Source organism: Nonomuraea sp. NPDC049400, from assembly GCF_044466425.1.
In the GTDB taxonomy this organism is placed as follows: Bacteria; Actinomycetota; Actinomycetes; order Streptosporangiales; family Streptosporangiaceae; genus Nonomuraea.
In genome coordinates, this window is sequence record NZ_JBITMP010000029.1 from 55105 (window position 1) to 111446 (window position 56342).

Genomic DNA, 56342 nt, shown 5'->3' on the forward strand with positions numbered 1-56342 from the left:
AGGTACGACATCGTCGCCCAGGCGCGCAGGAGGACACAGCCGCAGTCGACCGGGACGCCGAGCCACTTGTGCGGATCCAGCGCCAGCGAATCGGCCCGTTCGATGCCCGCGTAGGCTGCCGCGGCGCCGTCGGCGAGAACACCGAGTGCCCCGTAGGCGCCGTCGACGTGGAACCACAAGCCGCGGTCTGCGGCGACATCGGCGATCTCCTCCAGCGGATCGACGGCGCCGGTGTTGACGGTGCCCGCGCTCGCCGCCACGCAGAACGGGCGCAGCCTTGCCTTGGCGTCCTGGGCGATCAAGGCGCGCAACGCGTCGACATCCATGCGGAACCGGCCGTCCACCGGGACCACCCGTACATGGCGGGCACCCAGGCCGAGCAGCTCAGCGGCCTTGCGCAGGCAACTGTGCCCTTCCGCAGACATATACATCACCATTGGCGGCTGGCCGCAGAGCCCTTCTTCGCGGGCGTCCCATCCGTCCTGCCGCGCGGCACGCTGGCGGGCCGAGGCGAGGCCGATGATGGTGGCCATGGAGGCGCGGCTGGTCAGCAGCCCGCCACCGGCGGCGTGGGGGTAGCCGGCCAGATCCGCCAACCAGCGCACCACGGCATACTCCAGCAGCGCCCCTGCGTGCTCGCCGCCGGCACAGCTCGGGTTCAACGCCGCCGCCATCGACGCGACGAGCACACCGGCTGGCGAGGGCGGGGAGTTCACCCAGCCGAAGAACCGGGGATGGCCGTTACCCATCGGGTACGGCAGCATCCGGACACGAACGTCATGGACCAACTCATCCAGCGACCGGCCCACGGTGGGCAGATCCTGGCCGGTCAGCCAGGCGCGGTCCTCCTCCGCCACAGGCTGCCACACCCGCTGTTCCCGGACGCCTGCAAGGTAGTCGGCCGTCACATCGACGGCGGCTGCGCCCGCCCGCCGCAGGTCATCCATCGACGTCCTCGACCTGCTGGGTGTGATGTGCCGCCGCTGCCGTGTCCAGGTCCATCACCAGGTAGTACACACACTCCGAACCCGCGTCATTGACGAACCCGTGCCGGCAGTTGCCGGGGTAGTACACCGAGTCCCCAGCGTCCAACATGTACCTCTCGCCATCGATCGTGAGGGTCAACCGGCCCGACTCCACGGCCACGTACTCGCGTGAGCCCGGCGGATGCGGCGAGAACTCGCCGGCATCGACGCCGGGTCCCAGGATCGTGCGCATGAACTCGAATTCCACGCCCGGCAGCACCGGGGACAGGATGCGGCGCTCCCAACCCGCTGGATCATGCACTACCCGCTGCCGCGTTTTGCGCAGAACCACTGCCTCTTCACCGCGTGACTCGTCCAGCAGTCGGGCGATCGAGGTGCCCAGCGCGGTGGCCAGCCGATCCAGGACCAGCACGGTCGGCGTCTTCGCGCCCCGCTCCACATCGGACACCATGCTCCGGCTGACGCCGCTCAATTCGGCCAGCCGTTCCAGCGCGAGGCCACGGGCACGGCGGTGGGCGCGAAGCCGCGCGCCCAGGTCCGCCATCGACAACCCACTGAACAACATCCCGCCGCCTTCCATCATTATTCCACTATAGTAGCGAATCCTCCTCTATAGCGGAATATGCTTGTCGTGGGCACCCGTGGGCGCCAGCCCCGATGGCGTTCAATGAGAGAGACCGATGAACTGGGAACAGCTGCCTGCCAACCTGCCGGTGCCGCTCGATGATGGCGGCGCCGACCACCTGCCCACCACGGATCGGCGTACGGCCGGCCTCGCATGGTGCTGTACGTCTTCCCGATGACGGGCCACCCCGGCATACCGTCCCCGGACGGATGGGACCTGATTCCCGGCGCACGGTGCTGAACGCCCGAGTCCTGCGGGTTCCGCGACCATCGCGCGGAGCTGACCGCCGCCGGCACGGCCTTCGTCTCTACAGGCGGCTCACACTCGTCATCCGTGGCGGCCGGATCGAGCACGTCTTCTACCCGATCTTCCCGCCCGACCGCCAAGCCCAGCAGATCCTCGACTGGTTGCACGCCCATCCGACGAGTACGCCGAGCACGCCGCGGGGCGATGGATAAGCGTGGCCGCGCTCACGCTGCGGCGCTCATCCCGCATCTTTTAAGATCATCAGCTTCTGCGGGTCGGGGAACGGCACGAAGCCGACCTTGGCGTACACCTCGTGGGCGTCGACCGTGGACAGGATCACCCGCTTGAGCTTGTAGGGGGCGAGGTGATCGCGAACCACGGCGGCCAGCCAGGTGCCCAGACCTTTCCCGCGGTGGGCCTGCTCGACGTAGACATCGCAGAGCCACGCGAAGGTGGCCAGGTCAGTGACGACGCGGGCATAGCCGACCTGCTGCCCGCCGGACCCGTAGAGGCCGAAGTTCACAGATGCGCGGATGGACTGCTCGACTGTCTCCCGGGTACGGCCCAGAGCCCAGAACGCATCGGTCGAAAGCCAGTGGTGGACCAATCCGACATCAAGACGATCTGAGTCCATGTCGACTTCGTATCCATCATCTCTGCATGTGATCACAGAGTCGCGTGCTAGTTCTCGCATCGCAGCCCAACCAGTCGTGAGGCTACCCAGCGGTGGCCACATGTGCATCGACAGCACTCGGGTGGACGGTGGTCTTCGGGCAACGGCATGGCTCCTCCAGGCACAACGCTTCGCCGTGATCATCCGGTCACGTTCATTGCCCATCCTGCGTGAGAGGCTTGCATCAGAACAAGTGGCTCTTACTGACGCCAGGAGTAAGCAAAACCGATGCTTCACACCGCAGCGGAATGACGGCCAACAGACGACGCTTCGCGATCAAGATGACAAGCCGGATCTGCACCCACGGCTACCACGTCGGCCTGCTGACGCTCCGCCCCACCACCGTTCATGACCTGCAGGACCTGGCTAGCTGGGAAACGATGCCGACATGTCGGGCTGGGCGCACCCTGCTCAGAGCCGTCCCCACACGGGCCTACCAGCACCACAGCACCCATCGGGTCTGGTTGGACGTGAAGGCGCACAATCACCGTACCTGAGCCCTCTACGACTCCGAGGGCTTCACCCCAACCGAAACCCTCATCGGGGCAGTCACCGAAGCGGACGGCACTGGCGATGTCGAAGGCGACGAACGCGCAGCAGGCATTCTCCCGCGTGGCCAGGTCTCGTACCTGTTCTTCGACGCCGGGATCGGAGCGCAGCCGGAAGCGGATGACCTCGGTGGTCTTCTCGCGCAGCCTGCCGAGCCAGCCACTGCCGACCCCGGGCCACTCAGGCAACGCCGACTTGATGCCGTGACAACGCAGCACCGTCTAGCAATCGACGAAGGCCTCATCCAACGTCACTGTCGAGGTCAACACTGAACCGGGGATCGTTACCTCATATTCGCGATCACGTGCCCCAACACGTCGCGCGGCCAGCGGATGCGGGCTCGTTCGTACAGAAACTCACCAGGCGCAGGAGGCTGATGGCGGCAGGAACCGGCGGCGCAGTGTTCTCAGGCGACCCAATGTGGTTGTCGGTTGGTGGACGGGAGTGGGAGGCCGTCGGCGAGTGCGGTGGCCATGCGGTGCACAGCCTCGCGCAGGGTATCGGGGGGCGTTGTGTAGGGAATGCGGAGGCGTTGTTCGAAGATGCCGGGGTCGGTGGCGAAATAGGCGCCGCCCTCGATCCGCACGCCGTAGTCCAGTGAGCGCTCAGCCAGCGCCGAGGCGATGGGCTCGCCCAGGTCGACCCACAGTGACAGACCGCCGGGCGGTGACTGCCAGGTCCACTGCGGGATGTCCTCGGCGAGGGCGGCGGCCAGGGCCGTACGCTGCTCGCGCATGCGTTCCAGACGGGGCGGCAACAGTTCTACCGCCCGAGCCAGGAGGTCGAGGGCCAGGAGTTGGTCCAGGACCGAGCCGCCCAAGTCGGTGGCGATCCGCTGGGCGGCGAGTTCGGTCACCAGACGGGAGGGGGCGCGCAGCCAGCCGATGCGCAGGCCGCCCCAGTAGGTCTTGCTCATCGAGCCGATGGTGATGACCTGTCCGGCCCCGCTGGGCGTGGCGTGGGAGGCGAAGGGCGGCGGGGCGGGGACGTCGAGGGCGAGGTCGGCCAGGGTCTCGTCGATGACGAGCCAGGTGCCGGTGCGCTGAGCGGCGCGCAGGCTGCGGGCGCGTTCTTGCTCGGGCATGAGGAGACCGGTCGGGTTGTGGAAGTCGGGGATCAGGTAGGCGAGTTGGGGTACCACTTCGCGCAGGGTGGACTCGATGATCTCGATGTCCCAACCGGTGTCGGACACTGGGACTGACACGGTGCGGAGTCGGGCTCGACGCATAGCGTCCAGAGCATTCGGGTAGGACGGGTTCTCGACCATGATCCGGTCGCCAGGTGTGGACAGGAGCCCGAGGACCAGCGTGAGGGCGTGCTGGGCGCCGGAGGTCACCAGGATCTGTTCGGGCACGGTGGCCAGGCCCCGCTGGGTGAAACGCTCGGCGATGACGGCACGCAGGTCCGGCAGGCCGAAGGGGTAGTAACCGGGCCCGTGCGTGTGCTCGGCCAGTCGAGGGGCGACGTGGCCGAGGGCGTCGACGAGTACCTGCTCCGGAAGCGCGGCGGCGGCCCTGGCCAGGTCGATGGCGGTGTCCCGCGGGGCGAGGACCCGGGCGACGCCGGTGGGGGTACGGCCCTCGGGCAGCGCGGTCCAGGTGCCGGAGCCCTGGCGGCTACGGGCGTAGCCGCTCTGGCGCAGCAAATCGTAGGCGGCGGTGATGGTGGGCCTGCTGGTGTTCAGGGCGGCGGCCAGTTCCCTCTCGGCGGGAAGCCTGGCGTGCAACGCGATCCGTCCGTCGAGGATCAGCGCGCTGATCGCCTGGGCCAGGTGGCGGTAGACGGGTCTGGCTCCCGCCGGGTCGGGCAGCATAGCGGCGAGCTGCCGGCTTCCCAGCGTCCGTTTGGGGCGGTCCACCCTGTCCGTGGTCCGGAACGGTATTGAGTCGGCCATGCCACTCTCCAGAGATTGGCTATGCTCTTGCAGCCAATCAATGTACAGAATCGCCGCCAGTGGCATTGAGACACGAGCACGCCGGAGGCGACTGTATGGAGCAGGAGATGGATCGCGGGGAGTGCGAACTGCGGCACACCCATGGGGAACGCGCCGTAGCGGCACGAGCACCCATCCATGGCGACCGGCTGAAGATCGCGCTCATCGACGCCGGAATCGGACTGCTTGCGGCGGCCGCCGCGGTACGCCGTCTGCGCCCCGACGCCGATCTCGTCCTCTCCTCGGACCCCGACGGCATGCCCTGGGGACCGCGCACGCCGCAAGACATCGCCGCCCGCGCGCTCGCCGTCGCCGAAGCAGCTGCCGCGCACCGCCCAGATGCACTGATCGTCGCGTGCAACACCGCCACCCTGCACGCCCTGCCCACCCTGCGCGCCCGCTTCGAACCCGACGTGCCGGTCATCGGCACGGTCCCGGCGATCAAACCGGCTGCCGCAGGCGGCGGACCGGTCGCCGTCTGGGCCACGCCCGCCGCCTCCGGCAGCCCTCAGCTGCGCGGTCTCATTGACGAGTTCGCTGATGGTGTGAGCGTCACCGAGGTGCCATGCCCTGGACTCTCCGACGCCGTCGAGTACGCGGACGCGGCGGCCGCCGCCCTCGCGGTCGCCGCCGCGGCAGAGCGCACCCCGCACGACGTCAGGGCCATCGTTCTGGGCTGCACCCATTACGAACTCATCGCCGAGCGCATCCGCGCGGCTGTGCAGCAGCCTGGTATGCCACCTCTCATCCTGCACGGTTCGGCCGGCGCGGTCGCGGCCCAGGCGCTGCGCCGGATCGGCGAGCAGTCCGCCCCCGAGGCGGCTGCCGAGGGCATCATGACCGTGATCCGCAGCGGGCGTAGCGCTGCGCTTCCAGCAGCGGCGCTGGCCTACAACGAAGGCCGACTGCTGCAGGGCCGTCAGGTCTGCGCGCTGGGGGCACGTCCGTGAGCAGCGACGCTCCACATCCCCGTCCCCACGTTCCAGAACATCCCGTCGCGACTGCCATGGCACCGAGCACTTGCCCGTCTCCGCCGTCGCTCACCTACGTCCCTATCGGTGAGAGTCCGCTGAGACGCCTTCCCCAACTCTTCATCGGCCTCGCCCTGTACGGATTCAGTCTTTCCGCGATGGTCCGGGCCTCGCTGGGCGTCAACCCCTGGAGCGTCTTGTACGAAGGGCTCGCCCACCACACGTCCCTGAGTTTCGGCACGATCAGCGCCGCCCTCGGGGTTCTCGTGCTCTTGCTGTGGATTCCCCTCAAGCAAAGGCCGACGTTCGGCACCGTGGCCAACATCGTCGTCCTGGCGTACGCATCGGATCTCGGCCTCTTACTCATCCCGCAGCACCTCGGCTTGCCGGCCCAGGTCGGCCTGCTGGTCGGGGGTGTCCTCCTCAATGGGTTTTCTGTCGCCGTCTATGTCGGGGCGCGCTTTGGACCTGGGCCCCGGGATGGGCTGATGACCGGGGCGTCCGCTGCGACCGGGCGCTCCATCCGCCTCATCCGCACCCTGATCGAGATCGTCGTGCTCGCCGCGGGCTGGCTGCTGGGAGGAAGCGTGGGCGTCGGCACTGTGCTCTACGCACTCACGGTCGGTCCGACCGCCCAGTTCTTCATGCTCAGGTTTGCCTACCGCAGTCGCGACGAGGCCCGGACGTCCCTTACTCGTCGCCGGCAGCCGCCGGGTTAGCCAGGGGGCCTCAGGCCGCCGGGAAGGCAGGCGAAACGGCGTGCTACTCGCCCACTGTGAGGGAGTCGATGGCGGCCTGGCGGTCAGCCTCGGCAGAGAGGGTGTAGCGGCGCGCTGTCTCCAGCGAATGCCCCAGGATGTCGGCGATCATCACGACGTCGTACCCCTGACGGGCGAGCGTACGCTTGCCTGGCCCGGCGAAGTACCGGTCGAAGTACCGGTCGACGTGCCGGGGCTTGAGCTGCCATGGCGGAAGTCCGTAGTGTTCGCACAGTTCGATGACCGACTTCGTCAAGCCGTCCAGCGTGAAGGCGGCGAGCCCGGCCACACCCAGACCTGTGCCTCACGGCAGCGCTGGAGCTTGAGGATGTCAGCGATCTGGCGTACTCCGGCTGCCCCGGGAAGGCGTGAGACGACCGTGGTCCCCGATCGCCGGTGAATGTCAGAGCTTGATGCGGGCTGCGACCGCCAGGTGGTCGCTGCCGGTGGCGGGCAGGGTCCAGGTGGTGACGGGAGTCGCCGCACGGGTCATGACGTGGTCGATCCGGGCTATGGGGAAGGCAGCAGGCCAGCTGAAACCGAAACCCTCCTCCGCCGGGGTCATCCGGGAGGTGACCGGAGCCAGGCCTCGATCATCGAGGGTGCTGTTGAAGTCGCCCAGCAGCACGATCCTGTCCAGCTCTTCCGCGGCGATGGCCGCGCCCAGTGCGGCAGCGCTCTCGTCCCGCCAGCCGGTGCCGAAACCGTCCGGCAGTCGGATACGGACCGAGGGCAGGTGAGCGACGTACACGGCCACGTCGCCGGATGGTGTCCGCGCGGTGGACCGCACCCCTCGGCTCCAGTCTCCTGTGACCTCCACGGGCCTGATGTCCACCGGCCGAGAGTCCGCAAGGGGATACCTGGACCAGAGTCCGACAGTGCCCACGACCGCGTGGTGGGGATGGCCGGGCGCGAGGGCGGCCTCGTAGACGGGCAGGGCGTCAGGCATCAACTCCTCCAAAGCGATGAGGTCGGCTCCGGCCTGGGCCAGGGCTCGCGCGGTTCCCTCGGGATCGGGGTTCTCGTCGTTGACGTTGTGCTGGAGCACGGTCAGGTCGTGAGCCGTTCCCCGATCAGCGGGTAACAGCCGCTCACCGAAGAGTGCGGCCCAGACCGCTGCGGGCAGCACCAGGGACACCATCGCAGTGGCCGAGCGTCGCAGCAGCGCCAGGACCATCAGCACGGGAACGGCCAGGCCACCCCACGGCAGAAAGGTCTCCAGCAGGCTACCGAGATTGCCCACGGTTTTCGGTACGACGCCCGGGAACGCCAGCAGCCCGGCCACCAGCGCCGCAACCGCCGCGAGGACCCGCCCACGCGTCCAGGACCAGGACGTCCGGCCTGGCACGTCCACCTCGCCCCGACGCCATCGGCCAACGCGACGAGCGCGCTTTCCCGCAGCGCGAACCTTCCGATCTTCGATGCTCATACGCCCGACCGTACGGGTCACTATCTGTCCTTGTGCACCGCCCGGCCAGGGACCAGGTGATGGTAAGCAGCTCGCTGGGCGGGCCGACGGTTCCTGGGCTCTGGGGTGCGGCCGGAAATACGGTTCCAGTCGAGACACGGCGAGAAGCGGCCAGCAGTCGATCACGCCGTAGTCCCGGAAGTGGATCCGGGTGTCTCCGAGATCCTGGACCGCGGAATCTCGGAGGTCCGCCCTGCTTGGAGACTTCCGAGATTGGCTCATCTCGGAAGTGGACGCGGAGCTCATCTGTGCTGGCGATGCGCACTTCGCTCAAGATCATTCTCAGTGCCAACGACTGTTCCTGGGTTCCTCAACCCCGATTTCACGGAGGACATGGCTGGCAATCCGCCGCGGTGTGGCGGGCGGGCGCCAGGGTGCCGGTCCCGGCGCATACGTGGAATTTCAGCGGTCCATGGCAGGACTGGCCGATCAATGCGGCTCTCGCGCGCCCCGGCGATGACTCCGACCTGTTCCTGGCGGTGGGGCTGGGTCGCGGCAGCGACGAGGACGACTGGACCTGGTTCGCCAGGCGCGCCCTGTGGGCGGCGACCTATGACGAGTGGCACGAGGAACGCGAAGGGCAGCGGCTCCCGGTTGTGAGGTCGCTCACACCATGTCACAGCCGAACGGGGCATGTCGTCTTAGAGGCCATGACGAACTCGGAACAGACCTCGGTGCTTATCACCGGAGGCAACAAGGGACTCGGTTTTGAGGCGGCCCGGCGGCTCGGCGAGCTGGGCTGGACGATCTTTCTCGGCTCGCGTGATGAGGGTCGAGGACGGGCAGCCGCCGACAAACTGACTGACGGTGGCGCGAACGTGGTCATGGTCCCGCTCGACGTGACCTCGGACGAGTCGGTGACCGACGCCGTACGGCTCGTCCGGGAGCACACCGACCGGCTGGATGTGCTGATCAACAACGCCGGCGCGCCAGGAAAGATGATCGCGCCCGCAGACGCGACGGTCGACGACATTCATTCCGTCTACGACACCAACGTGTACGGACCGATCAGGGTCACCCACGCGTTCCTTCCCCTGCTGCAGGCGGCGGACCATCCACGGGTGGTGATGGTGTCCAGCGGTGGCGGTTCCTTCGCGGTCGTGACCGATCCGGAGCAGCCCGTCTCGAAAATGCACGAGCTCGCCTACACCTCGTCGAAGGCGGCGCTGAACATGATCACCGTCCGGTACGCCCAGGCGCTCCCGAAGATCAAGTTCAACATCGCCACTCCCGGAGAAGTCGCAAATCGCAAGTTCGCCGCCACCGACATGAACAATCACACCGGTCAGCTGACGGTCACCGAGGGCACCGACTCGATCGTCAAACTCGCGACGATCGACGCCGACGGGCCGACCGGGATCTTCATCGATCGCCTGGGCCCCGTCGCCTGGTGACCGGTCTTCCCCCATAGCGACCCACGCCCCGCGACCATCGAGTAAAGGAACAACCGTCATGATTCTGATCACTGGAGCCAACGGCGTTGTCGGACGTCAGGTGCTGGACCTGCTGCTGCAGGAGGGCACGGCCGTCACCGCGGTCACCCGCGGCACCGGCGAGGCCCGGCCTCCCGATGGCGTGAGAGCGGTCAGCGGTGACTTGTTTCATCCCCAGTGGCTTGAGGCGGCGCTGGAAGGGGTGGAAGCGATACAGATCAGCCCGCGTGCCACCGGCCCCGGCCTCGGCGAGCTGCTGAAGCTGGCCGTCAAGCAAGGCGTACGGCGTGCGGTGCTGCTGTCGGCCACCACCGTGGAACATCCAGCGGGGGAAGCCCGCTTCGCCGCCCAGTTCAAGCTCGCCGAGGACCTCGTCACAAGCTCCGGCCTGGACTGGACGGTCCTGCGCCTGGCCGACTTCGCCGCCAACGCACTGGCCTGGGCGCCTCAGATCAAGGCCGGTGACGTGGTGCGCGGCGCGTACGGCCAGGCCGCCACCTCTCCGATCCACGAAACCGACATCGCGGCGGTGGCCGTACGCGCCCTCCAGAGCAGCGCTCACGCGGGGTCGATCCACACGCTGACCGGGCCGCAGTCACTGGACCAGTTCGAGAAGGTGCGGCTCATCGGCGCCGCCATCGGCCGGACGCTGTCCTTCCAGGAGCTCCCGCCCGAGCAGGTACGGCAGGGCATGCTCGCGCAAGGGCTGCCCGAGGAGGTTCCCGCCCGCCTGCTCGGCTCCCTGGCCGACTACGCCAACCGCCCTGGCCCCACCACCAGCACCGTGGAAGAACTGCTGGGTCGGCCCGCACTCACCTTCGCCGACTGGGCACTCGACAACGCACCCGCCTTCGGCGGTTGATCATCGCTGCCCTGACGCGCGCACAAGGCCCGGTCCTCCCGACAGGCAGAGGCGTATTTCATGAGATGACCGTGGATCAGGTCGGCCAGAAAGGTGAAGGTGCCGGTGGACAGTCGCGGCACCCGACGTGATCGACGAGCCGGGCGTCTGGGATACGCTGCTGCACGTCCTGCGGAGGCGTCCTCGAACGAGAGGGCAAGGAGATGAGCCGCGGTACACGAGTCGGCGGGAGGGATACCGTGCCTGGGTCAGCGGATGAGACGGGCGCGTTCGGCTACCGGCCGCTGCTGTTCTCCATCGCGTACGGAATGACCGGATCCGTGGGCGACGCCGAGGACATCGTGCAGGACGCGTTCCTCGGCCTGACCCGGGCGCGGCAGGCGGGAACCACGATCGCCGATCCGAAGGCGTACCTGGCGACGGCGGTGACGCGGCTGGGCATCGACTACCTGCGTTCGGCGCGGGTGCGGCGGGAGACGTACGTGGGGGACTGGCTGCCCGAGCCGGTCGTCGTCCCCGCCGATGGGCCGGGGCCGGCCGAGCACGCCGAGCTGGCCGACTCGCTGTCGATGGCGTTCCTCGTGCTGCTTGAATCCCTTTCGCCGGTGGAGCGGGCGGTGTTCATGCTGCGTGAGGTGTTCGGGTATGGCTACCCGGACGTGGCGCGGATCATCGGCAAGACCGAGGCGAACTGCCGCCAGATCTTCGCGCGCGCCAGGCAGCGCATCGCCGCCGGGGGGCAGGTGCGCGACAGCGCGCCGCCACCGGCGCGGCGGGCTGCGGGCGAGGAGCTCGCCCGCCGGTTCTTCGAGGCCGCCGCGGGCGGCGACATGGAGGCGCTGCTCGGCATGCTCGCGCCCGACGTGGTCTTCCACGGTGACGGCGGCGGCAAGGCGCAGTCGCTCGGGAAGCCGGCGACCGAGCCGAGGCGCGTCGCACAGCTGCTCGTCGCGGGGCTCCGCCGGGTCCGGATGCTCGGCGTCTCCCTCCGGCCGGCCTGGGTCAACGGCCGGCCGGGCGCTGTGATGTACGACGCCGAAGGGCGCGTGGCCAGCGTGGTCGAACTCGACATCGCCGACGGCGTGATCCAGGCCATCCACTCGGTGGTCAATCCCGACAAGCTCGGCCACCTCGGACCGGTATCTGATGTAGCGCGACTGCCGGAGAGATGATCCACCCATACCGCACCACCCCGGCGATGGCCGGGTTCTGGTTGACCAGCTTGCTCACCGCCTGCTCGGCCTCTGCATCGGCAGATCGCCGTAGAGCGAGGTACGCGGTTCGTCGATGAGTGGGAACAGGCCGCCTGCGACGCCGAGCGCGTGCAACTCGGCCTCGAGCTTCGCCCAACTGCCCGGCTGGTGCCAGGCGCCCTGGACGAGCATCGGCCACGGCCCCCGTCAGCGGTCCGCTGTGGCTGTGAGGGCATAGTCCCAGAGACGGTCCGCGGCGGCCGGGTCCACTGACCAGGCTGCGACTCCCGTGGTCGCGTCCGGCCCGCCCGCCACCTGCTCGGCCTCCTGGTTGTCCGAGGAGAAGAACCGGCCGGTCACGCCGTCCAGCAGCGGGGACGCGGCGAGCAGCACCGAGTTGGCGGCGCCCTGCTCCGGGGTCTTGAAGTAGTCCGGGGTCAGCAGGTTCCCCTCGTCGTCCATCGCGCCCGCTGCTCGCATGGTGTCGTCGTCGAGGTGCCGCTGCAGGTGGGTGTGGATGTAGCCGGGCTCGAGCGCGTTCGCGGTGATGCCATCGGCCGTCCAGCGCCGGGCGGCGCCGACCGCGAGCAACGCGTCGGCGGTCTTCGACTGCGCGTACGCGATCCACGGGTCGTACGGGCGGCGCTCGAAGTGCGGGTCGTCGAAGTCGAACGGCGCGAGCAGTTGAGCGCCGGAGCTCACCATGACCACCCGCGCGTCACCGGCCTGCCGCAGGTTCTCCCGCAGGCCGGTGATCAGTGCGAAGTGTCCGAGAAAGTTCGTCGCCAGCTGCAGCTCCCAGCCGTTGGCGGCGACCTGGCGGGTGGGCAGCGCCATGATCCCGGCGTTCGCCACGATCGCGTGCACCGGCCCGATCCAGCCGGCCACGAACGCGCGCACCGAGCCGAGATCGCTCAGGTCCAAGGCTCGCTGGTCGCCTGTGGGGTTGCGGGTCGCGACGGTGACCTCGGCCCCCGCGCCCCGCAGCGCCCGGACGGCCTCCAAGCCGATCCCGGAGGCTCCGCCGGTGACGATGATCCGCCGCCCGGCGAGGTCAACACCGGCGAGGATCTCGGCGGCCGTGGTCTTCGCGTTGAACGGGGTGCTCATGCGTGTCATGACCGCAACGGTAAGAACCAGGGGGTTGGACTTGGAATGGTTCAGGATCCAACATAGTTGAGTGAGCGTCCAGCAAGCCGATCCCCTCGAAGACGTCCTCGCCCTCGTCGGCACGACCAGCCGCCTGTCCGTCAGGCTGGTGGCCGGCGGCGAGTGGGCGCTGTCGTTCGGGCCGCCGCCGGCGGTCAAGTTCGTCGCGGTGCGCCGTGGCCGCTGCCTGCTCACCGTCGACGGCGTGCCGGACCCGATCGAACTGGCCGAGGGAGACTGCTTCCTGCTCACCCAGCCGCGCGCCTTCACCCTGGCCAGCGGTCGGGGGGTGCGTCCTGGCCCGGCCGGGCCGATCTTCGCGGCGGCCACTGACGGCGTGGCCCGGGTGGGGACCGGCGAGGACCTGATCTCCATCGGCGGCCGGTTCGACTTCGGCGAGCGGGCCCAGGAACTGTTGCTCGACGCGCTGCCGCCGGTGATCCACGTGCCCGGCCGCAGTGCCGAGGCCGCGACCGTACGCTGGGCGCTCGAGCAGATCGACGCCGAGCTGCGCGACCGACCGCTCGCCGCGACACTGGTCACCGAGCATCTCGCCCTGGTCATGCTGATCCACCTGCTGCGCGTGCACCTGGCCGGGCCTGGTGCGGCATCCGGCTGGATGGCCGGGCTCACCGACCCGGTCGTGGCCCCGGCGCTGCGGGCCATGCACGCCCGACCGGCCCACGCCTGGACGGTGGCCCAGCTGGCCGAGGTCGCGGCCGTGTCCCGGTCGACGCTCGCCGCCCGCTTCAAGAAGGCCGTCGGACAGAGCCCGCTCGACTACCTGACCGGCTGGCGGATCGAACTGGCCGCCGAGCGCCTGGGCCGCGGCGATCAGACGGTGGCGATGATCGCCCGTGAGGTCGGTTACGGCTCGGAGAGCGCGCTGAGCAACGCGTTCAAGCGGGTCACCGGCGCGTCACCGCGCGAGTACCGGCGCCGGACCAGCCCGGGCGGTGGGGGAAGCCCGGCGACCTGGCCGCGAGGAAGGCTCGGCGGCTAGATGCCTAGCAGGCCCATGGGGCCCGCCTGGAATCGAACCAGGAGAAGGAAGCTGCCGAATGGCCTCACGACCAGAGCGCGAGGAAAGCGGGAGGACTAGCAGTTTCTTTTGCAGAGAAGTGGAGAAGGAAGCCCTCCCATAGCCTCGCGATCTTCACTCTATCAGGCGGGGATCAGCTCGTGCAGCGTCGCCGGCGTGTACACCCGCGCGCCCTCCGGCAGGTCGGCCGGCGCCTGCAAGCCGATGTAGGTGGTGTGCTCACCCGCCGAGCCCTTGCCCCGCAGCAGGTCGGCCAGGTACCGGACCCGCAGGTAGTCGCGTTCGACGATCGAGCGCACCAGGAGGGAGGCCGTGACGCGATTGCCTTCCACCTGGTTGAAGCCGGGGTGCCCCTTCAGGTAGAGGTGCAGCCACTTCACCTGCCAGGCGCCGTCGTCGCCGCGCAGGAAGACGAGCGGCAGGGCGACGCGGCCCGCGCCGCGCAGGTCGGACTTCATCCGCACCGTGCGAGGCTCGAAGGGCATGCCCTCCTGCTCGGCCTCCCTGATCATGTACCCGAAGAACGCCTCCGCCGCCTCGTCGAACGCCTCGCCGGCGTAGATGTTGACCTGCGGGATGATGATCGGTCGGGTCGCCTGGGCGAGGCGGATGTTGATGAACTCGCTCGCGCCCTCGGCGGCGTCGGTGAGGTCGCCGGAGTATTCGGCGAAGTCGTTGCCGTAGTTCGTCCACGAGACGTGCTCGGCATTGCCGTACGAGGCGTCCAGCATCAGGGCCGACAGGTCGTAGTCGGTCCTCCGCTCTGCCTGGCGCCAGTGGACGAAGAACCGCAGCAGCTCCCCGTCCACCCGCGACAGCGAGCCGCGCGGCAGCATGCCGAGCCCGGGCGCGACGGCCTTGCCGGACAGCGGCAGGGCGACGTCGAGCACCTCCGGATCGACGATCAGCTCGCCGGGGTCGGGCAGGCGCCGGGTGATCTCCTCATCCAGGATGGCCACCGCGCGCGCCACGACGTCCTCCTCCAGTCGCGAGCGGGCGTCGGCCGTCGTCCAAGCCCGGCCGCGCCGGTTGACGAAGACGCGCCCGGGGGCGACGGCGAGCCGGTTCTGCAGATGCTCGCGCAACGACAGCAGGACCCGGCCGGAGGCGCTGTCCGCGGCCTTCTCGGCGGCGTCGAGCACGATGCCGGGGTCGGTGCCGGTACGCAGCAGATGGTCGAGACGGCGCAGCAGCGCGCCGGGCGCCTTCTCCAGCAGCTCCACCGCGTCGCCGGCGCGGCCGGCCGACAGGGCCTCCTCGACGCGGCTGTCGAAACTGCGCGCCTGGCGTACGCCTCGCGCGACCTCGAAGACGTGGGCGGCCCGCGGGAAGCGCGGGTACTCGTGCGGGTGCAGCCGTTCGCCGAGCCGCTTCCACTGTTCCCGATGGCGGGGCACGTCGCCGAGCTTCGCCGGGGAGGCGGCCGCGTCCAGGGCCTGCAGCAGGGCCCGGCGTTCGCCCCGTCGGAACGAGCGGAACCTGGTGGGGGTGACCAGCGTGACGTCGCCGCCGGAGCAGCCGCAGGCGAGCCGGAGCACGTCGGTCACCGCGTCCACGAGCAGCGGCCGACCGGCGGCCAGGCGCACTTCGTTGATGACGGCGCGGTTCTCGCGCACCGGGATGCGTTCCGGCTCGTCGCCGCAGAAGGCGGCCAGCGTACGCAGCGCCGCCAGGTCCTCGGCGGCCAGCGGCGCCTGCGAGCCCGCCAGCGACAGATAGAGCTCGCGCGCCTCCGACTCCAGGCTTGCGCCCAGGTCCAGCACGGTCACCCGGTCGCCGGCCAGCGGCATGAGCTCGGCGTGCGCGGCCAGCAGGTCGGCGTAGGTGTGCTGGTAACGGCCGTAGCCAGGCAGCGCGAGCAGGTTGAGCGTCGCAGGCTGGACGCGCGTGGCGGCGACCGGGTCGAGGAGCGCCTCACGCAACAAGCCCACCCAGAACTCCACGGTGTCGGGCACGTTGCGGGGGAAGTCGAGGAAGTAGGCGTTGTGCTGCACATGATCACCGACCAGGTGGCGGACAGCGGCCAGCACCCGCATGCCGAGATCGACCACGGTCTCGCCGGGCAGCTTCGCCAGGCGCTCAAGCAGGGCCGCCGAGCACTTGAAACCTACGCTTAGCAGCGCGGCGTCGAGCTGGCGGGCGGCCACCTCTCCCCATCCCGGGTGGGAACCGGTGGGGGCGTCGCCGATTGGGACACGCAGCCGCCGGGCGATGACGAGGCTTTCAAGATTGTCCACGTCCGCACCTTATAGTCGGAGCTTCCTGGTATGCCGCCGCATTTCCGGCGTGCGGCGACCGCCTACCGGCATGAGCGTCGCCGACCACCGGGGACGCCTTCGGGGTGAAGCGGCTGTGCCGAGTGCTGACGGTGTCTCGATCCGGCTTCTACCGGCCGTGCTACTGACGGTGCGCGGGTGCTGCCCGACTTCGATCGGTGGGGGCAGCATCTGATGACCGCGCGTGCGCGAGGCCGCGCTGCTGGCCGTCGATCATGCCGGTGTTCGGCACGGGTCGGAGAAACTGAGCCTTGGCAGAACACGCGGCAGGTCACGCACATGCGGCCTCTCTGCGGCGGCGCCGACGTCCCCCGCCACAGTTGCCGGCCGATACGGCGGTTCGGTTCCGACGATTCTCGAGCGTTGATGCCGGGACCGGTCCCGGTACGGCCCGGGTTTGATATCCGTATGCCTGGCTCGCAGTCAGTTCCCCGTTCCCGCCCGCTTGCTCGCGTTCTGCTGTCCGCCGCTGTAACCGCTGTGCTCGCGTCATGCTCAACGAACGAGTCAGTCCCCGACGACACCGCCGCGTCGACCTCGGCGTCGCCCAAGCCCTCCGCCACTCCCACTGTCTCCACCAGCACTCCCACGACCCCTACTGCTTCGCCCACGCCATCGCTGCCCGTGCCGGCGGACGGTAAGAATCCGCGGTCGTGCGCGGACGGAACCTGCGAGATCCGAGTGACCCGCGGGGTCACGGTGCCGCTACCGGCCCGATTCGGTCTCGGCCCGGTCGAAGTAACGGCGATCAACGGCAAGACGGTCAGGATGGTTGCACCGTTGACCCAGTCCAAGTTCTCCAGCGACGGTGGATGTTCTGCCACCATCACCGGACCGGCGGCGAACGCCGCACCCTACGTGGACCTGACCTGTCACACGGGCGAGAAGGCAGTCTTCAACAAAATGAAGCTGGAGGTTGTCGGCATCGCCAAGAAGGCCGCCGTCATCCGTATCCGGCCCAAGAAGTGACCGTCCTCAGGCAGCGGTGCCGCTCGATGGCGAAAGGCTCGTGGGCCGCGTCCTCCCGTAGAACCGACTGCGTCCGTCACGGCGTCGGTGGCCGCGCGGGGAGGGGCAAGGGCGAGGCCGGCTGGTGATGCGGGTCGGCGAGCTCGTGGGCGGAGCGGACCAGCCAGATCACCATCAGGGCACCCGCAGCGCCTGCAGTCGCCGTTGCGGCGCCGTGGAGGTTCCCCACGCTTTCGAGCACCGAGCCCACAAGTCCCAGAACCAACGGCGCCACCAGGGCGGCGATGCCGTACCGGACAGTGGCCCGCTGCCAGCGGCGGTCCCACCGCTGTGCCCGAAGGACCAGCACCGTCCAGATCAGGGCCGCCAGGCCACAGATCAGCGAGAACAATTCGGGCACGGACCAGCCGAGGACGTCGAGCGCGTCGATGGCGGCGGCACCTCCGTACCCCAGCACACCCACCACGCGCGCTTGACCGGCGTGCTCCAGGTTGCGTCCCAGCACCGGCTGGAACAGCAGCACGACCACACACATCACCACGGCATCGAGCGCCTCCGCCCACCAGGGCCAGGACGGCAGGAGGAGGTAGAGCAGCCAGGAGATCGCCGCGGCGTACAGCGCGACCCGCAGCCGCCGCGTGTCCCGGTCCATTTCGGGCGGCGGACCAGCCAGCGGGCCGCGCAGGCTCTGCCACAGCGCCCAGGCCCACGCGATGCCTGCCAGGAGCACGACGAGCACGTTCGGCCACGTCGCCGCGACGCCTTCGTCCGCCTCCGTGAAAGCGCCAACCGCCACAACACGCCAAGGTCGCCGGCGGCCAGCGCGATCGCGGCGCCGATCGTCAGCGCGGCAACGTAGACGCCCACGGCAAGCAGGGCGAGGATACCTAAACGGTGACGACGGAGCACGCGGCACTTCCTGGGGGGCGAAGGGGAGGGGGAGAGAACAGCATGAATCGGCGGAATGCGCCAGCGGGCGGTGGTCAACGCCGACGGTGCTGCACCACGCCGGTCGCCGGCGCGGCGAACACCACCAACGTCGCGGTGCCGCTGACCATCGGCACCAGCTGGACCTGACCGCCGCGATGAACGAGCCGGAACATGACGGCGCTGTACGGCACCGCGCCCGCCGCTTCGGCACCCGATTCCGGAGCCTTTGCCCGTCCCGTTCATGGTGCTCACCGTGTCACATGCCGCATGCTAGAGACGGGAGTTTGCCCGTGATCTGGGAAGGGGGCCTTCCGTGAGGATCGGGTCCGTGAAGCGGCCTGGACGTGTTGCTGTCATCGGAGTTGGCATCCTCGGAGCCAGCGTGGGCTGGAACCTGTCCCGGCACGGCGCCAAGGTGATCTTCATCGACGCAGGCCAGCCCGGCGAAGGCGTCACCAACTGGTCTTTCTCGTGGGTCAATGCCAGCAACAAGACCGCGCGTAAGTCCTACTTCGATCTGAACGTCGCGGGCATGGCGGCGTACCGTGAGCTTGCCGGGACCATCGGGCCAGATTCATGGTGGTATCCCAGCGGCCACCTGCGCTGGACAGACGATCCCGCAGCTGAGGCGCAGCTCCTGAAAACAGCCGGACTGCTGGCTGGCTGGGACTACCGGGTCGAGGTGTGCACGGGGGCCGAGGCGCGCCGCCGCCTCGAACCCGCTCTCACGATGCCCGGCGAGGTTTCAGTCGTGTTCTACCCCGACGAGGCCTGGGTGCACGGACGTCATCTCGTCGGCCGCCTGGTCGGCCAGGCCGTTGCAGCCGGCGCCGAGCACCGGTTCGGCGCCGCGGTCTGTGGCATCGGCACCGGTGCCGACGGGAGCATCCGGACAGTTGCTCTTTCCGATGGGAGCTGTCTCGACGTCGACATCGTCGTGAACGCAGCAGGCCCCAGCGCCTCCCATGTCGCCGAGCTCATCGCACGGCACTTGCCGATGCGCCGGGAACCCGGCGTCGTCACCCGGATCAGCTGTGCTCAGGTCCCGGTTCACCGGGCCATGCACGCGCCTCACATCGAGATCCGTCCTGACGGAGACGCTTCGGTGGTCCTCCACAGCCGGGAGATCGACGCACTCATAGACACAGGCGAAGATCCAGCGGAACTCGCGCGACTGCTCCACGAATCGGCGCGGCACGTCGTTCCCGAGTTCGGCAACTCCCGCATCGTACAGACCCGGGTAGCCGAGCGGCCCATCCCAGCCGACGGATTCCCCTCCGTGGGAGCGGTGCCGTCTGTGCCCGGCTACTACGAGGCCGTCTCCCACAGCGGCATCACGCTCGGGCCGGTAATCGGCCGGCTGCTTGCTTCGGAGATCCTCAGCGGGGAGAGAGACGAGATGCTCGCGGACTTCCGCCCGGAGCGGTTCCCCCCGTGACAGCCCAGGCAAGCGCCACCAAAGCCGCCAGGCGCCGGGGGAGTCGGTGGTGTGTTGCTGCTGCAGGGCATGCCGTACCAGCGGCGTGGGGCTCTGGACGGCGTCCTCACCTGCAGAGAGCCGAGGAGCCGGAGGCGAGATCGATCAGGTGGCGCCGCTCGCCGTGATCGTGCTCAGGCTCGGGTCGAGCCGGCCGCGTTCTAGCCCGGACGGCGTGGTCATGTGTCGCCGACCTTCGTTGGCCGCATCTGCCCTGTCCAGATCGACGAAACGACACCTCGGAACGGACGTTGACGCTCCCCTCACATTCCGCGCAGCTGCGTCGTCGTACTGGTGGGACCAGCACCTCGGTAGGAAACCGGTATGGGCGTCGGCCAGGTTGTCCGACCCGGCCCGCAGGAGGTCGGTCAGGTGGTTGGTCGCAGGCGTTGCGGGCTGGATGAGCAACGGCATCTCGGCGCGGCCTTTGAGGCAGCCGGCGACCAGCACCATCAGCAGGTGTTCGAGCTGTTCGGCCAGCAGTTGGGCGAAGACGACCTCGGCGTGGTCGTCGTCGCGCCACACCCACACGCTTACGGTCCCGGCTTGCACCTCAGCTGGCGGGCAGAAGCAGCACATGACCGCTGGTGAGAACTCGCCGATGGCCGGCTCCAAGCCGCCCAGATGAGGGCGCGGCACAGGAAGGACTGCGATGCACGACCGCCCCGAGGTGCACCAGCCGGCAACCGAGCGGGCGTTCGCCGAGCACCGCAGTCTGCTGCACGCTGTGGCCTACCGGGTGCTCGGCAGCGTCACCGAAGCCGAAGACGTGGTGCAGGACACGTGGTTGCGCTGGAGCCGCGTCGATGTGGCGACCGTTGCGGACGCCGAAGGTTATCTGGTCCGGGTGGCCACCCGGCTGGCGATCGACCGGCTGCGCAGCGCGCGTGTGCGGCGGGAGTCCTATGTGGGATCGTGGCTGCCCGAGCCGATTCTGACTGATCCGGATGCCGCGCAGAACGTGCTGCTCAAGGAGTCGGTGTCGACCGCGATGCTGCTGGTGCTCGAGACGCTCTCCCCGGTGGAACGCGCGGTGTTCGTGCTCAGCGAGGTCTTCGGGTACGGCCACCACGAGATAGCGCACTTCGTCGGGCGCAAACATGCGACGGTGCGCCAGATAGCGCTCCGCGCCAGGAAGGCGGTGGAGACGCGGCACCGCCGCTATGACACCGATCAAGCGACCAGGCAGCAGGCCACCGAGCGGTTTCTGGCGGCTTGTCTCGGCGGCGACCTGAAGGCCCTGATGGAGGTTTTGGCGCCGGATGTGACCATGGTGAGCGACGGTGGCGGACTCACCGGCGCCCCTCGCACGGCCATCCACGGCCGCGAGCGTGTGGCCCGCGCCATCGTCATCCTGTCGGCACACCGGCCGCACGGCTCGCGGGCGCAGGTATTCCAGGTCAACGACGGCCCGGGAATCATCATCCACTCGGGGCGCACACCGGTGCTGGCGGCCACCTTCCACCTGGTGAAGGGGACGATCGAGGTGATCCATGTGGTCAGCAATCCGGAGAAGCTGACCGGCGTCGTGCTGTAACACAGATCACACGGTGACCCGTCACTCCTTGGGCAGCCGTCTCGTCCGTGAGGCGATCAACCAGCCGATCGTTCTCATGGAAAGGGAAACCTCGATGTTCGCCGTCTATCTCACGATCACGCTCCTCGCTGCGGCGCTCAACGGCATGGCAGCCATCGCCAACCTCGTCGGCCACGACTACCCCAAGAGGCAGGCGGACAAGTTGGGCGTGCCCCGGTCCTGGATGCGCCCGCTGGGGGTGTTGCTGGCCGCCGGGGCGCTGGGGTTGCTGGCCGGGATCGCCGTACCGCTCCTGGGCACGCTCGCCGCCGGCGGCCTCGTGCTGTACTTCCTCGGCGCGTTCGCAGCACACCTGCGGGCCAGGGACCACCACTTCGCCCCCTGGACCCTCTTCTTCTGCGCGGCGGTGGCCGCCCTGGCCGTCAACCTGACGAGCCGCTGAGCCTGCCGAGCGGCGGTATGCCTCGACGGCGTCGGCGTAGATCGCCCAGGAGGGGTGCAGACCCCCAAGAGCACGGCGAATCGCCCGCCGTGCCCGCCCTGGCTGCGCAATCCTGTGCTTGAGCCGATCTTGCGAAGGATGTGCGGATGGCTGAGGAGATGCACCCGGCGTGGGACGTCAGGCTCGCTTACTGCACACCCACCTCAGGATCCCGGCAGGTGGCGCCTGGCACCACCGCCCCGAGCTCCAGCTCGAGCAGCAAGCGGTGCGTCGGGTTCTCCAGAGCGATGCCGAACAGCTCCTGCGCGCGCCTGATCCGCTTGCGGACGGTGTTCTCGTGCAGCGTCAACTCCGCGCCGGCGGCTCGGACGTCTCCGAAATTCCGGAGATAGGACAGGAGTGTCGCCCGGTAGGCGGTGCCGTGCGTGAAATCGTGCGCGATGATGATGCGGCCGAAGCCCGTCCGCAGCATCGGATCGCTCCGTACGGCGTGGAACAGCCGTTGCTGGACGATCTCGGCGTGCAGGTCCCGCGCCGCGTAGCTGCCCGGCCGGGCGCCCGCGTCTCGCAGGTGGCTGATGGCGCGGTCGAGGTCGTCGCGCGCCTGGCGCAGCCCGTCGGGGTCCTCGACGGGCTCGCTGCGGACGATCAGCAGGTTCGTGTGCAGCAGCCGGGTCGCCCGCTGATAAAAGTGAGCGGCCAGGGTGGAGACGGTGACTGAGCCGCGTGGCGCGGCCTCGAGCAGCACGTACATCCGGTCCTTCACCATGCTGATGGTCGGCTCGTGGCCGAGGGAGCGGGCGTCGAGTTCGAGCAGGCCGACGGCGCGCAGCAGGCTCGCACGGTGATCGGGCCGGTGGTCGGGGTCCACGGTCTCGGCGAGGCAGAGCAGGCTTCCCGGCAGAGGCAGTGCGCGGTCGGCGTGACCCGGATGCTGGAGAGCCGTCTGAAGGGCGGCGTTGCGGCTCTCCTGGTCGGCGTCCAGGTGCCGGCGGATGGTGAGCAGGTGCAGCGCGGCGAGCTTGGCCGCGGCGGCGAGCACGGCTTCGCAGTCGGTGATCGCGTCGTCGTCCGGGAAGACCGCCCACAGCGAGCCGAGGGCCGTGTCACCGGCACGGATCACGACGGCGAGCCGCGGGTGGTAGCCGTCGCGGCGGATGAGCTGCACCGAGTCGCTGCGCCAGAGCTCGTCGGTCAGGTGGTGGGGCAGCGCGTGACTGGGGACCTGCCGCGAGAGGATGCCCACCCGCCGGGTCTCGTCGATCGGCTGGTCAGGCAGGTTGGAGTAGGCGACGATCGTCTGGTTGGTGTCCATGATCGCCACGGCGCCGCCGCAGATCGCGGCGACCGAGTTGGCCAACGAGAACAGGTCGCCACCGCCGAGACCGGAGGCGGGCTCGCCGGTGGTCGGCTGGGTGGCCAGCAGCGTGGAGACCAGACCGTAGAGGCGGCTCCACGGGATGTCCGGATTGACCGCCACGACCGTGGCTCCCGCCGCGCGCGCCTGCTCCATGACCTCGGCGGGCAGGCCGTTCGCGCACTTGACCGCCAGCGCTCCGGTCGTCTCGGCCGCGAGCCGGAGCGCCTGGCCGACGGCCTTCGCCGAGGAGAGATCCAGCCCGAGCGCGAGGAGCAGGCACTGCGGCGCGACCGGTTCGAGCGCGCTGCCGTCGAGGAGTTCGACGCCGCCCACCGCGACGTTCGCATCGCCGGCCGCGAGCTGAACGAGGTCCGGACGCAGCGCGTCAAGCAGGGTCCCCAGCGTCATGGTGGCCATGGTCACGCCCTCAGGTAGGTGTGCGATCCGACACCAGGAGCGCGGGATCCGGGTCGGGCCCGACATTGTGTCACATGCGGCTTTCCCGCACTGTTGTCCCACTCGGTTTTGTCCCTCCGACGCCCCACTAGGAGGATCGCCATGACCCCTCGCCCTGCCGTACCGGCCGCCGCGATGACCCGGCGTCAGTTCGGCCGGTTCGCCGCCCTCGGCCTCGCGACGGGCGCGGGCTTGACCGCGTCCGTCGCTCCGGCCACCGCACAAACCGCTGCCGACTACTACGAGCAAGCCCATGAGCTGGCCGGCGACGACCCAGTTCTGCTGGCCTTGATCGCGGCGTTGACCAAGGGATTCTCGCCCCCGCGGCCCTCCGCCCCGGCACCGATGAAGATCTTCGACGATCTCGCCGTGCTCAGCGTGGGCCCGGTCTCCTGCCTGGCGATCCTGACCAGTGGCGGGATCGTCCTGATCGACGCGCTCAACACGTCCGCGGAGGCCGAGAGCGCCATCGTCGGCGGCCTGTCCGCGCTGGGAGCCGACCCGGCGACCATCAAGTACGTCGTCGTCACCCATGGCCACCGCGACCACTATGGCGGCGCGCGATATCTGGCCGACCGCTACGGAGCCCGGGTGCTCATGGCGCCCGCGGACTGGAACCTCCTGGCCAACGCGCCCGACGCGCCTGCCCGTGACCTGGACATCAGTAACGGCCAGCGGCTCAGGCTCGGCGACACCGCGATCCAGCTGTATTACACGCCCGGCCACACCCCCGGCACGGTCTCGCCGATCTTCCCGGTCACGTGGCAGGGCACGCGCCACATGGCCATGTCGTGGGGAGGCACCAACCCGCCTGCGGCGCTTGCCTCCCTGCGCACCTACCTGGCCTCTGTCCTGTCCTTCCGCACCCGGATGCAACGCGCCGGCGTGGACGTCGAGGTGTCCACTCACCCGTTCGTCGACCACGGCCTGGAACGCATGCAGCAGCTTCGCACCCAGCCTGGCGGCGCGAACCCGTTCGTGCTCGGCCAGGCGGGCATGGACACCTACATGTCCGTCATGGAGAGCATGCTGCGCGGCCGGGTGGCCGACGCGGCGGGTACGACCGGAGCCCCGGCGGGGGATTCGTGCTGCTGAGTTCCCGATCGGATCGCGGCGATGTCGCCGAGCTGGTCATGGACGTCGGCGCTGAGAACGTGCTCACGTCGGCCACCGACCTGATCCGTTACTCCGCCGATGCGAGCCCCTACCACCAGGTACCCCGGGTCGTGGTGCTGGCCCGCTCCGGCGACGACGTCGCCGCCGTCTTCCGGTTCGCCTCCAGGAACGGGCGGCGCGTCGCCCTGCGCGCCGCCGGGACCAGTCTCAACGGCCAGGCGCAGGGAGACGACATCCTGCTCGATGTCCGCCGTCACTTCGACCGGACGACGGTCGAGGAGGAAGGCGAGATCCTGCGGAGCGCGCCCGGGGTGGTGCTGAGCCGGGCGAACACCCGCCTCGCCCGTTACGAAGGAACGGAGTCCAACGTGACAGATGAACCACGCGCCATGACGCGCGACGACCGCAAGGTCCTCGCCAGCACCCTGGCCGGCACCACCATCGAGTGGTACGACTTCTTCATCTACGCCCAAGCCGCCGGCCTGGTGTTCGGCCCGCTCTTCCTGGCCCCGGTGGACGAGCAGGCCCCCGGTCTGGCCACGCTCATCTCGCTGGCCACGATCGGCATCAGCTTCCTGTTCCGGCCGCTCGGCGCGATCATCGCCGGCCGGTACGGCGACCGGCTGGGCCGCAAGCGCATGCTCGTGCTGACCCTGCTCCTCATGGGCGCGGCCACCACCCTCATCGGCCTGCTGCCCACCTACGGGTCGATCGGCGTGGCGGCACCCATCGCCCTCATCCTCCTGCGCATCCTGCAGGGCTTCTCCGCGGGCGGCGAATGGGGCGGCGCCGCCCTGCTGTCGGTGGAGCACGCGCCTCGCGACCGCCGCGGATGGTGGGGCGCCTTCCCCCAGATCGGCGTGCCGATCGGCCTCATCCTGGCGACCGGCGTCCTGTGGATCATGAGCACGGTCACCACGCCGGAGCAGTTCAAGGCGTGGGGCTGGCGGGTGCCGTTCCTGCTCTCCCTGACCCTGATCATCATCGGCTACCTCGTACGGCGGGCCGTCGAGGAGAGCCCCGTGTTCAAGGAACTGCAGCAGCGCACCAAGACCTCCTCCGCGCCGCTACGCGACCTGTTCCGCGGCAACAGCAAGAACGTGCTGCTCACCGCGCTGATCTTCGTGGCCAACAACGCGGCGGGCTACCTCCTCATCGCCTACTTCATCAGCTACGGCACCACCAAACTGGGCCTGTCCAGGCCGTCCGTCCTGCTCGCCACCGTCGCCGGGTCGGTGGGCTGGCTGGTCTTCACCCTGTACGGCGGGGTGCTGTCCGACCGGATCGGCCGGGTCCGCACCTTCCAGATCGGCTACGCGCTTGTGTTCGTGTGGATGATCCCGCTCTTCCTGCTGATGGAGACCCGCAACATCTGGCTCTTCGCGGCGGCGATCATCGTCCTGGCCATCGGCCTGGGCCTGTCCTACGGGCCCATGTCGGCCATGTACGCCGAGATGTTCCCCGTCTCAGTCCGCTACTCCGGCGTGGCCATCGGCTACGCGCTCGGCGCCATCCTGGGCGGCGCCTTCGCCCCCACGATCGCCCAGGCACTGGTGCAGAGCACGGGATCCGCCCTGTCCGTCGGCGCCTACATCATGGTGCTCTGCGTGATCTCCCTGGCCGCCGTCACGGCGGTCAAGGAACCCAAGGGCGCCGATCTGGGGCTGACCCAGCAGCCGATCGCCTGACGACGCCCGGTTGGCGGCGGCTCCGCGTTTCCGGAGCCGCGCTTCCGGCCGAGAGCGGAGACGATCACTGGATGTGGTTCCGGCGGGAGCGTTCGCTGCGATGATCACCTCATCCTCGTCCTCGAGGAAGGTGCGCTCATCGCTCCGCTGATCTTGGTGCCGTTGGCGGTCAGAGCCTGCCGAGGGCTTTGGCCAGCGCGGTCGCGGTGGAGGCGATCACCTTGTCGTCATGCGGGGTGTCGTCGGTGGTGCGGTTGGTGAACACCGACAGGATCATCGGCGCGTCAGACCCGGGCGACCAGACGATCGCCAGGTCGTTGGCGGTGCCGTAGTTGCTCGCGCCGCCGGTGCCGGTCTTGTCGCCGACCGTCCAGTCCTTGGGGAGTCCCGCCCGGATCCGGTTGGCGCCGGTGAGGCTGGCCTTCAGCCAGCCGACCAGCCGCGCTCGGTCGCGGTTGTGGAGGGTCTTACCGGTGGTGAGCTTGGCGAACGTCTGCGCGGCCGCCGCGGGGGTGGTGGTGTCGCGCTCTTCGCCGGGCTTCCACTCGGTCAGGCCGGGCTCCGGTCGGTCCAGGCGACTCGTCCGATCACCGGTGGCGCGGAAGAACTCGGTCAGCCCGCGCGGACCGCCGATCTGCTTCAGCAGCGTGTTGCCCGCGAAGCCGTCGGATTTGGTGATCCCGGCGCGGCACAGCTGTGCAGGTGTCATGCCTGTGTCGGTGTATTCGGTGGTCTCTGGGGAGTTCGTGGTCAGCCCGGCCATCTCTTCAGGCTTCCAGCGAACCACCTTGTCCATCAGCCCAGGGTCGCTGGTGCGTGCCTTGTGCAGTACTGCCGCGCAGGCGAACACCTTGAACATGGAGTTGAAAGGAAAACGCTCGTCGGCCCGGTAGCCGACCGTTTTACCGGTTCCCAGGTCGATGCCCACTGCGCCGATACGCCCCTGGTAGGACTTCTCCAGTTCCTGCAGCGTCTTGTTCAGGTCGGAGTCGGAGGGTGCGGTGGTCACCGTCCGGGCGGCGACGCTGGAGGCACTCGTCTCGCCGGTGACGGCAACCGCCGCATCGGCGGGGCTGCCCAGCAGCGCGGAAGCGGTCAATGTCGCGATCCCTAGCCGGGGGAGTAGCTGTGTCATGCCGAAGAGGAGATCAGAAGCCAGCCAGGAATGTCCAATATTGATATTGATCATCCCGTCATATCGATATAGATATCGACAGGTGTCTCAAGCGCAGATGACGCCCGCAGGTCGGAGACCCCTCACCTCGCAAGATCCATCTCACCGCTGATGGCTGTCCGCGGTCCCGACGCCCTACCGGCTGCCCCCGTCACTGCGGGCAAATCATCGCTTTACCCGCCAAATGTCCTATGGATGATCAAGAATGGCGTGCCATGGGATGGATCGGGATCGCGACGGGCCACGAGCTCACCGTCGAGGAGACGCGGCGGCCGGCGCTCGCCTGCCGGACGGCCGCGGGCCGCGTGCTGCCCAAGGTGCCCGCCAACGTCAGGAAGGATCCGGCCGCGGTACGGCTCGCCGCCCTCTGCGACCGGCTCGGCGAGCACGCACGGGCGGTGCACGACCGGGTCGAGTCCTGGATGGTGCGGTCGCTGCCCGTCCCGGCCGCGGTGTTCGCGGCCGTGTGGGACGACCCGGTGTGGCGCGAGACGCTCACCGACCTGGTCATCGCCCCGATCGTCGACGGCGCGCCCGACCTCGGCCGCTGCGCGCTCCTGCGCGAGGACGCGTGGACGGGCGCGGACGCCTTCGCGATCCCGCACCCGCTGCTGCTCGGCGACGAGCTGCCCGTCTGGCGGGGGCGGAACCTCACGCAGGTTGTCGAGCAGGTACGCCGTGAGGTGTGGACGCGTCCCGCGAGCATGGACCGTACGTTCGGCGTGGTCGACACCTTCGGATACCTGGACGCCCGGTACGAGAGCGGCGCCGCGTTCGAGCGCCGCGTGCACGAGCTGGGCGGGCGCATCAAGGGGGACAGGGCGCGGTTCACCGTGCACGCGCCCGAGCCGCTCGGCATCGAGATCGACCTGGACTGGAGCGGGCCGATGAGCCCGGCCTACATGGCGTGGCTGAGCTTCACCGCGGGCGGCCGGGAGATCGGCGACCTCGCCTGGTCCGAGGGCGTCCGCATTCTCATGGCTCTGTACGCGGACCGCACCGTGGACGAGACGGAGCCGGCGGTGGAGGCAGCCGAGGCGTACTCCCACTACTGCGACGACCACCAAGGCGAGCCCGGCACCGTGGCGCCCTCCGGCATCCCCGGCCCGACGCGCGACGTGCTGCTGCGCGCCGGGGCGGTGCTGCCGGGCACGCCCGCCGGCTCCGACGAGGACACGTGCGTCGCCGTCCGCTACGAGCACTCCGTCCTGGACGAGCCGGTCGTCGAACTCGTCCGGCGCGCGGCCGTCGACGGCGACAAGGCCGAGAAGTCGCTGTACGACCTGGACCCGGTGGCGGAGACCGGCGTCGGCACCGTGCACGCGGGCCCGCTCGGCTTCCTCGCGTCCGCCCTGCACGGGTACCCGGCGCACCGCGCCCGCATCCTGGCCGCGCACAACGACCTGCGGGCCGCCCGCGGCCTGGCCGCACGCAAGCCCGGCCTCGCGCGCACCGCGCTCACCCGTACCGGCGACGACCTGGAGACGCACGCGCCCGAGCTGCTGCCGCCGTTCTACGAGGAGTGCGCGCGGATCCTGGCCGCCGCGGGCAGCGACCGCTTCGCCGCCGCCTTCTTCGAGAAGGCCCGCGCCGCCGAGGACGCGCACTCGCTGCCGGTCGACGAGGCCGCGCTCGTCGCGGCGCACCTCGCCGCGGGACCGGACGCCGCCGGAACGGCCACGCTCAAGAAGCACGGCAAGCGGCTTGCCGCCCGCCATCCCGCCCCCGGCGCGTACCGCTGGCACCGCAGCCTGCTCACCGAGTGGTGCGAGGAAGTCCCGGACGGCGCGGACGGCGCGCTGGCCCTGGCCGAGGGCTGGGCGGCGCTGGCGAAGGCCGCCGGGCACGCGCTCGGCGGGCCCGAGGACGAACGCGCCGTACGGGCCCTGCTGGAGAGCGGCTGCATGGAGTCGGCACCGCAGGCCCTCTGGAAGTTCGTCCTGCCGTTGCTCGGCCCGATGGCACGGGCGGACGCGGGCATCGGCCGCGCGCTCCTCGGCGTCCTGCCGCTGCCCGCCAAGGACACCCCCAAGGCGAAGAGCGCGGCAGTGTCGCTCCTCCTCGGCAACCTCGCGGGCGCGGGCCTGACCGCCCCGTTCACCACGTCCCCCGGGCTGGCGGGGGCGGCGGCGAAGGACTGGCTCGGCCGCTTCCTGAAGCTGTACGCGGGGCTCGCACTCCCCGTCACCGGTCTCGGCGACCTCCTGCACGACGCCGGTACGCGGCTGCGCGCCGAGGGCCTCGCCTGCGACGACCATGAGGCGGTACTGGGAGTGGACGAGGACGAGGTCAACCGCTGGGAGGAGACCGCCGCCGACCTCCCGCTCCTCGACTTCCTCCTGGACCGCGGCGTCCCGCTCGCGCGGCCCAGGCTGCTGCACACGTTCAAGCTGTACGACCGGCTCGCCTCCGGAATGGGCACCGACCTGGCCGCCGTTGCCGCCGACCCGGACTGGGCTCCGCTGCTGCGCGACGCGATCGTGGGCAACGTGACCAACCAGCTCAACGTCACCGAGCCCGCCGTCCCGAAGCAGACCGCCCCCGAGACCGTACGAGCCCTGACCGCGACACCGGGAACGGCGCAGATTGTCGCCGCCATCCTGGCCGAGCATGCCGAGCGGGTCCCGAATCAAGGGCTTCCTGACGCGCACGCCGCCCTGTGCGACGCCGAACGGTTCACCATCGCCGGAGTCCCCGGCCCCCTCCTGGACAGCGTCAGGACGATCGCGACCGGGACGGACCCGGCCCGCGCCCTCGCCGCCACGCTGAGCGGCGGCGTCCTCGACGAACTGGAGTTGCCCGCCTTCGTCCCCGGCCACGTCAACACCATCACCGACTACCTGGAAGAGAGCGGCACCGACCTGCTCCTGATCCAGTCCGGCCGGCTCTGGGAGCACAAGTTCCGCGCCTCCGTCGTCACACCGGATGGAGTCGGCCCGTCCCACGGCTTCGGCACCTACGAACACGTCTCCAGCCGGTCCCACGAACGGACCGAGGCGCGCGACCTCTACGACCGCTGCCTGATCGCCGTGAACGGCCGGGTGACCGTACTGGACCACGGCGGCCCGCACTGCCCGCACGGCAGCGCGCACCCCGCCGCCCGCCGCGTCGTACCGGCCGACGGCGAACGGGTCTCCTTCCCCGGTGGCGCCGAGGCCACCGTGTGGCGCGGCCAGGGCCGGATCATCGAGCTGCGGGACCCGGCCGGGCGGACCATCGGCCGCTACGTCCGCGGCTGGGGCAGGGTGCCCGAGCACGACGGTGCCGAGAACATCAGCACGGTCGCGCACCACCGCTACGCGTCCGGGACCCGCCTGGTCGCGCCTCCCGGCTGGTGGTCGGCGATGCGGCCGCGCGACCCCGAAGGATCCAGGGCGCTGCGCGCCGTCGACGAGAACAAGGCGCAGGCCCTGATCGACGTCGCGGATGCCGCGCTCGCCGCCGACATCATGCGGGTGCTGGACCCCGAGAGCGGGTACCGGGAGAAGGACGCCGCCCGCGACGAGCTGGCGGGACGGCTCCGCCCCCTCCTGCCGGAGATCACCGACGAGTCGCTCTGGAAGGGCGTCACGTTCCTGGTGTGGACGGCCGTCGAATGCCGCGAGCGCGCGTTCGCCCTGCTGGAACGCCTTGCGCTGACCCCGCCGCCCCACCTGCGCCCGGCGCCTGCCTTCGCGGCACCTGCCGTCCAGTCCGAGAAGTCCCCCGAGCCGGACGATCCGGGGCCTGAGTCCGCGTACGAGAGGATCGTCCACTTCGCCCGTGCCGCCGTCGATGTGCCGTACGACAAGAAGATCGCGATATTCAACGCCCCCGCCGTCAAGGGGGTCGAGAACACGCTGGGCCGCCTCGGCGCCGCCGTCCTGGAGGCCGCGTGGGGCGACGGCGGCGGGCGCGCGCAACTTCTGGAACTGGCCGCCGTCCCCGAACTCCTCCGCACCGACGGCACCTGGCACGTCGCCCGGCTGCGCCCGGAATACGACCTCGGGCAGATCCACTCGGGCCGCGGCCCCATCATGGCCGCCGCCGTCGCCGACTACGAGCAGGTGGGGCACGGGTACGCGGTCACGGCGCTCCTCTACACCCCGGACGGCCCCGACCCGCTCCTGTTCACCCGCAACCGCGCCGTCGAGCTGCGGACCTGCCGCGGCTGGGGCGACCAGGACCGGCTCCGGCGGGCGCTCGACCTGATCGCCGAGAACGGCCCGCCGCCCGTGGACCGGGAGGCGACCGTACGGGCGTTCGCCGCGGCCACCGGCCTGTCACCGGCCCAGTGCCTGATCCTGCTGTCCACCTCGGCGCGCACGCTCTCCTGGCCGGACGGCTGGGCGCGGGGCCGCGTCGCCGCCTTCCACAAGGGCGACGCCGCCCGCGCCCGCGAACTCGGCCTGACCGGGATCGAACTGCGCATCGCCGCGCTCTCCCTGGAGGCGCTCACCACCACCGACGAGGCCGTCGAAGTCGTCGAGCTGCTCATGCCCGACGACCCCGCCGACCTCTGGCGTACGGGCCCCGACCTGGACCGGGCGGTCGCGTACTGGACGGAACGCCACCCGAGGCTCACCCCGCTCACCACCCAGCAGTGGGTCACCCTCGCCTCCGGCGCCGAGGATGCCCTGGAGGCGCTGATCGCCCTGCTCGGCGAGCGTCCGTCCGTACCGCCGCTGGGTCACATCGCCCGCGCAGTGAGGCTCCTCGCCGACCGCCTGCCCAAGGACCACCCCGCCCGTACGACCGCCGCCGCCCGCCTGCATGACCTGCACGAACACGTCACCAGCCCGGACACGACCCTGCCCATCGCCGCCGGGGTCACCTCGGTCACCGCCCTGGAACGAGCCGCCGGAGCGACCGCGGTCCACCTCCCGGAGAGCAGGCTCGCCATCGGCGAAGCCCTCACCCTGGAGCCCGCCGGAGACGGCTACCGCGTCCACCTCCGCCCGTCCCGCTGGCCCGACCTGGACGCACTGGCCCCGGCCCTCCGCCGCGACGGCGCCACCGATGTCGCCCTGGTCATGGAGGACCTGCGCTTCCTTCGTTCGTCCGTCTGCGCTGTGGGGGGTAATGACAGGGACCCTCTCCAGCCCTGATCGGTCGTCACGCCCTTCCTATGCTGGGGTTATGGACAATCGGGCCGAAGTCAGCGCCTTCCTGAAGTCCCGCCGCGACAAGATCACGCCCGAGTAGGCGGGCCTGCCCGCCTACGGGCAGCGGCGGGTGTCCGGGCTGCGCCGGGGTGAGGTCGCGATGCTGGCCGGGGTGAGCGTTGAGTACTACACGCGTCTGGAGCGTGGCAATCTCGGCGGGGTCTCCGACAGCGTCCTGGACGCCCTCGCCCAGGCCCTGCGGCTGGACGACATCGAGCGGGACCACCTGTATGCCCTGGCCCACGCGGCCAACGCCCGCCCGGCGCGGGCGCGACGCCGCCCGACCAGGGCCGCCGTGCGGCCCAGGTCAGGAAGTACCACATCGGATTCAGACACGCGCCGGCCAGCAGCATCGCCGCATTGCCCAGCCAGATCGGCCGCTGCCGCATCAGGCGCGGCGGGATCAGCGGGGCGCCGGCCAGGCGCGCCTCGACGACGATGAACAGTCCCAGCATGACGACCCCGGCCAGGGCGGCGGCCGAGGCGAGAGCGACTGAGCCGGCCAGGCCGTAGGCCAGCGCGGCCAGCCCGCCCGTGGCCAGGACCGCGCCCAGCACGTCCAGCCGCCGGGCGCCCGCCTGCCCGGACCTGGGCCGCAGCAGCCGGGCCGCGGTCAGGCAGGCCAGCCCGATGGGGACCTTGATCAGCAGGACCGAGCGCCAGGACAGGTACTCGGTCAGCGCGCCGCCGATGAGGTTGCCCGCGGTTCCGCCGGCCAGGCTGACGGCCGTCCAGATCGCGATCGCCCGGGTGCGCAGTGGCCCCTCGGGAAAGGCGGTGGTCACGATCGTCAGGGTGACCGGGGCCAGGACGGCCGCGCCCAGGCCCTGGGCGGCGCGGGCGGCGATCAGCAGGCCCGCGGATCCGGCCAGGCCGCCGGCCAGGCTCGCGGCCGTGAACACCGCCAGGCCGATGCTCAAGATACGCCGGTGCCCGTACAGGTCGGCCAGCCGCCCGCCGAGCAGCAGGAATCCGCCGAACACCAGCGCATAGGCGTTGCCCACCCCGGCCAGGTGACGCGCGTCCAGGGCGAGGGCGTCTTGGATGGACGGTAGCGCGACGTTGATCACCGACACGTCGAGCACCACCATGAACTGCGCCGCGCACACCAGCGCCAGGATCGCTCTCACCGGCCAACCTCTTCAAATCAATGCGGTCACATCGGTTTACGGTCAGCATGCAAACCGATGTGTCCGCATCGGAAATCTGGGGGGCTAGGATGATCGCGGCGGCCTGGCCGTCTGTCGCTTGAGGATCCTCGTCGAGGCGTCGCCCATCCGGGGCTTGAGGGTCGGGCCGGTTTGTCTGGTCGCGTCTCCCTGATGCATGGGGAGGTGTGTGCCCGGATGAGCGCTCGTATCGGTGCCGTCGTGCTGGCGGCGGGTGTGGTGGCCAGCATGGCGCTGGGGCAATTCATCCCGTTTCTCCCGGCAGTGGGTGAGGAGTTCGCCCTGCCGCTCACCGCTGTGGGCTGGCTGTCGTCACTGATCACGCTGGTGGCCGGGCTCACGTGCCTGCCGCTGGGAATCTGGCTGGAGGCCCGGCGGCTGCGCGGGATCTTCCTGGCGGCTCTGCTGCTGCTCGCAGCGGCAGGGTTCTGGGCAGCAGGGCTGGGGGCGGCGTTCACGGACGGCGTCGCGGCGTTGTTCACCGTGCGGGTGATTCAGGCTGGCGGCTATGCCCTGGTGGTGATCATCGGGCCGAGTCTGCTGGCCCGGCTGCTGACCGGCAGGGCGCGGCAGAGCGCGCTGGCGTTGTGGGGGTTGTGCATTCCGGCCGGGCTGACGCTGGCCACTGCCGGGGCTGCGCTCGTGGGAACGGCCGGATGGCGTGGCCAGGCGGCTGGCATAGGGGTGATCACCCTGATGGTGGCGGCGCTGGCCGTCACGCTGCCCCCCGATGCCTGTCCTGGGCGGCGCGAGCGGGCCGCTGGGGTGTCCAGAGCCGGTGCGGGGGCGGGCTGGGCGGTGGCCGCCGTGGCGGCCGGGTTCGCGCTGATCGCGTTGATCGGGGTCAGCGTGGTCACCATCCTTCCCGCCTATCTGGCGGCTACGGCGGGCCTGTCCGGTACTCGCTCCAGCCTGCTGACCGCTGTGGTGTCGGCGGCCAGTGTGCTCGGCAGCCTGGCAGCGGGCGCGGCCCTGCGGGGCGGGGCACAACCCGCCAGGCTGGTCGCCGCAGCGGTGCTCATGGCGCCTTTGAGCGCCGGGATCTTCACGCCGATGCCGGTGGCGATCGTGGCCGTGTGCGCGGCGGCGGTGCTCGTGCTCAACGGCCTGGCCGTCTCCGCGCTGTTCGCGGTCCTTCCCGCGGTAGCGGGTGATCGGGTCGCTGTGGCGGTCGCGGCCCTCACGCAGGCGGGCAGCCTCGGCACGCTGTTCGGGCCGCCGCTGTACGCCGAAGCCGTCGAGACGATGGGGTGGGGCGCGGCGATCGCAGTGACAGCAGCCATCGCCGGTACGGGCGTCGGCTGCGCCCTGGCCGCGCTGCGCGGTCGTTAGCCGGCGCGGTCGGTGAACGCGGCCTGCTGGATGGCATACAGCTCGGCGTAGGGGCCGGGGCGGGCGATGAGGTCGTCGTGGCTGCCGTGCTGGACGATCCGCCCGGCCTCCAGTACGACGATCACATCGGCCATGCGGACCGTGGGGAAACGGTGGGTGATCAGCACTTCGGCATAGCGGGCGAAAGTGGCCGCCTCGGCGGGGGCGTCCAAGGAGGCGGTGGGCTCGTCCAACACGAGCAGCAGCGGCGCATCCCGCATCGAGGCGCGGGCGAGGGCGAGCTTCTGCCACTGGCCGCCGGACAGTTTCACGCCCCGCTCGAAGGTGTCGCCTAGTTGGGTGGCCGGGCCGGAGGGCAGGCCGGCGACCAACTCGGTGCCGCCGGCCAGGCGCAGCGCGGCGTCCATCGCCATCGGGTCGTGTAGGCGGGGCAGGTCGCCGACACCGACGGTCTCGGCGGCGGTGAGTTCGAAGCGGGCCAGGTCTTGGAACACCGCGCTGATCCGGCGGCGCCATCGCTCGCTCGCCAGCGCATGTAACGGGACGTCGTCGAGGAGGATGTAGCCGGCGGTGGGCCGGTACAGCCCGCACAGGAGTTTGGCCAGGGTGGTCTTGCCCGAGCCGTGCGAGCCGACCAAGGCGACGGTGGTCGCGGCGGACAGGTGCAGGTCGAGGTCGTGCAGGACGGGCCGGTCGGTGCCGGGGTAGGCGAACGACACTTGGTGCAGGGTGATGCCGCGGGCGAGCCGCTGGGGTGGTTCGGCGGTGGTGGTGGTGGGTGCGGGGGCGTGGGTGCGGGCGTAGGCGCGTAGCCAGGCCAGGCGGTCGGCGGCGCGCAGGCCGGCGGCGACCGAGCCGAGGTGGAAGGCCAGCCGGGAGGCTTGGGTGACGAACTGCACGCCGACCGTGGCCACTAGGACGAGGTCCCCGGCCGTGGCCTGGCGCTGGTGGGCGAGCCAGGCGGTGTAGCCGAGCGCGGCCACGTATCCGGCCAGGAACACCGCCGCGCCGGTGAAGGTGAGCAGGGCGGCGCGGATCCTGGCCTGCGACAGCTCGGTGGACGTCTCCTGCCAGTGGCGGGCGGCCATGGTGTCCAGGACGGGCGCGGCGCGGCTGAGCCGGACTTCCTTGGTCGTCTCCGCCGAGGTGGCGGACTCGGTCAGGACCTGTTCCAGGCGGGTGGTCTCGGCGGTGTTTTCGGTGGCGGCGTCGAGATGGCGGGCGGCACGGCCGCGCACCAGCAGCGAGGGCAGCACAGCCCCGCCCAGCACCAGCGGCAGCAGCGGGTGCACGGCGGCCATCAGCGCCACGCCCAGCGCGATCTGCGCGCTGTGCTCGACGACCAGGGCGATCGCCCACACCGCGAAGTACAGCTGCCAGCTCTCCTGCCGCAGCATCTGCAGTTTGTCCAGGTAGGCGGGCCGCTCCAGATGCTCGATCGTGGGCACCCCAGCGGTGAGAGTGAGGATCTCCTGCTGGACGGCCAGGCCCATCCGCTCCGCGAGTTCCTGCATCAGTGCGAGCTCGGCGCGGCCAAGGGCCACGCCGGCTGCCAGCGCGCTCCCGGCCGCCAGCCCCCACAGCACGGCCGTCGTCGCCTGGCCGGCGGTGGCGGTGTCGGTCAGCTCGCGCAGGAAGAGGCCGGCCAGGCTCTGGCTGACCGCGCCGAGGGTGAGGAAGGCGGCCAGGATCAGGGCGGCGCGCCGGTCGGTGCGCCAGGCCAGGACCAGCAGCGTGCGCAGGGTGTGCCGGCGGGTCATGCGATCAGCTCCGCCTGCAGCCGGTACCAGTGCGCGTACCGGCCGCCCAGCGCGAGCAGGTTGGCGTGACTTCCCTGCTCGGCAATTGTGCCGCCGTCCAGGACGGCGATCCGGTCGGCGTGCCGGACGGTGGCGAAGCGATGCGAGATGAGCACCAAGGTGCGGCCGCGGGTGCGCTCCAGCAGCCGGTCGAACACCTCCCGCTCGGCGCGGGCGTCCAGGTGGGCGGTCGGCTCGTCCACGATCAGCACCTGACGGCCCGCGCGCAGCGCGTACAGGGCACGAGCGAGCGCGACCTTCTGCCACTGGCCGCCGGACAGATCCCGGCCGCCGGAAAAGGCCCGCGACAGTGGCGTGTCCAGGCCGGCCGGCAGAACCTCCAGCAGATCGAGCGCGTCGACCGCCTCCAGAGCGGCCAGCACGTCGGCGTCGGTGCCGTCGAAGCCGGGATCCCCCAGACGGATGTTGTCACGCAGCGGCAGCGGGTAGCGGACAAAGTCCTGAAACACCACGGCGGCGTCCCAGACCGGGGCGGCAGTGCCGCGCTGGGGCGCGTACAGGCCGGTGAGCAGCTTGACCAAGGTGGTCTTCCCGGCGCCGTTCAACCCCACGATCGCCAGGTGTTCCCCCGGCCGTACCCGCAGGTCGAGTCCGTCCAGCACCGGCCGCGCGCTGCGCGGGTAAGCGAAGGTGACCCCATGAAGGCCGATCGCCTCACGGCCCATGTTCTGGCCGGCCGGCTCGGCGCTCGCCCGCGAGAGGCTCGCAGACGACAGCACGCGCATCGCGGCCTGGTACGGCGTGCTCCCGTAGGCGATCTCGAACATCTGGAAGCTGCCCGCCCCGTAGGCGAAGACCAAAAGCGCCGCCAGCACGCACTGCGCCAGCGCGCCCGCCTCCAACACGCCCGCGGCCGTCAGCCAGGCCAGCGTGGCGAACACACCTGCCGCGTTCAGCAGCTGCAGTGCCAGCACCTGCCCGTAACCGCGGACGACCGCCCGGCGGCCGCGCGCCTGCGGTGTCAGGAACACCCGCATCGCGGCCACATACCGGCCGATGAAGAGGTGCTCCAAGCCGAAAACCCGGATCTCCTTGGCGGCGCCCGGCCCGCCCGCTACTTCCGCCAGGTAGTCGGCCCGGCGCTGTCGGCGCACCTGCTCGGGGCTGTCGGTCAGCGACTCCACCCCGCCCGGCCCGACCAGCGTCGCGGCGATGCGCCGGTTCTGCGCGATCGACAGCGTCAGCGCCGCAGCGGCCAGCCACCATACGTGCGCCGCCAGCACGACGGCGCCCAGCAGCGCCGAGGCCAGTCGGCTCGCCTCGCCCACCCACGCCACCGCCGCCGTCCCGGCCGTCCGGCCTCGATGCCCCATCAGGGCCAGCCGCACATCGGCCTGCACCTGCGGACGCTCCACACCGGCGGGCGGCATGGCCGCTGCGGCGGCCCGGATGCGGGCCCGCAGCACGCCGTCGATCCGCCGGGCCGCGGCCGCTCCCGCGGGCTCGCGCAGCGCCGTGCACAGCTCCTGGCCGAGCAGCAGGACCAGGAGAGTGACCACCGGGGCGAGGCCGCCGCCGGCGACCACCCGGCCGAGCGGCACCGTGCTGAGCGGCCCGAGCACCGCCGCCCCCGCGCTGAACACGGCCAGCGGCAGCAGGCGGCGCGGACCGGCCAGCGGCAGCAAGCCGACGGCCTGCGCGCCCCTTACCGTAATCCAATGGGGCCGCATCGATTTACCATGAGTTTGACGCTAGCTCGGCTACATTGAAACGGTCAATCCGATGTGGTCATATTGAGAAGATGGAACGAGAAGGTGGGTGGCGTGGCAGAGCACGCAAGGGCCGAACGACGTACCCGCGGGCCCGGCGCGCACCATGCGCAGCGGCGCGACGAGATCGCCGACGCCGTGCTCGCCATCGTCGCCGACCGCGGCCTGGCCGCCGTGTCCCTGACCGAGGTGGCTGCCCAGGCAGGCATCTCACCCGGCCGCGTGCAGCACTATTTCCCAGCCAAACGGCAGCTCCTCGAGGCCGCCTTCGAGCGCGGCAACCACCTGTCCAGCACCCGCATCCGCCAGCGGGTCGGCTCCGACCTGGAGGCCGCCGAGCCGCGCCTGGTGCTGACCACCGTCCTCACCGAGCTCATTCCCTACGACGCTGCCACCGAGGCGCACATGCGGATCCGCCAGTCCTTCCACGCCTTCGCCTTCGCCGAGGAGAGCATCGCGTCCCGGCTGCGCGTCCTGTACGCCGACTTCCACCGCCAGATGGCCGACCTGATCAGCAAAGACCAGCAGGCCAGCCGTATCCCCGCCACCCGGCACCCCTATGAGATGGCGCTCGCCCTGGTGGCGCTGGCCGAAGGGCTGGCCGCCTACGTGCTCGCCGGCGTCACCTCCGCGGCCGTCGCCCGCGACCGCGCGCTGGAGGCCGTTGCCGACCTCTACCGCTGAATCGCCATCCACGAGTGCCGCCTCACCCTTGGCCAGATCGATCATGCCGCGCGGGCGAGCGTGTCCACCGACGATCCGCTTGACAAGATCGCCGCCCAGCGTCCTTGCCGGACCCCACGTCCGCCTGGGCGAAGAGACCTCCGCCCCGCGTCACCGCCGAGCATGCCCAGCCGCACGCGGTCGACGCTCAAACTGACCTCACCAGCCCTTGGCTCCTCGTCTGATCAGGGCTGACGCGATTCGCGTGTACCTGATGACAGCTTCGTCAACGACCGGCCGCTTCCTCTGCGTGCCCGGAGGCTCAGCCACGGGCGGCCTCCTCCATGACCTTGCGCGCGTCGCGTTCGAACGACGTCCGGGCCCTGAGCGTGAGGAGCCCGCCCGCGACCATCGGGAGCACCAGGACGTACATCCCGGCCAGCAGTGACCCGAACCGGTCCGAGGCGATGCCGACGACCAGGGAGCCGAAGGCGCCACCGCCCGTGACGAGCAGCTGCAGGACGGCGAAGCCGAGCCCGCGCGAGGTGGCCGGGACCACGTCCGCCAGGCACGCCGTCAGGTTGGGCATCGCGATCGCCAGCAGCGAGCAGGCCAGCAGGACCAGCACGGCCATCGCGCCGATCGACTCCATCGACAGCGCCACGGCCAGGACCAGCGAGCCGGCCGTGAGGCCGCTGCCACCGGCCAGCAGCCGGCCGCCCTTGCGCGTGCCGTGCCATTTGCGGCCCAGCCACGTGCCGACCAGGGTGCCGGTCAGCGTGCCCGCGACCGGGATCAACCCGGTCAGCGAGCCTGCCGTGCCCGTGCCGACGCCGAGGCTGCGCACCATGTACGTGGGCAGCCAGTAGAAGATCCCGGCCAGGCCCAGCGTGAGGAGGCAGAGGCCGGCGCAGACGAAGGCCAGGGTGGGGATGGCGAGAACCTGCCGCAACTGCCGCCAGAACGGCAACCGCACCACGGCCGCGGACTCCGGAGACACGGCGGAAGTGTGCGCGGGAAAGACCAGGGCAGCGCGCGCCGCGGAGGCCGGGGGAGCGTCACCTGCGGCCACCAGCCGGTCCAGCCGGCCGCGGGGCGGCTCGCGGAGCAGCCAGACGAGCAGGGCCGTGAGCACGCCCGGCACAACCAGGACGAGGAACGCCGTACGCCACGAGTACGCCTCCGCCAGCACCCCGCCGAGCAGCGTCCCGACGCCCCCGAGGTGCGTGGTGACCCGCGTGAACCCGTACGCCTTCGCCCGGCTGACCGGCGGGTAGTAGTCGGCGAGGAGGCTGCCGGCGGCGGGGTTGTCGATGTTCTCGGCCGCGGCCAGGAGCACGCGCATCAGGTAGAACATCAAGAAGCCCGTGGCCAGGCCGGAGCCCAGCGTGGCGACCGCCCAGACGAGGACGACAACAGCGATGATCCGGGTACGGCTGAGCCGGTCCGCCAGATACCCGGCGGGCAGGGCCACCACTGCCGCGGCCAGCGCCGCCGCCGTCGGGATCGAGCCGGCAGCCGTGTCGCTGAAACCCCATTCGCCCTGGATTGCTGGGAGCACGCCGGAGAGCAGGTTGTGCTCGATCCGGTCCACGAATCCGACGATGAACAGGACCACCAGCGGCGCCCACCCGAACGGCGCGCGCGAGCCCACGTCGATGGCACCGGCGCGCGGCGAACCCAACGTCCCGACCATGCCCACCCTTCGGTGCTGAGATTCTAGAATCTTGTTCTAGTATCTCAGAGTAGGGCAGTCGCCGGTGGCGAGGAGGCGCGCGCTGCGCTGAGTGGGGCCAGCCTAACGGACACCCCGGTTCACATCGCCTCGCGGAAAGGCGCATGGCAGGGATGGCCGCTGCACCTGCCATGCGCCTTGCTCGACGGACAGGGCTTACCAGCGCTCCACAAGGTGCTCGCGACCAGACGGCGGATCATACGGCTCCGGCCAGTAGTCGACGATCCGGCTGATCAGTCCCTGGTCGGAAAGCTCGAACCACACGCACGCGTCCTGATGCTCGGCGCCGACCCGCGCGTCGATCCACGCCGCAGCATGGCGACCGTCGGCGACGATGCGCCGCGCCTGAAGGTGCCAATCACCGGGATACTCCATGTTGAACTGGAGGAAGGCCGACTTCCCGCGGATCCGTTCCCGGGTTTGCGGCATTTCGTACACCACATCCTCGGCGAGCAGGGCACCGAAGCTCTCCCAGTCACGCCGCTCGGCGCTGTCGATGTAGGCATGTACGGCATGTCGGCTTCTGGCGGTCTCATCCATACGCCGGACGTTAGTAGGTCGCCGGGCAGAGCACCGCTTCGACGGCCTTGATCATTGCGGGGACGACGGCGTGGGTGTCGGCGGTCTTCAGCGTGACCGAGATGGCGAACTGGCGCCGGCCGTCGGCCGAGGCGAAGGTCAACGCGGTGAGACCGGGCGCGGAACCGCCGGGCATGGCACCTTTCAGCGTCCCTCCGCACAAACCCGCGCCCTGTTGCCCGCTCCCATCAGCCTGCGGTTGGGTGAGGACCTGCTGCAGTGGCGCCGGCAGCAGCTTGCCACGGGTGAAGGCTCGCTGGAAGGCGCTGACGTCATGTGTGGTGGAGACGACGCCTCCGGCTCCGTTGCCGTAACTGGCGTTGAACCGGTGCACGTCGCGCAGCGTGCCGGTGGAATCGGGGTAGTAGCCGTGCCCGTGCGGGCCTTTGATGCCCTGCGGAGGCTTGGTGACCTGGTAGGTCCGGGTCATGCCCAGCGGGCGGAAGAGGCGCCGCTTGAGCTCGTCCGCCAGGGTGTGGCCGGTCACCTTTTCGATGATCATGCCGATGAGGGTGTAGTTGGTGTTGGAGTAGCTGAACTTCTCGCCGGGCTCGCCGGTGCGCGGCCACCCACGGGTCATCTTCACCATGTCGATCGGCCGGTAGTAGGTGGTGAAGTCGAACACGTCGAACGCCGGTGTCGTTGAAGAGCCCTTGCGGAACCAGTCGGGGATGCCGGACGTGTGCTGGATCAACTGCCGCACGGTGATCTCGTCGGCCCGCTCCACCAGACCGTCGGCGGCCACCTCGGGCAGCAGGTCGCCGAGCTTGTCCGCCAGACCGAGCTTGCCTTCCTCGACCAGTTGGAGCAGTACGGTGGCCACCATCTGCTTGGACTGTGACCCGATGCGGAAGCGAGAATCCGGCGGGATCTTGCCTCCCTTGCCGTCGAGTAGCCGCGAACCTGCGGATCCCTGGCCGGCGGGCTTGCCGTCCACGTATGCCCCGCCGATGGCGCCCACCACGCCGGGGGTCTTGGCCAGGGCTTCCATCGCCTGCTGAACGTCTCCGATGCCGGACCTGTCAGCAGGAGGACCGGCCGGCGATTGAGCTGGGGCGGTACGGGCGGGGGCAGCCGCCGCGGGCGGGCTCGCGGCCAGCAGCAGGGTCGCCGCGGTCGCGGCGCTGATGGTGCGGACAACGGTCGCGTGATTCAAGGAGAACAACTTTCTCGGATTCGAGTTCAGGCGAAGCGGTCAGGAAGCCGCGGCGGCCCTCGGCCGGGCGCTTTCGGTGATGATCTGTCGTGCCGTCTCGACGATGGGTGCAATGGGGGTGTCGTAGTTGCTGAGGATCAGCGCCACCCAGCCGAGGCCGGGATAGGTGTCCAGGTAGTTGGCGGCGCCGGCGGCGCTGCCGGAGTGTCCGACGACGTGCCGCCCGCCCACGATGGCGTCGATGAAGCCGTAGCCGTAGAACAGCTGCTGCCGGGTGAGGCCCGGCTGTTCCGACGGAGACATGATCATCTTTCCCGTGGTGATCAGTTCGGCGTACGCGGGGCCGAGCAGCGTGCCGTTCCGCAGGGCACGTGCGAAGGCGAGCAGGTCGGTGGCGGTGCAGTAGGCGCCGCGGTGCGGCCCGCCGACGAACGGGAAGAAGTCGCTGGTGGTGAAGTCGACACGGGAACCGGACGGCTGGGACGCATAGGGGCGTGCGATGGTGCGCTCGGCTGTCACCTGGGACTTGGTGAAGAAGTCCGAGTGGGTCATCCCGGCCGGGGCGAAGACGTGCTCGCGGACGTAGTCGTAGTAGGACCGTCCCGACACCGTGGCCACGATCTCCCCGAGCAGGAAGAATCCGTCGTTGCTGTAGCGGTATCGGCTCCCTGGGGTGAACTGCAGCGGCAGAGCGCGGATGGCTTTCGCGGTGCCGTCCCACACCTTCTGGACCGTGTCCCATTCCGGTCTGGTCGGCGGCTCGGAGCCGACGGCCGGCCTGCCGACGCCGGAGGTGTGCGTCAGGAGCTGGTGAACGGTGACGGTCTGGCCGATCTCCGCCGGGAACCCCTGGAGATAGGTGCCGAGCTTCTCCTGGAAGGCGATCTTGCCTTGCTGCGCGAGCTGGGCGACCGCCACCGCGGTGAAGGTCTTGGTCACCGACGCGATGTCGAAACGGGTGTCCAGCCGGTTGGGAACCGAGGAGGCCTTGTTCGCCATGCCGTAGGCGCGCCGCAGCACCGGCCTGCCCTGCTGGGCCACCAGCACGACGCCGGAGAACAGGTCCTTGCCGGCCCGGTCCGCGACGAAACGGTCCAGCTTTCCGCCAGGCCGCAGATCGGCGGGTATCGAGCCGGAGGCCGAAGCCTCCGCCTGCGCGGGCTGACCGGCCGTGAGCAGCCCGGCCGCGATCGGAGCGGCGCCCAGCAGCCCGAGTACGGACCGCCGGGAGGTGGACGTTTCGTGGGTCATGACAGGCTCGCCTCCTCGTAAACGGCTGTCGCGATCTCGCCCAGCGCCTGGCCCGCGGCATCGAGAAGATCGGCAGAGGTGGGACGCTGCTCCATGAATGCCGCGAACGCCGTCCTGGAGCCGCCGGGGAGATCGATGTACCCGGCCAGCGCCTTGGCGACCAGCGGCTCGCCCGTGTCGGGTGACGTCGTGCCGGCTGTCCCAGTCTTGGCGTGGACATGACCCGCGGCGGGCGAACCCACCTCGACGTCGGCCAAGGTCCCGTCCCTGCCCATGATGGGCAGCGCCTGGTGGAATTCACGGAAGTACCGCTGCCGCGCCATGTGGCGCAGGAACCCGATGAAGAAGTCCGGCGTGTATCTCACGTCGGCGGCGCCCGGCGGGTTCGGGTTCAGCCCCGCCTGCTGGAAGAGCCGGCTCTGGAGTTCTTCGCCCCGCCGCTTGGCATTGTGCGCATCGCGTCCGGCGATCGCCCCGACCAGATAGGGGAAGTGGACGGTATGCACGTTCGAACTCACCTTGAGCATGACCTTCACCTCCTCCGACAACGGCAGTGAGACCTGCTCCGCCAGGAGGTTGCGGGGGTTGTCATAGGCCGCCGGCCGACCGCGACCCGCAGCGGCGTCCACGCCGATCCCGGCGTCCCCGAGCGCGGTGGTGAAGGCGATCTCAGCAAATCGGGTGGGGCCGGGCACGTGGTAGGCGATGAACTGCTCTTTACCCCCGAGGACGACGTCGCCGACGAGCCGCACCTGCCGCGTGCCGTCCGGGTTCGCGACGTCACCGGTGAACGTCAGCCGTCGTGCGTGCGCCGCCCTGTCCGCGGCGATGGTGGTCACCTCGTTGGCGATCCGTACGTATCCGGTGTCCGGCGACAACCTCACCAGCCCCGGCGCCCCGACCCGCGCCCCTGGCCGCACTGACACGTCCACGACGTTGTCGTTGACCATCATGGGCGACACCGCGGCCTTGACGCCGTCGCTGAAGATGTCCTCCAGCCCTTCACGGAACAGGGAGGCGTCGACCAGAACACCGCCTTCGACGCGACGGATCCCCCGGGCTCTCACCTGGCGGGCAAGACCCCGAATTGTCCCCAGCGGGTCACCCGCGAGCGGCCTGGCGTTGTAGGTGTGGTCGGGATCCGGAAGGGAAAGCGTGCCGTCGCGCTGGACGCGGCCGCCCAGCAGCAGGTCCCCGCCCGCCACAAGAACCAGATCGCCCTTCAGAACGCCTCGCGCGACCGGGCCTGTGCGATACACCCGGGTACGGAAGCGATAGCCGCCGCCCAGCGTCGAGAAGGCGGTACCGGCGGGGAAGATTTTGAACGACGACCCGGCGATGAACAGCTGATCCGTGTTCATCGAGTAGAGGTCTTCGCCCGAATGCAGCGAAGAGACCTTCATGCCCCAGCGAGAGCCCTGGAACTCAGGCCTGCGGATGATTTCCTGGATCCTGGCGTCGATGGCGGGACCGCCTGTCCCGCCATGGCCGGGAAGGTTGAGCTGGTTGACACGGAAGCCGGACAAGCCGCTTAACGGAAGTGCCCCCAGCACGCTGAGCATCGCTCGCCTGGACCATGCCGGCGGCGATGATGATGATCGGTGTCGAGTCACGCCGACATGCAACACAGCGGCATGTTTCCTCGCCGTTTCCGCCGCCGCGGTACCCCTGAGATGCGACGAGGACCTGCAGTCAATGCTGACCACCGCGGCAGGGCCGCCTCAGGTAGGCACCCGGCGACGATGGCTTCGACCTGGCGGATCGTGTCCACCAGATCGCCGAGACCGGAGTCGCCGTCCTCACCGTCAAGGGCGGGGGCCGCGTGGCGAGTTCGGCGAATCCCTCGGCGACGGGTGCTCCTGGCCAAGAAGAGTTACCGACCTTTGAGCGGGCAACGATCCAGGGAATCCGTCAAATGACCGGTGAGCATTCATCGGCGCTGCACAGATCAGGCACCCGCCCTCGGGGTGGCCCTGGAACCCTGCCGCACCTTCCACCAGACACCGATAGTCGGGGCACTGCGTGAAGTCGTCCGCCCTGCACTGCATGAGGTGCTCGATCAGCACCTTGGACTCCGATCTGGTCCAGGTTCATTCCCTCCCGCCTTGGCACGGATGATCGTCACGACGCGGATGAGGTGGTCACGGGTGTAGCGGCGCCGGCCGCTCACCGGGGCGGCCGGCGTCAGCAGGCCCGTCGCCTCCCAGTGGCGCAGCACGTGCGGTGCGAGATCGAATCGCTCGGCCAGCTCTCCGTGGAGGCAGACATGGGAGAACCGGCTCAGACCGGTCGTGCGATAGATATAACGTGAGATCGTTTCCCTTTCGACGGCGCGCGGCTCCGGACGTCACTGCGGAAAGCAATGACGCCGACCTCATCACCGCTGTGGCGGCGCGGAGCACCGTCGCCCTGCGCATCCTCCACCAGCGCCACGCCCCCTGGCTGCGCGCCCGACTGGCCCGCCGCTGCGCCGACGCGGACGCCATCGACGACGCGCTGCAGGAGACTTTTCTGGCCGTGTGGCGCTCGGCAGGTGGCTTTCGCGGCGATAACCCGGCCGGCTGGTTGTGGACGATCGCGGTCCGTCGTCTGATCTCGCTCTGCGTGGCCGCGGCTCGCGCTGGGTCGGCTCCGGCATCGAACCGGACGACAGCTCGCCGGTCGCCTCCGCCGAGGACATGGTGCTGCTGAACGTGGAGCACGGCGACCTCGGCGCCGCCCTGACCAGGCTGTCTCCCGAACTGCGCGCCGTCATCGAGGCGACCGTCCTGGACGGTCTCACTACCAAGGAGGCCGCCGGTCTCCTGGGCATTCCGGAAGGCACGGTCAAGACCCGCGCGATGCGGGCCAGGGCTCGGCTGCGCGAGGAGCTGTCATGAGTAGCTGGCACATCCCTGACGACTTGCGTGAGCGCTACCTCGAAGGCCGGCTCGAACCGGCGCTGGCGATGTCCGTGGACGCGCATCTCGGCCGTTGTGCCGACTGCCAGGCGGCGGTGCCGTACGAGAAGGACTGGCTCGAAGCGTCCTGGGCGCGGCTGGAAACCGAGCTGATCGCGCCGCGCCCCAGCCTGTCCGAACGGTTCCTGCGGCACGGCGGTGTGCCCGACCACCTGGCCAGGCTGCTGTCGGCGACGCCGACGCTGAGCCGGGCCTGGCTGGTGTCGGTGGTGGTGGTGCTGGCGTTCGCGGTGCTGGCCGCGCGTGAGCAGGCCGAGTTGCTGCCCGCTTTCCTGATCGTCGCGCCGGTGCTGCCGCTGGCGGGCATCGCGCTCGCCTACGGGCCGCGCGTCGATCCCGCCCACGAGCTGGTGGCCGCCACCCCGATGTCGGGGCCGCGGCTGCTGCTCACCCGGGCCACGGCGGTGCTCGCGGTGGCGGTCGTGCTGGCCGGGATCGCCTCGCCGCTGCTGCCCGCGCCGCCCGGGATGAGCGCCGCCTGGCTGCTGCCCGCACTCGCTGCCGCCTCGGCCTGCTTGGCCCTGTCGAGCCGGCTGCCCGTGCCGATCGCTGCCCTCGCCGTGGGCGGAGGGTGGCTGGCCATCGTCGGCACGGGCCGCTTCATCGGCGACTGGCTGGCCGTCTTCGGCCCGGCCCCGCAGATCGGGTACGGCGTGGCCGCGCTTCTGCTGATGTACCGCTTCTACAGAGTGAGCACCAGATGATCCAGATCAAGCACCTGACCAAGACCTACGGCGCCAAACGGGCGCTCGACGGACTCAGCCTGACGCTCGGCACCGGCGTGACCGGCCTGCTCGGCCCCAACGGCGCCGGCAAGACCACCCTGCTGCGCTGCCTGGCCACCACCCTCGCCCCCGACCGCGGCACGGTGCACGCCTTCGGCCTGGACCCGGCCGACCGCCGCCAGCGCACCGCGCTGCGGCGCAGGCTCGGCTACCTACCGCAAAACCCCGGCGCCTATCCGCATTTCACCGCCTTCGACCTCGTGGACTACGTGGCGATACTCAAGGAGCTGACCGACCGCGAGCACCGGCACGCCGAGGTGCGCCGGGTGCTGGCCGAGGTGGATCTCACCGATCAGGCCGGAACGAAAGTCCGCAGGCTGTCGGGCGGCATGCGCCAGCGGCTCGCTCTGGCCCAAGCCCTGCTGGGCGAGCCGGACCTGCTCATTCTCGACGAGCCGACCGTGGGGCTGGACCCGGAGCAGCGGATGATGTTCCGGGCGCTGGTCTCGCGGCTCGGCGAGAGCCGTACCGTCGTGTTGTCCACGCATCAGACCGAGGACGTCGCCGCGCTGTGCGAGCGGGTGGTGGTCATGCGGGACGGCCGGGCGGTCTTCGACGGCACCCCCGGCGGGCTCGCGGCCGTGGCCGATGGCCGGGTGTGGCTGTCGGACGCGCCGCCGTCCGCCACGGAGCTGTTCTGGCGGACGGCCGACGGCCGCTACCGCACTCTCGGCGCGCCCCCGCCGGCCGCGGACGCGGCGGCGCCCGGCGTCGAGGACGGCTACCTCGTGCTGCTCGGGGAGGCGGCGTGACGCGGCGACTGTTTCTGTTCGAGGCGCGCAGGCTGGCGCGGCATCCGCTCGTGTGGGGCGCGACCATCCTGGTGCTGGCGCTGCAGACCTTCCTCAGCCGGGACCAGCAGCCCGACCTCGCGATAGACCCGATCAACGCCACCGGGCTGGCCACCTGCCTGGCCGCAGCGGTCCTGGTCGTGGCGAGTCTGGCCGCTTCGCGCGACGGGCGGCACGGCATGCCCGAGAGCCTCGCGGGCCTGCCCGGACGGGCCGAGCACCGAACGCGGGCCCTGCTGCTGGCCACACCGCTGATCGCGGGGCTCGCGGCGGCCGCGGCCATGGGCGGCTACCTGGCGATCCGGCTGCTGAGCGGCCCCGCCGGGGGCCGCTTGGACGTGTGGGAACCGCTGACGGCGGTGGCCGCCGCGGTCCTCGCCGCAACCCTGGGCGTGGCCGTCGGCCGCTGGTCACCGTGGCTGATCGCCGGACCGCTGGTGGTGGCCGTGCTCGGCTTCCTCATCTACATGAACCCGTCCAACGGTCAGTCTCGCTGGCTGCTGCCGGTGATGCAGGTCCACCAGCCGGACTGGCCCGACCGCCCGTCGGCGGTCCACCTGGTGTACGTGCTCGCCGTCGCGGTGTTCTTCGGCGGGATCGCGCTGCTCAGGCACCGGGTACGGCCGGCACCGGCCGCGGTGGTGGTGGCGGCGCTGGCTGTCGCGGTGCCGTCGGGGGCCACCGCGGCATCTACCCTGCCACCGACCGAGTTCCCCGTGAACGTGGAGCTGACCGTCGACCATGTGGACTCCCGCGTGCGGGAGCGCTACTTCGGCCCGCATGCCTACCGCTGCACGGTGCGGCAGGGCCTGACCTATTGTGCCTTTCCGGGCTACGAGCCGTGGATCCCGCTGTGGGAACAGGCGGTCCAGCCGGTCGTGGCGGCGCTGCCCGCCGCGCTGCGGGCCCGGGCGCCCCAGGTGCGGCAGATGAGCCCGACCTGGAGCTTCGCCGACGATTCCGGTGTGATCCGGCCGTCAATGAGCTGGGGGCATCCCGACCAGCGCAGGATGCTGGCCGAGGACGTGGCCTTCTGGGCGACCGGGCTGTACGACTCGGCCGTCAGGCATTTCAACCCCTCCCAGCGCACCGCACTGTGTGACGTGCGCGGTCAGGCCCGCACGGTGGTGGCGCACTGGCTCATCGGCCAGGTCTCCCCTCCCGAGGCCCGGCGGCAGCTCTATGTCGACCACAACCGGGGGCGCCTGTCCGGCCTGGACTGGGGACCGGCCGAGATCGGTTATGCCAAACAGCTGCTCGCCTCCCCTGGCGCCCGCGAGAAGGTCCAGGCCAACTGGGACACGCTCATGAAGTCCACCACCACGATCGACCAGGCCCTGCCGCTGCTCGGGCTGGAATCGAAGGTCGACGCACCGATGGGAGCCATGCCATGCATGTGACGCTGCCCGCCCGCCACGAGGCCGCTACACCCGCCCCACCCTTGCCTGCCCCACCACCGTCCCGCTGGCGGGTGGCGTTCCTACTGGTGGGCCCGCTCGCCCGGGCCAGCGACTGGGCGCCGCTGGTCGTGGTCGCCCTCTTCACCGCCGGGCTGGTGAGCCTGGTGCAGTACGGGGAGACGCTGCCCGGGGGTGACGCGCTCGTGCTCATGCGCATCTGCGGCACCCTGCTCGGCGCGGCGGCGGCCTTCGGGCTGGTCGATGCCATGTCCGCCGACCTCGGCCCCACCGCGGTCCCTCGATGGGTACGGCAGGCGCTGCGCTGCATGCTGCCCGGTGGCGCCGCGATCGCGATCTGGCTGGCCGCCTTCTCCTACATCCTGACCCGTCTGCCGGAAGACGCCCTGTTCCCGGTCGGTGATCTGCTCATTGAGGTGGGCGTCTGCCTCGGCATCGCTTTCGCGGCTGCGGCGACCGCGGTGCGGTTCGCCCCCGGACGGCAGGCCGCCATGGCCGCCGTGGTGGTCCAGCTGGCGATGGTGCTGGGCACCATCCTGCTCCCCGAGCAGGTCCGGCTCTGGCCGCCGACCTGTGGGTTCGGTTACTGGGACCAGGCGCACCTGTTCTGGCTGGCGATGCTGCCCCTGCCGTACCTCTGGCTGATCATCGCGGGGCGCGACCTGCGGCGCTGACCCGCCGAGTTGTCAGGCGGCGGATGCCTATCGCCGCGCCCTGCGCCCTGGGCTCCAGAGTGCAACACCACTGGGGGAGTGCGGAAAACGATCGCCTGACCGTGGCGGCGTCGTCCCATACCAACGTGGTGGTCCAACTGACGCGGCTGATCAGCGTGACGAGAGGGCGGCCGGTGAGAAGGCGCTCGCCGCCTGGTGTGGCGACGGTCAGTTGGCGGCGCGGGTGAGATCCTCTGCCCACCGGCGCAAACCCGGTGAGGCTGTGGTGGCGGCATAGCGGGCGAACTGGGCGCGTACCTCGTCTCTTCTCAGGCCACCCACAAGTTCGGGGACGCGAGAGAACGGCATGCCGCCCCGAGCGGGCTGCCAGACAGCGGCGACACCGGCAGCGCCGTCGCTCGGGGACTCCAGGCCGTAGTAGATCCGGTCGACTCCGAGGGACATGGCCGCTCCCAGACACATCAGGCCGCGCCGATGGGGAGCTCACCAGCCGCCGCGCCGTCCTCCGCCGCAGCGATCGCCAGGCCAACCAGGTCATGGGGAGTCACAAATCCACCCTTCTGCCGAAATACCGGCCACACCGCCGTTCCTGCTGGTCACGCAGAAGCATTGGAGGTTCGGCGCATGCTATGGCGATTTCACCACGCACGCGTCGTTGTGGAGGTTGTGGAGTCCGGGCGCGCTCTCCGCCATCTGCCGGTAGGCAGGGCACTGGGTGAAGTCGTCGGCGGTGCACTGCATGAGGTGCTCGATCAGCGCCTTGGAAGCCGATATCTCCTGTAGCCGGTGTTCCAGTTCCGCGTGGTGCCGCTGGAGGAGGGCCTGGCGTTCGGCCTGGCCGGAGACGGTGAGGACGTCGCGGATCTGCTCCAGGCTCATGCCCGCCGCTTTGGCGCGGATGATCGTCAGGACGCGGATGACATGGTCTCGGGTGTAGCGGCGGCGGCCGTTGACTCTGTGGGCGGGGGTCAGCAAGCCCATGGCCTCCCAGTGGCGCAGGACATGCGGGGCGAGGTCGAACCGCTCCGCGAGTTCCCCGATCCGCATGGAATCGCTTGACTTCATGTTGACATTAACTTGCAGACTTGCCTTCACGTCAAGCGATCATCGCTAGGAGGCAAGAGATGTTCGACGTCGTCACCATCGGGGGAGGCCCGGCCGGCATGGCCGCCGCGCTGGCCCTGGGACGGGTTCACCGGACGGTGCTGCTGGTCGACGCCGGAGAGGGCCGCAACGCCGCCGCCGAGAACGTGCACAACTTCCTGACCAGGGACGGCACCCCACCCGCCCAGTTGCGCAAGCTCGGCCGCGAGGAACTGGCCGGATACCCGACGGTGCAGACCAGGACGGGGACGGTCGCCGACGTCCGTGTGCTGGACGGGGACGGCTTCCAACTGGACCTGTCCGGAAGTGGGACGGTGGAGGCGCGGCGGCTGCTGCTGGCCACCGGGCTGGCCGACGAGCTTCCCGGCCCGCCGGGGGTGGAGTCGCTGTGGGGCCGCTCCGCCTTCCACTGCCCCTACTGTCACGGCTACGAATGCACCGGCAAGCAGGTCGCGGTGCTCGGCACGGATCCGGCCCGAATACGGCTGGCGCTGCAGTTGAGCCGCTTCGCCGCCGACGTCGTGCTCTGCACCGGCGGCCGGCCGCTCGACCCCGCGGCGCAGGCCACGCTGGTAACGCATGGTGTCGGCGTACGTTGTGAGGCCGTCACCCGCCTGGATGGTACGGACGGACAGCTGGAACAGATCGTGTTCGAAGACGGCCCATCCCTGGCCAGAGACGCGGTGTTCGTCGTCAACGTGCCACGCCAGCGCTCCGACCTCGCCGCCCGCCTTGGCTGCGCGACCTTCGCCGACGGATGTGTGGAGGTGAACGAGTTCGGCCAGACCAGCGTGCCCGGCGTGTACGCCGCCGGTGACATGGCCCGCCGGGCCAGTGTGCCGATGCCGATGGCCGCCGTCATCGCCGCGGCGGCGAGCGGCACCGTCGCCGCAGCGGTTGTCGACCAGGACCTGCTGAGCGCCGACTTCGACCTGCCCAACCCGTTCGCGCAGGCAAGGGGCTGATCGTGGTGTCCGCGGATCTCACGCAGACCGCCTCCGGCGTCCCGTCGAAGGGCGGCAGCAACGTGCCGCTGGCCACGGCCGGCCTGCTGATCGGCATGCTGCTTTCGGTGCTGGACCAGACGGTGGTGGCCATCGCCCTGCCCGACATCGCCGCCGATCTGGGCGGCATGGACGCGATCAGCTGGATCATCACCGCGTACGTGCTGGCCTCCACCGCGACGGGCGCGCTCTACGGCCGCATCAGCGACCGGTTCGGGCGGCGCGCGGTCTTCGTCACCGCGGTCGCCGTGTTCGTCGCGGGTTCCGCGCTGTGCGGCCTGGCCCAGACGATGCCGCAACTGATCGCCGCCAGGACCGTGCAGGGCATCGGCGCGGGCGCGCTGTTCGTGCTGCCCACCATCGCACTGTCGGAGCTGTACCCCCGGCATCTGCGCAGCAGGGTTCAGGGCTTCACCGGCGGCGTCTTCGCCCTCGCCAGCGTGGGCGGTCCGCTCGCGGGTGGCGGGATCACCGACGCCTGGGGCTGGCGCTGGATCTTCTACATCAACCTGCCCCTCGGCCTGCTCAGCATGGCACTCGCCGCGTTCGCCCTGCGCTTGCCGAAGAGCGGCGGGAACGGCAAGGTCGACCTGGCGGGGGCAGCGTTGATCACGGGCGCCATCGTGGCTCTGCTGCTGGTGGCCGAATGGGGTGGCCGCACGTACGCGTGGAGCTCCGGCGTGATCCTCGCGCTGATCGGCGCCTTGGCGGTGCTGGCGGCCCTGTTCGTCTGGTGGGAACGCCGTGCGGCCAGTCCGCTGCTGCCGCTGCGGCTGTTCGCCGACCCCACGCTGCGCGTCGTGCTTCCCGCGACCGCGCTGCTGGGCGCGCTGCTCGGCGGCTCGATCGTCTACCTGCCCACGTACCTGCAGGCCGCGTACGGCATGGGCGCCACTGAGGCCGGCCTGGCGCTCAATCCGTACGTCCTGACGTTCATGGCGGTCTCCTCCATCGCCGGCGCCCGCATCGGTGCCGGCGGCCGGTTCAAGCCCTACCTGATCGCGGGCGCGGTGATCGCGGTGCTGGGATTCACGCTGCTCAGCCGGCTCGAACCCGGCACCGCGTACGCCCTGCTCGCCGTGGAGATCGGCGTGCTGGGAGCCGGCTTCGGGCTGCTGATGCAGAACCTGGTGGTGGTCGCGCAGAACGCGGCCTCACCTGCGGACCTGGCCGCCACGACCGCCGCCACGGTGTCCATCCGCGGGCTGGGCCTCTCGCTCGGCGTGGCGGTCTTCGGCAACCTCCTCACCCGAGGGCTCCAGGGCCGCGCGCCAGGCCCGGCGGCGACCGCCGCGGCCATCCCTGACGTGCTCTTCTGGGGCGTACCGGCCGCCGTCGTCCTGGTGGCGCTGATGGTCGTGCTGCCGCGGACGGTCAATTCTCGCCTGTGAAGCTGTCGTTCATCGGCGGTAACAGCCTTATGGTCACTCCATGAAAGCTGCCGTGGTCGTTGAGCTGGGTGTTCCTCCGCGATTTGGCGACTTCGCCGAGCCAGAGCCCGGTGCGGGGCAGGTTGTCGTCGAGGTGACGGCGGCCGGGGTGCACCATTGGGATGTGGCCAAGGCCTCCGGCTCGTACACTCCTTCGCCTGCCGTTCCTTTCGTTGCCGGGTCCGACGGGGTGGGGCGGACGGCCGGTGAGCGGCGCGGCAGCGGCAGCATCACGTTGGTCGCGAGGATGTGGCCGGGATCCGCTGGCGGCGAGCGTCACATCAGGACCACAGCCCCCTCAACGTGACGCGGTGCTGAGTACGTCCCGCACGTCCTGCGCTGATCGCGGACTGTGATGGCTGTCGACGTACCAGTCGTAGCGCGCGTACTCGTCAAGCAGGAGCTCGACCAGGTCGACGGCATATCCGTCGCCCGGCTCACGCAGGTGGAACGGCGGCGGGTAGAAGCAGTCTCCCAGCAGGAGCACGCCGGAGTCCGGTACGGCCACCACCGTCGAGTCCTCGGCATGCCGTCCTCCGACGTGCCTCACCTCGACTCCGCTCGGCAGGATGAGCACGTCATCGAACTCGGTATGCGGAGGAACCACCGCGAATCCCTCCCAGGAGGGCATCGCCCATGCGCGTGCTCGGAAACTGGGGCCGAGCCGAGGATTCGCCTCGACCTCGTCACGCAGGTATCGGTGACTCCACGGGCGTCGCGCCTCCGCCTCCAGAATGCGGGCGCCTGCCCGGTGAGCGATGATCTCCACATCCGGCCACGCGCACGCTCCCCAGACGTGATCCCAGTGGTGATGCGTATAGATCAGCCGCCGTGCGGCTGGTAGCCCGGCGGCTTCTATCGCCGCCTGTATCCGGCGTGCGGCCGACGGGCTGTTTCCGGCGTCGACCACAATGGTGCCCGTCTGGTCGGCGATGACCGCGACGCCGCCCTGCACATTGTCATGGTCCTCGTCATGGGGATACCACCAGACGCGACCCGTCAGATGCCGTAACGCCTCACGCACCGGCAGAGCGTAACACCGACAACAGGACCATCATGAACAATCGCCTCTCCGCCACCCCGAGGGGACGCGCGCGGGCACGCGCGCTGGGCATCGTCGTCGGCACCCTGCCGACGGGGCCATTGAACGCGATCACAGACGTCGAAGGGATCCTGGTGGGTCACACCACCATCGACGACGGCGCCGATCTCCACACCGGGGTCACCGCCGTCGTTCCGCGACACCTGACCACCGGGCGGCGAGGGCTGCCGGCGGCTGTTTACGCCGGCAACGGATACGGCAAGCTGGTCGGATCGACCCAGATCGACGAACTCGGCGTGCTGGAGTCGCCCGTCGTCCTGACCGCCACATTGTCGGTGTTCCGAGCGGCTGACGCGCTGCTCACCTACCTGATGGACCACCGCCAGGACGGGCTTTCTTTCAATCCCGTGGTGGGAGAGACCAACGACGGCTTCCTCTCCGACATCCGGCGTCGCCCCATCACCGAACGGCACGTCCTCGCCGCGCTGGAAGGAGCATCCGGCGGCCTGCCCGCGGAAGGCTGCGTGGGGGCGGGCACCGGGACGACGGCACTGGGATTCAAGGCCGGTATCGGCACCTCGTCCCGGCGGCAGGTGGTGGACGGTGCCCCGGTCACGGTCGGGGCGCTCGTCCAGGCGAACTTCGGTGGCGTGTTGACCGTCCGGGGCATCCCGATGCCGGTCGAGGAACTCATCCCGGGAGTTCGCCATGAGGAGCCCGCCGGTAACTCCTGCATGATCGTGGTGGCCACCGACGCGCCGCTCGACGCACGTCAACTCGGCCGTCTCGCCCGTCGGGCGATCTTCGCGATGGGCCGCGTGGGGGCGTCCTACTCCAACGGCAGCGGCGACTACGCCATCGCCTTCACCACGGCGCCACCGCAACTCCCGCCCATGCCCGACGACCTGCTGAACCCCCTTTTCGCCGCAGTCATGGACTCGGTCGAGGAGGCGCTGCTCAACTCCCTCTTCACCGCGACGACCACCACGGGCGTCCACGGCCGCACCAGCCATGCAGTCCCATACGGTCGGCTTTCGGGGAGCAGCACCAGCTCGCGCCAGTGATTCACCGACACCACGCGTGCTCCCGCTCGGAGCCATGGCCGGCACCCGTGTCGATGCTGCTGTCGCCCGTACACCACCTGCGCACCGCCGAGGACGCCCGCCGTCGCGAGACCGAGGTCAGCGCCTGAACGCAGCGTCAGCACGTCTACCTTGATTGAAGTACGCCCGTTCGCGGTCTGCGGGGGCTACTTCCCGAGCT

Annotated in this window: 51 protein-coding genes and 3 pseudogenes (2 of these 54 only partly in view); 27 read left to right on the top strand and 27 right to left on the bottom strand. The window is 70.2% G+C overall.

Translation table 11 applies throughout. The features are described from left to right. Together ACIBVN_RS36470 and ACIBVN_RS36475 are read right to left on the bottom strand one after the other, a co-directional pair. Window positions 1-857: the 5' portion of a pyridoxal phosphate-dependent decarboxylase family protein gene (locus tag ACIBVN_RS36470; RefSeq protein ID WP_397144402.1), read on the bottom strand. Its footprint begins 343 nt before the window's first position; 857 of the gene's 1200 nt are visible here — the first part of the coding sequence; the start codon lies at window positions 855-857; the stop codon falls past the left edge of the window. 82 nt (window positions 858-939) lie between these two features. Further along, entirely contained in the window at window positions 940-1569 is a 630-nt protein-coding gene (locus ACIBVN_RS36475) for a helix-turn-helix domain-containing protein (RefSeq protein WP_397144404.1), read from the bottom strand. Window positions 1570-1820: 251 nt separating this feature from the next. Between ACIBVN_RS36475 and ACIBVN_RS36480 the strand changes: the two genes are divergently transcribed. Continuing rightward, the gene (locus ACIBVN_RS36480) at window positions 1821-2069 is read left to right on the top strand and encodes a hypothetical protein (RefSeq protein ID WP_397144406.1); all 249 of its coding nucleotides are present in this window, start codon (window positions 1821-1823) and stop codon (window positions 2067-2069) included. A 26-nt stretch (window positions 2070-2095) separates the two neighbouring features. Here ACIBVN_RS36480 and ACIBVN_RS36485 read toward each other — a convergent pair whose 3' ends face one another. The 3 genes from ACIBVN_RS36485 to ACIBVN_RS36495 form a co-directional block, all read right to left on the bottom strand. Beyond that, complete coding sequence (locus tag ACIBVN_RS36485; RefSeq protein WP_397144408.1) at window positions 2096-2695, bottom strand: GNAT family N-acetyltransferase; 600 nt, start codon at window positions 2693-2695, stop codon at window positions 2096-2098. Between the two features lie 68 nt (window positions 2696-2763). Continuing rightward, window positions 2764-3267, bottom strand: coding sequence for a hypothetical protein (locus tag ACIBVN_RS36490; protein ID WP_397144410.1), 504 nt, complete (start codon window positions 3265-3267; stop codon window positions 2764-2766). A 218-nt stretch (window positions 3268-3485) separates the two neighbouring features. Continuing rightward, window positions 3486-4973 carry a PLP-dependent aminotransferase family protein gene (locus ACIBVN_RS36495; RefSeq protein ID WP_397144412.1) on the bottom strand — a complete coding sequence of 496 codons (1488 nt, stop codon included), beginning with the start codon at window positions 4971-4973 and terminating at the stop codon, window positions 3486-3488. A gap of 188 nt (window positions 4974-5161) precedes the next feature. On the opposite strand from ACIBVN_RS36495, the gene ACIBVN_RS36500 reads away from it, so the two are divergent. Then, window positions 5162-5962 carry a glutamate racemase gene (locus ACIBVN_RS36500; protein WP_397144552.1) on the top strand — a complete coding sequence of 267 codons (801 nt, stop codon included), beginning with the start codon at window positions 5162-5164 and terminating at the stop codon, window positions 5960-5962. A gap of 179 nt (window positions 5963-6141) precedes the next feature. Beyond that, complete coding sequence (locus tag ACIBVN_RS36505; protein ID WP_397144414.1) at window positions 6142-6702, top strand: YitT family protein; 561 nt, start codon at window positions 6142-6144, stop codon at window positions 6700-6702. A gap of 43 nt (window positions 6703-6745) precedes the next feature. On the opposite strand, the gene ACIBVN_RS36510 is transcribed toward ACIBVN_RS36505, so the two are convergent. After that, window positions 6746-7030, bottom strand: coding sequence for a hypothetical protein (locus tag ACIBVN_RS36510; RefSeq protein ID WP_397144416.1), 285 nt, complete (start codon window positions 7028-7030; stop codon window positions 6746-6748). A 114-nt stretch (window positions 7031-7144) separates the two neighbouring features. Further along, window positions 7145-8089, bottom strand: a complete 945-nt coding sequence (locus ACIBVN_RS36515) for an endonuclease/exonuclease/phosphatase family protein (RefSeq protein ID WP_397144418.1) — start codon at window positions 8087-8089, stop codon at window positions 7145-7147. 770 nt (window positions 8090-8859) lie between these two features. Between ACIBVN_RS36515 and ACIBVN_RS36520 the strand changes: the two genes are divergently transcribed. The 3 genes from ACIBVN_RS36520 to sigJ (ACIBVN_RS36530) all read left to right on the top strand — a co-directional run bounded on the left by ACIBVN_RS36520 (window position 8860) and on the right by sigJ (ACIBVN_RS36530) (window position 11676). Continuing rightward, window positions 8860-9603, top strand: a complete 744-nt coding sequence (locus tag ACIBVN_RS36520) for an SDR family oxidoreductase (protein WP_397144420.1) — start codon at window positions 8860-8862, stop codon at window positions 9601-9603. 58 nt (window positions 9604-9661) lie between these two features. Then, on the top strand, window positions 9662-10504 hold the full coding sequence (locus tag ACIBVN_RS36525) for an NAD(P)H-binding protein (RefSeq protein ID WP_397144422.1): 843 nt from the start codon (window positions 9662-9664) through the stop codon (window positions 10502-10504). Window positions 10505-10743: 239 nt separating this feature from the next. After that, entirely contained in the window at window positions 10744-11676 is a 933-nt protein-coding gene (sigJ, locus tag ACIBVN_RS36530) for an RNA polymerase sigma factor SigJ (protein ID WP_397144424.1), read from the top strand. A gap of 54 nt (window positions 11677-11730) precedes the next feature. Here the strand turns inward: sigJ (ACIBVN_RS36530) and ACIBVN_RS36535 are convergent, their stop codons facing one another. Further along, complete coding sequence (locus tag ACIBVN_RS36535) at window positions 11731-11889, bottom strand: hypothetical protein (RefSeq protein ID WP_397144426.1); 159 nt, start codon at window positions 11887-11889, stop codon at window positions 11731-11733. Between the two features lie 15 nt (window positions 11890-11904). Continuing rightward, entirely contained in the window at window positions 11905-12816 is a 912-nt protein-coding gene (locus ACIBVN_RS36540; RefSeq protein ID WP_397144428.1) for an SDR family NAD(P)-dependent oxidoreductase, read from the bottom strand. Window positions 12817-12877: 61 nt separating this feature from the next. On the opposite strand from ACIBVN_RS36540, the gene ACIBVN_RS36545 reads away from it, so the two are divergent. Further along, window positions 12878-13849: a cupin domain-containing protein gene (locus tag ACIBVN_RS36545; RefSeq protein WP_397144430.1), complete on the top strand. Its 972-nt coding sequence runs from the start codon at window positions 12878-12880 to the stop codon at window positions 13847-13849. Window positions 13850-14010: 161 nt separating this feature from the next. On the opposite strand, the gene ACIBVN_RS36550 is transcribed toward ACIBVN_RS36545, so the two are convergent. Continuing rightward, window positions 14011-16125, bottom strand: a complete 2115-nt coding sequence (locus ACIBVN_RS36550; RefSeq protein ID WP_397144432.1) for a hypothetical protein — start codon at window positions 16123-16125, stop codon at window positions 14011-14013. A gap of 720 nt (window positions 16126-16845) precedes the next feature. Between ACIBVN_RS36550 and ACIBVN_RS36555 the strand changes: the two genes are divergently transcribed. Continuing rightward, complete coding sequence (locus ACIBVN_RS36555) at window positions 16846-17133, top strand: hypothetical protein (RefSeq protein ID WP_397144434.1); 288 nt, start codon at window positions 16846-16848, stop codon at window positions 17131-17133. Window positions 17134-17209: 76 nt separating this feature from the next. Here ACIBVN_RS36555 and ACIBVN_RS36560 read toward each other — a convergent pair whose 3' ends face one another. Continuing rightward, complete coding sequence (locus ACIBVN_RS36560) at window positions 17210-17929, bottom strand: hypothetical protein (RefSeq protein WP_397144436.1); 720 nt, start codon at window positions 17927-17929, stop codon at window positions 17210-17212. 462 nt (window positions 17930-18391) lie between these two features. On the opposite strand from ACIBVN_RS36560, the gene ACIBVN_RS36565 reads away from it, so the two are divergent. Beyond that, the gene (locus ACIBVN_RS36565) at window positions 18392-19501 is read left to right on the top strand and encodes an NAD(P)/FAD-dependent oxidoreductase (RefSeq protein WP_397144438.1); all 1110 of its coding nucleotides are present in this window, start codon (window positions 18392-18394) and stop codon (window positions 19499-19501) included. Between the two features lie 144 nt (window positions 19502-19645). On the opposite strand, the gene ACIBVN_RS36570 is transcribed toward ACIBVN_RS36565, so the two are convergent. Continuing rightward, the gene (locus ACIBVN_RS36570) at window positions 19646-20065 is read right to left on the bottom strand and encodes a hypothetical protein (RefSeq protein WP_397144440.1); all 420 of its coding nucleotides are present in this window, start codon (window positions 20063-20065) and stop codon (window positions 19646-19648) included. Between the two features lie 127 nt (window positions 20066-20192). On the opposite strand from ACIBVN_RS36570, the gene sigJ (ACIBVN_RS36575) reads away from it, so the two are divergent. After that, a complete protein-coding gene (gene sigJ, locus ACIBVN_RS36575; RefSeq protein WP_397144442.1) occupies window positions 20193-21077 on the top strand; it encodes an RNA polymerase sigma factor SigJ in 885 nt (294 codons plus the stop codon). A 76-nt stretch (window positions 21078-21153) separates the two neighbouring features. Next, window positions 21154-21519 (top strand): DoxX family protein, encoded by a 366-nt coding sequence (locus tag ACIBVN_RS36580; protein ID WP_397144444.1) that lies wholly within the window; start codon window positions 21154-21156, stop codon window positions 21517-21519. A 187-nt stretch (window positions 21520-21706) separates the two neighbouring features. Here ACIBVN_RS36580 and ACIBVN_RS36585 read toward each other — a convergent pair whose 3' ends face one another. Next, complete coding sequence (locus ACIBVN_RS36585; RefSeq protein ID WP_397144446.1) at window positions 21707-23287, bottom strand: PucR family transcriptional regulator; 1581 nt, start codon at window positions 23285-23287, stop codon at window positions 21707-21709. A 150-nt stretch (window positions 23288-23437) separates the two neighbouring features. Here ACIBVN_RS36585 and ACIBVN_RS36590 point away from each other — a divergent pair, with 150 nt between their 5' ends. From ACIBVN_RS36590 to ACIBVN_RS36600, 3 genes and pseudogenes are all read left to right on the top strand, one after another. Beyond that, window positions 23438-24430 (top strand): MBL fold metallo-hydrolase, encoded by a 993-nt coding sequence (locus tag ACIBVN_RS36590; protein ID WP_397144448.1) that lies wholly within the window; start codon window positions 23438-23440, stop codon window positions 24428-24430. 38 nt (window positions 24431-24468) lie between these two features. Beyond that, window positions 24469-24798: pseudogene (locus ACIBVN_RS36595) on the top strand (FAD-binding oxidoreductase); the annotation flags it as partial. A 42-nt stretch (window positions 24799-24840) separates the two neighbouring features. Beyond that, window positions 24841-26139: an MFS transporter gene (locus ACIBVN_RS36600; protein ID WP_397144554.1), complete on the top strand. Its 1299-nt coding sequence runs from the start codon at window positions 24841-24843 to the stop codon at window positions 26137-26139. A 169-nt stretch (window positions 26140-26308) separates the two neighbouring features. On the opposite strand, the gene bla is transcribed toward ACIBVN_RS36600, so the two are convergent. Beyond that, window positions 26309-27274: a class A beta-lactamase gene (gene bla / locus ACIBVN_RS36605; protein WP_397144450.1), complete on the bottom strand. Its 966-nt coding sequence runs from the start codon at window positions 27272-27274 to the stop codon at window positions 26309-26311. Window positions 27275-27528: 254 nt separating this feature from the next. Between bla and ACIBVN_RS36610 the strand changes: the two genes are divergently transcribed. Together ACIBVN_RS36610 and ACIBVN_RS36615 are read left to right on the top strand one after the other, a co-directional pair. Then, the gene (locus ACIBVN_RS36610) at window positions 27529-32400 is read left to right on the top strand and encodes a DUF4132 domain-containing protein (RefSeq protein WP_397144452.1); all 4872 of its coding nucleotides are present in this window, start codon (window positions 27529-27531) and stop codon (window positions 32398-32400) included. 157 nt (window positions 32401-32557) lie between these two features. Beyond that, the gene (locus ACIBVN_RS36615; protein ID WP_397144556.1) at window positions 32558-32899 is read left to right on the top strand and encodes a helix-turn-helix domain-containing protein; all 342 of its coding nucleotides are present in this window, start codon (window positions 32558-32560) and stop codon (window positions 32897-32899) included. On the opposite strand, the pseudogene ACIBVN_RS36620 reads toward ACIBVN_RS36615, so the two are convergent. After that, a pseudogene (locus ACIBVN_RS36620) lies at window positions 32838-33548 on the bottom strand (MFS transporter); the annotation flags it as partial. The gene ACIBVN_RS36615 and the pseudogene ACIBVN_RS36620 sit on opposite strands and share 62 nt — an antisense overlap. 255 nt (window positions 33549-33803) lie before the next feature. Between ACIBVN_RS36620 and ACIBVN_RS36625 the strand changes: the two are divergent. Next, window positions 33804-34958 (top strand): MFS transporter, encoded by a 1155-nt coding sequence (locus ACIBVN_RS36625; protein ID WP_397144454.1) that lies wholly within the window; start codon window positions 33804-33806, stop codon window positions 34956-34958. On the opposite strand, the gene ACIBVN_RS36630 is transcribed toward ACIBVN_RS36625, so the two are convergent. Further along, window positions 34955-36718: an ABC transporter ATP-binding protein gene (locus tag ACIBVN_RS36630; protein WP_397144456.1), complete on the bottom strand. Its 1764-nt coding sequence runs from the start codon at window positions 36716-36718 to the stop codon at window positions 34955-34957. The two genes, ACIBVN_RS36625 and ACIBVN_RS36630, sit on opposite strands and share 4 nt — an antisense overlap. Further along, window positions 36715-38448, bottom strand: coding sequence for an ATP-binding cassette domain-containing protein (locus tag ACIBVN_RS36635; protein ID WP_397144458.1), 1734 nt, complete (start codon window positions 38446-38448; stop codon window positions 36715-36717). The genes ACIBVN_RS36630 and ACIBVN_RS36635 overlap by 4 nt, the downstream gene beginning before the upstream one ends. 93 nt (window positions 38449-38541) lie before the next feature. On the opposite strand from ACIBVN_RS36635, the gene ACIBVN_RS36640 reads away from it, so the two are divergent. Next, window positions 38542-39171, top strand: coding sequence for a TetR/AcrR family transcriptional regulator (locus ACIBVN_RS36640; RefSeq protein ID WP_397144460.1), 630 nt, complete (start codon window positions 38542-38544; stop codon window positions 39169-39171). A gap of 301 nt (window positions 39172-39472) precedes the next feature. Here the strand turns inward: ACIBVN_RS36640 and ACIBVN_RS36645 are convergent, their stop codons facing one another. From ACIBVN_RS36645 to ACIBVN_RS36670, 6 genes are all read right to left on the bottom strand, one after another. Then, window positions 39473-40846 (bottom strand): MFS transporter, encoded by a 1374-nt coding sequence (locus tag ACIBVN_RS36645; protein WP_397144462.1) that lies wholly within the window; start codon window positions 40844-40846, stop codon window positions 39473-39475. A gap of 195 nt (window positions 40847-41041) precedes the next feature. Next, entirely contained in the window at window positions 41042-41425 is a 384-nt protein-coding gene (locus tag ACIBVN_RS36650; RefSeq protein WP_397144464.1) for a nuclear transport factor 2 family protein, read from the bottom strand. 10 nt (window positions 41426-41435) lie between these two features. After that, complete coding sequence (locus ACIBVN_RS36655) at window positions 41436-42620, bottom strand: serine hydrolase domain-containing protein (protein WP_397144466.1); 1185 nt, start codon at window positions 42618-42620, stop codon at window positions 41436-41438. 39 nt (window positions 42621-42659) lie between these two features. Then, window positions 42660-43871, bottom strand: a complete 1212-nt coding sequence (locus tag ACIBVN_RS36660) for a serine hydrolase domain-containing protein (protein WP_397144468.1) — start codon at window positions 43869-43871, stop codon at window positions 42660-42662. Then, entirely contained in the window at window positions 43868-45397 is a 1530-nt protein-coding gene (dacB, locus tag ACIBVN_RS36665; protein WP_397144470.1) for a D-alanyl-D-alanine carboxypeptidase/D-alanyl-D-alanine-endopeptidase, read from the bottom strand. Before dacB ends, ACIBVN_RS36660 begins: the two co-directional genes overlap by 4 nt. A gap of 533 nt (window positions 45398-45930) precedes the next feature. Continuing rightward, window positions 45931-46089 carry a MerR family transcriptional regulator gene (locus ACIBVN_RS36670; protein ID WP_397144472.1) on the bottom strand — a complete coding sequence of 53 codons (159 nt, stop codon included), beginning with the start codon at window positions 46087-46089 and terminating at the stop codon, window positions 45931-45933. A gap of 89 nt (window positions 46090-46178) precedes the next feature. Between ACIBVN_RS36670 and ACIBVN_RS36675 the strand changes: the two are divergent. The 5 genes and pseudogenes from ACIBVN_RS36675 (at window position 46179) to ACIBVN_RS36695 (ending at window position 50499) form a co-directional block, all read left to right on the top strand. Beyond that, window positions 46179-46750: pseudogene (locus ACIBVN_RS36675) on the top strand (RNA polymerase sigma factor). Continuing rightward, window positions 46747-47535, top strand: a complete 789-nt coding sequence (locus ACIBVN_RS36680; RefSeq protein ID WP_397144474.1) for a zf-HC2 domain-containing protein — start codon at window positions 46747-46749, stop codon at window positions 47533-47535. Before ACIBVN_RS36675 ends, ACIBVN_RS36680 begins: the two are co-directional and overlap by 4 nt. Continuing rightward, window positions 47532-48368 (top strand): ATP-binding cassette domain-containing protein, encoded by an 837-nt coding sequence (locus tag ACIBVN_RS36685; protein ID WP_397144476.1) that lies wholly within the window; start codon window positions 47532-47534, stop codon window positions 48366-48368. Before ACIBVN_RS36680 ends, ACIBVN_RS36685 begins: the two co-directional genes overlap by 4 nt. Then, complete coding sequence (locus tag ACIBVN_RS36690) at window positions 48365-49807, top strand: hypothetical protein (protein WP_397144478.1); 1443 nt, start codon at window positions 48365-48367, stop codon at window positions 49805-49807. The genes ACIBVN_RS36685 and ACIBVN_RS36690 overlap by 4 nt, the downstream gene beginning before the upstream one ends. After that, window positions 49798-50499 (top strand): hypothetical protein, encoded by a 702-nt coding sequence (locus tag ACIBVN_RS36695; protein ID WP_397144480.1) that lies wholly within the window; start codon window positions 49798-49800, stop codon window positions 50497-50499. Before ACIBVN_RS36690 ends, ACIBVN_RS36695 begins: the two co-directional genes overlap by 10 nt. A 207-nt stretch (window positions 50500-50706) precedes the next feature. On the opposite strand, the gene ACIBVN_RS36700 is transcribed toward ACIBVN_RS36695, so the two are convergent. Then, window positions 50707-50943 carry a hypothetical protein gene (locus ACIBVN_RS36700; protein WP_397144482.1) on the bottom strand — a complete coding sequence of 79 codons (237 nt, stop codon included), beginning with the start codon at window positions 50941-50943 and terminating at the stop codon, window positions 50707-50709. A gap of 183 nt (window positions 50944-51126) precedes the next feature. Beyond that, a complete protein-coding gene (locus ACIBVN_RS36705; RefSeq protein WP_397144484.1) occupies window positions 51127-51564 on the bottom strand; it encodes a MerR family transcriptional regulator in 438 nt (145 codons plus the stop codon). A gap of 59 nt (window positions 51565-51623) precedes the next feature. On the opposite strand from ACIBVN_RS36705, the gene ACIBVN_RS36710 reads away from it, so the two are divergent. From ACIBVN_RS36710 to ACIBVN_RS36720, 3 genes are read left to right on the top strand one after another with little or no spacing between them, the layout of a single operon-like run. Then, on the top strand, window positions 51624-52568 hold the full coding sequence (locus ACIBVN_RS36710) for an NAD(P)/FAD-dependent oxidoreductase (protein WP_397144486.1): 945 nt from the start codon (window positions 51624-51626) through the stop codon (window positions 52566-52568). A gap of 2 nt (window positions 52569-52570) precedes the next feature. Further along, a complete protein-coding gene (locus tag ACIBVN_RS36715; RefSeq protein ID WP_397144488.1) occupies window positions 52571-53998 on the top strand; it encodes an MFS transporter in 1428 nt (475 codons plus the stop codon). 40 nt (window positions 53999-54038) lie between these two features. After that, window positions 54039-54344: an alcohol dehydrogenase catalytic domain-containing protein gene (locus tag ACIBVN_RS36720; protein ID WP_397144490.1), complete on the top strand. Its 306-nt coding sequence runs from the start codon at window positions 54039-54041 to the stop codon at window positions 54342-54344. Here the strand turns inward: ACIBVN_RS36720 and ACIBVN_RS36725 are convergent. Further along, window positions 54336-55061 (bottom strand): MBL fold metallo-hydrolase, encoded by a 726-nt coding sequence (locus ACIBVN_RS36725; protein ID WP_397144492.1) that lies wholly within the window; start codon window positions 55059-55061, stop codon window positions 54336-54338. The genes ACIBVN_RS36720 and ACIBVN_RS36725 overlap by 9 nt on opposite strands. A gap of 32 nt (window positions 55062-55093) precedes the next feature. On the opposite strand from ACIBVN_RS36725, the gene ACIBVN_RS36730 reads away from it, so the two are divergent. Continuing rightward, a complete protein-coding gene (locus ACIBVN_RS36730; RefSeq protein ID WP_397144494.1) occupies window positions 55094-56143 on the top strand; it encodes a P1 family peptidase in 1050 nt (349 codons plus the stop codon). 197 nt (window positions 56144-56340) lie between these two features. On the opposite strand, the gene ACIBVN_RS36735 is transcribed toward ACIBVN_RS36730, so the two are convergent. Beyond that, window positions 56341-56342: a 2-nt sliver of a MarR family winged helix-turn-helix transcriptional regulator gene (locus tag ACIBVN_RS36735; RefSeq protein ID WP_397144496.1), read on the bottom strand. Its footprint extends 478 nt past the window's final position; a 2-nt sliver of its 480-nt coding sequence is all that appears in the window; its start codon lies off the right edge, out of view — the gene reads right to left on this strand; the stop codon is cut by the window's right edge — 2 of its three bases fall inside, at window positions 56341-56342.

Bases quoted from the DNA above. Each gene is read 5' to 3' on its own strand.
- ACIBVN_RS36525 (WP_397144422.1), top strand. From the start codon at position 9,662: ATGATTCTGATCACTGGAGCCAACGGCGTTGTCGGACGTCAGGTGCTG.
- ACIBVN_RS36660 (WP_397144468.1), bottom strand. From the start codon at position 43,871: ATGACCCACGAAACGTCCACCTCCCGGCGGTCCGTACTCGGGCTGCTG.
- ACIBVN_RS36590 (WP_397144448.1), top strand. From the start codon at position 23,438: ATGACCCCTCGCCCTGCCGTACCGGCCGCCGCGATGACCCGGCGTCAG.
- ACIBVN_RS36495 (WP_397144412.1), bottom strand. From the start codon at position 4,973: ATGGCCGACTCAATACCGTTCCGGACCACGGACAGGGTGGACCGCCCC.
- ACIBVN_RS36730 (WP_397144494.1), top strand. From the start codon at position 55,094: ATGAACAATCGCCTCTCCGCCACCCCGAGGGGACGCGCGCGGGCACGC.
- ACIBVN_RS36475 (WP_397144404.1), bottom strand. From the start codon at position 1,569: ATGATGGAAGGCGGCGGGATGTTGTTCAGTGGGTTGTCGATGGCGGAC.
- ACIBVN_RS36480 (WP_397144406.1), top strand. From the start codon at position 1,821: ATGGGACCTGATTCCCGGCGCACGGTGCTGAACGCCCGAGTCCTGCGG.
- ACIBVN_RS36645 (WP_397144462.1), bottom strand. From the start codon at position 40,846: ATGGTCGGGACGTTGGGTTCGCCGCGCGCCGGTGCCATCGACGTGGGC.
- ACIBVN_RS36580 (WP_397144444.1), top strand. From the start codon at position 21,154: ATGGAAAGGGAAACCTCGATGTTCGCCGTCTATCTCACGATCACGCTC.
- ACIBVN_RS36720 (WP_397144490.1), top strand. From the start codon at position 54,039: ATGAAAGCTGCCGTGGTCGTTGAGCTGGGTGTTCCTCCGCGATTTGGC.
- ACIBVN_RS36635 (WP_397144458.1), bottom strand. From the start codon at position 38,448: ATGCGGCCCCATTGGATTACGGTAAGGGGCGCGCAGGCCGTCGGCTTG.
- ACIBVN_RS36625 (WP_397144454.1), top strand. From the start codon at position 33,804: ATGAGCGCTCGTATCGGTGCCGTCGTGCTGGCGGCGGGTGTGGTGGCC.
- ACIBVN_RS36505 (WP_397144414.1), top strand. From the start codon at position 6,142: ATGGTCCGGGCCTCGCTGGGCGTCAACCCCTGGAGCGTCTTGTACGAA.
- ACIBVN_RS36695 (WP_397144480.1), top strand. From the start codon at position 49,798: ATGCATGTGACGCTGCCCGCCCGCCACGAGGCCGCTACACCCGCCCCA.
- ACIBVN_RS36520 (WP_397144420.1), top strand. From the start codon at position 8,860: ATGACGAACTCGGAACAGACCTCGGTGCTTATCACCGGAGGCAACAAG.
- ACIBVN_RS36585 (WP_397144446.1), bottom strand. From the start codon at position 23,287: ATGACGCTGGGGACCCTGCTTGACGCGCTGCGTCCGGACCTCGTTCAG.
- ACIBVN_RS36600 (WP_397144554.1), top strand. From the start codon at position 24,841: ATGACGCGCGACGACCGCAAGGTCCTCGCCAGCACCCTGGCCGGCACC.
- sigJ (WP_397144442.1), top strand. From the start codon at position 20,193: ATGCACGACCGCCCCGAGGTGCACCAGCCGGCAACCGAGCGGGCGTTC.
- ACIBVN_RS36615 (WP_397144556.1), top strand. From the start codon at position 32,558: ATGCTGGCCGGGGTGAGCGTTGAGTACTACACGCGTCTGGAGCGTGGC.
- ACIBVN_RS36700 (WP_397144482.1), bottom strand. From the start codon at position 50,943: ATGTCCCTCGGAGTCGACCGGATCTACTACGGCCTGGAGTCCCCGAGC.
- ACIBVN_RS36705 (WP_397144484.1), bottom strand. From the start codon at position 51,564: ATGAAGTCAAGCGATTCCATGCGGATCGGGGAACTCGCGGAGCGGTTC.
- ACIBVN_RS36710 (WP_397144486.1), top strand. From the start codon at position 51,624: ATGTTCGACGTCGTCACCATCGGGGGAGGCCCGGCCGGCATGGCCGCC.
- ACIBVN_RS36485 (WP_397144408.1), bottom strand. From the start codon at position 2,695: ATGGGCAATGAACGTGACCGGATGATCACGGCGAAGCGTTGTGCCTGG.
- bla (WP_397144450.1), bottom strand. From the start codon at position 27,274: ATGACACAGCTACTCCCCCGGCTAGGGATCGCGACATTGACCGCTTCC.
- ACIBVN_RS36610 (WP_397144452.1), top strand. From the start codon at position 27,529: ATGGGATGGATCGGGATCGCGACGGGCCACGAGCTCACCGTCGAGGAG.
- ACIBVN_RS36535 (WP_397144426.1), bottom strand. From the start codon at position 11,889: ATGCTCGTCCAGGGCGCCTGGCACCAGCCGGGCAGTTGGGCGAAGCTC.
- ACIBVN_RS36650 (WP_397144464.1), bottom strand. From the start codon at position 41,425: ATGGATGAGACCGCCAGAAGCCGACATGCCGTACATGCCTACATCGAC.
- ACIBVN_RS36630 (WP_397144456.1), bottom strand. From the start codon at position 36,718: ATGACCCGCCGGCACACCCTGCGCACGCTGCTGGTCCTGGCCTGGCGC.
- ACIBVN_RS36685 (WP_397144476.1), top strand. From the start codon at position 47,532: ATGATCCAGATCAAGCACCTGACCAAGACCTACGGCGCCAAACGGGCG.
- ACIBVN_RS36680 (WP_397144474.1), top strand. From the start codon at position 46,747: ATGAGTAGCTGGCACATCCCTGACGACTTGCGTGAGCGCTACCTCGAA.
- ACIBVN_RS36540 (WP_397144428.1), bottom strand. From the start codon at position 12,816: ATGACACGCATGAGCACCCCGTTCAACGCGAAGACCACGGCCGCCGAG.